The following is a 55,946-nucleotide window of genomic DNA, read 5'->3' on the forward strand; positions in this document are numbered from 1 at the left end:
CGCGTGCTTCGGGGCTCACATCACGAACCTTGGAGATGTCGAATTCCGGTCCGCCTGCCGAAAGCTGTCGGGCCGCGGCGCGCGCCCGATCTATCCAGGTGTCGGGAGCCTCACCCTCGGCAACGATGCGATCCTTGACGACCGAAAGTCGCACCGAATCCGGCGGAGCCAGCGACGCCGTCAGCCGCTTCAACACGAACTCCGGTTCAAGGCTCTGATAGAATTGCCAGTTCGCATGAACGCGGGCGGGATCGACCTGCGTTCCCGACAGCAGCGACTGCGGGTCGGCGGCAAGCGGGTCTCTCAGGCCGGCAATATAGAATTGGCCATCGCGCAACGTTTGTTCGGCAACGATGATGCCAGGCTGGGTCTCCAGTCGCGATAAATAGGCCTGCCAGCGCTGCCCGGATTGCCAGGAAAGAAAGAACCAAATGCCCGTCGGAATCAAAACCAGCAGGACTGCGGCCACCACCAGCCACGGAAATCCCTCGTTTGATTCCTCGTGCTTCAGTTCAACACAGGTTTGCAACTGCGTCTCTACGCTGGCCAGTTGCGAACTGTCGCCGTCGAACTGCTCCAAAGCCTGTGAGTATTCATCATGGATGCGGAGCAATACGTCGCGAATTATTTCGTGGAGTTCTTCCGGCGGATTGCCCCTGATCACCGAAACCAGTGTCGCAAATGGTCCAACCTCCGACCAGAGACGAAGCTCCCCAAAACGGATAGTGTCCAGGCCGCTCTGTTCTTTCTCCTTAAATGAGTCGCTTACAAAATCCTGAATTGCGCTGAGCATCGAAGAAATGAGCTGAGGATCCTCGCTCGTAGCATTTTCGGCAGTTACATGTGCAATCAAAAGCCCGGAACTGCGGCTGATGAGAAAGACGTGTTCTACACGATAGACAAGAGAATGATTAAGAACAACTTCCGAGAAGCTTGCACCCGTCCTCCAAGCTTCAAATCTCCACTTAAGCCCATGCCAGGTAAATATATGTCTTAAAGATTCATTCAGCGACTGAAAGGTCTGGTCGATCTTTTCGCCGATCGACTTGCGAATAGCGGGCAGAAACACCGGGTACAGTATATCCGTCAGCGTGCGCGGGTTCTTCTGGATGGACCTTTGCGCAGCCCTCTCGACAACCGGCACAAATGCCTCGCCGAGTTGCGCATGAGACGCACGTGCGGCTGCATCGGGGAGAACGCTCCCCACTGCTGCCGCAAGCTGCTCAGGTTCGTCAAGCAGGTGCGCAACTCGTGAAAGTTCCGAAATTTCGCGGCCGACCAGCAGCTGGCGAAGCGTTTCCATGCGACGATCGGCGGTTGGAATTCCGTCGAAAAGCGCACCGTGGTCCGGATCAACGTTCCGGGCAATTTCGACCAAAAGCCGAGCCAGAGCCTCGCGATCAATCTCGGTATCGTTCGCAGCGGCTCTTTCAGAAGGGTTGATTGGGTCGACGGTCGACCTCAAGTTCCGATCAACTCACTTTCCAGCTGCGTTCCGAGTTGCCCTTGCTGCCGATGGGATCCTGATTCAGACACTTCGCAACCTCGATAAACAGGCCAGCCAAAAGATTTCGGTCGGTCTTGACGTTGCTGAGATCGGAAAAGAATTTCTCCATTAGCATCTGAACGCTTTCATTCTTCTGCTTGATTTCCTCACGCAGCGAATGGTCGCTTCGATTTATCCGATCCGAAACTTCGCGCTCAAGCTCGCTCAATTGATCCGACAACGAGCGCACCTGCTTTTCAAGTGCCTGATTTTGTTCGCGAAGATTCCGGTCAATCTCCTTGTCGGCATCGGCTCGTGCGTCTTTTTCGTTGCGCAATTGCCCCGCAAGTGAATCGACCTGCTTCTTTGCATTTGACTCGTACATCTCAAGATTGCGCTTGGCCTCGGATTCGACATCCTTGAAGCGCTGCAAGAACCGTTCTTCAAGCTTGGAAAAGCGGCGGTCATAGTCCTGCATCTGGTTGCCGAACAGCAGATCACGTATCTTGTCGACACCTACAGCCTCGCCGGAAACCCCGCTCTCGCGAACCTGGGCCGCCATGAAATTCAGCCCGTTTTCGGCTGGATTACCTATCAGATTTGCGTCCGCTTTATTTGCCGAAGAAGCGGCATTCGAAGAGTCCTTAGCCATCCTCACGCCCAATCGCCAGAGTGCAAAACTCGGAGAATAGGAAATTATGTCAGACAAATACCCTGCCTGCAAGCCGGAATCCCCTTGGCTTAAGCCGATTCGTGCGTTCCTTTTTCGTCTCTTGGACTAGCAACGCATTGTCGGTGCAGCCCGTTGCTTCTGGCTTAAATAATTGCTCTCACCCATAACACCCCCGCTCCACCGCCAGCCTCTTCACCAACCCCAGCACCCCATCGATGGCCGGCGTCGGCTTGCCCGTCAGTCGCCCAAGCTCCTGCACGGCTCCCACCAGCGCGTCGATCTCCATCGGCCGGCCGCGTTCCAGGTCCTGCAGCATCGATGTCTTGTGCTCGCCGACGTCGCCGGCGCCCTTGATGCGGCGGTCGACGTCTATGGCGAAGCGCACGCCGAGGCTTTCCCCGATCGCCTGGGCTTCCAGCATCATGGTGCGGGCAAGCTGGCGGGTGCCTTCGTCGGCGACGATCGCGGCAAGCGTGCTGCCGGTCAACGCCGAGATCGGGTTGAAGGAGAGGTTGCCCCACAGCTTCACCCAGATCTCCGAGCGTATGTCGTCGCGCACCGGCGCCTGCAGCCCGGCCTTGACCATTTCCTGCGCCAATGCCGTCACCCGCTCGCTGCGCTCGCCGGAGGGTTCGCCGAGCGAGAAGCGCTTGCCCTCGACATGCCGGATGAGGCCGGGCGCATCGACCTCGACGGCGGGGTAGACCACCGAGCCGATGACGCGCTCAGGCCCGATCCGCTGCCAGATCGCGCCGCCCGGATCGACTGCGTTGAGCCTGGTGCCTTCGAGCGGCCCGCCGACCTTGTGAAAGTACCACCACGGCACGCCGTTCTGCATGGTGACGACCGCGGTGTCCGGACCGAGCAGCGGCGCTATCTGGTCCAGCGCCGGGGTGAGCGAGTGGGCCTTCAGCGCCAGCACCACGATGTCCTGGACGCCGAGTTCCCCGGCCTTGGCGGCGGCACGGACGCGCGCGACCGTCTCCTTTCCGTCCTCGATCAGGCGCAGGCCGTCTGCCTCGATCGCTTCGAGATGGGCGCCGCGCGCCACGATCGACAGATCGGTGCGGCCGGCGATCGCCAGCTTGGCGGCGAGATAGCCGCCGATCGCGCCGGCGCCGAAAATGGTGATCTTCATTGTCAAAGCCCGAGTTTGGCGGCAAGGCCGATGCGCTGTAGCTTGCCGGTCGCGCCCTTGGGGATCTCGTCCAGGATCAGCACCTTGCGCGGCACCTTGAAGTCGGCGAGCCGCATCGCCGCATGGCTGCGGATATCGCTTTCAGTGGCGCTCATGCCTTCGCGCAGCACCACTGCCGCCGCCACCTCCTCGCCGAGCTTGTCGTGCGGCATGGCGAAGGTGACCACTTGCGCCACCGCCGGATGGTCCATCAGCACGTCGTCGACCTCGAGCGGCGAGATCTTTTCGCCGCCGCGATTGATGATCTCCTTCAGCCGGCCGGTGACCCGGAGATAGCCGTCCGCGTCGAGCACGCCCTGGTCGCCGGTGTGGAACCAGCCATGCGCGAAAGCCGTCGCATTGGCATCCGGGTTCTTCTCGTAGCCGCCAGTGACATTGGGCCCGCGAATGACGATCTCGCCGGTCTCGCCGGCTTCGAGCAGCCGCCCGTCCGGCGCCATCACCGCCACGTCGGGTCCGGCCGATGCCCCGACACTGCCCGGCTTGCGCAGGCCCGGCGGCAGCCGGTTGGAGGCCATCTGGTGCGCGGCTTCGGTCATCCCGTAGGATTCGATCACCGGGCAACCGAAGGTCCTTTCCAGTTCGGCCATCACCTGCGCCGGCAGCGATGCCGAGGACGAGCGGATGAAGCGCAGACGCGCCGCCGCCAGCCCCTCTTCATTGCGGGCCGCGCGCGGCAGGATCGCCTGATGCATGGTCGGCACCGCCGTGTACCAGCTCGGCTTGGCGTCGCCCAGCCACTGGAAGAAGCGCAACGCGTTGAAGCCCGGCGTGCAGTAGATGCTGCCGCCCGAGGCCAGCGACGACAGCACCGCCGCGATCAGGCCATGGATATGGAACAGCGGCATGATGTTGAGGCAGCGGTCACTGGCCGTCAGGCCGAGCGTCGCGCCGATATGGGAGGCGGACGCCGCGATGTTGGCGTGGCTGAGCGGCACCAGCTTGGGCCGCGAGGTCGTGCCCGACGTGTGCAGCAGAAGCGCGACGTCGTCATCCTCAGCCATGTCGGACGCCGCCTGCGGGCCGACCGACGCGCCTTCGATGGTGAAGCTGCCGGCAGGGGCGTCCGGCGGCACGACAAGCCGCAGCACGCCGATGCCGAGGCGTTCGGCCACCGCCACGGCCGGGCCGGCCTCGGTCTCCGCGACAAGGATAGCCTTGGCACCGATATCGGTGAGGTAGAAATCGAGCTCGTCGGCCCGGTAGGCCGGATTGAGCGGCGCCGTCGCGGCGGCCGCCGCCACCGCGACGAAGGCTGTCGTCATTTCCGGCCCGTTCGGCAGCACGATCGCCACCCGGTCGTTGCGGCCGATGCCGAGCGCGTGCAGCCGGCTGGCCGTGGCCGCGATCAGCGCGCGCAGGCCGCCATGGGTGAGCGTTGCGCGGTCGGGCGCCAGGATGGCCGGGGCGTTGTCGGCGCCTGCAACGAGGCGGTGGGAGATGTCTGGATGGCTTTGGGTCATGGTTACCGGCACTATTTCAAACGATGGGTTGTGAAAGTCCAGCTGAAGGCAATTGTCAGCCTTGGCGCCGCCCCTCATTGCCCTGCCGGGCATTTCTCCCCGTATAGTGACGGGGAGAAAGACGCTGTCGCCGATGATTTTCGTCAACTGCTAGCGTTTCCGCGAAAGCGCCGAGGGAGCGGAGCCGCCCTCTCCCCGTCACTATACGGGGAGAGGATGCCGGCAGGCAGGTGAGGGGCAGCACCAGCGCCTGAAAAGGAAGGCCAAACTTGAATTGAGCACTTGCCAATTTCCGCCCTGCCACCTCCTTGCTCATCCCCTCAATAACCCAGCGCCAACCCGTCCTTGCGCGGATCGGACGCGCCGGTCAGCGTTCCCTTCTCCCAGTCGATCAGCACCACCTGGCCGCCGCCGAGCGGGTGGGGCGGCTCCGTGACCTCATGGCCGCGCCGGCGCAGGCCCGCGATCGTCTCGGCGGGCACGCTGCGCTCGGCCTCCACAACGCCATCATTGTAGAACACGCGTGGCGCATCCACCGCCTGCTGCGGGTCCATGCTAAAGTCGATCATGTTGGTCAAAAGATGGACATGCCCGAACGGCTGGTAGCCGCCGCCCATCACGCCGAACGGCATCACCACGCGGCCGTTCCGGGTCGCCATGCCGGGCATGATCGTGTGCATCGGCCGCTTGCCGGGCGCGATCGCGTTGGGGTGCGCCGGGTCGAGGCGGAAGCTCGAGCCACGGTTCTGCAGCACCACGCCGGTCCTCGGGCCGACGACGCCGCTGCCGAACGAATAATAGGTCGAGTTGATGAAGGAGACCGCGTTGCGGTCGCGGTCGACGATCGAGATATAGACCGTGTCGCTGTCCGGCAGGTCGACGCGCGGCAGATGCGTCATGGCGCGCTCGCGGTCGATCTCGGCGCGGAGCCGGTCGGCATAGGCGCTGGACAGAAGCTCTCTCACCGGCACCGGGACATGATCCTGGTCGCCCAGAAAGGCGTCGCGGTCGCGGTAGGCCAGCCGCCCGGCCTCGATCTCCAGATGCAGGCGTTCGGCGCCATTGGGATCGAGCCCGCCAAGCTTGAACCCTGACAGCACGTTCAGCATCAAAAGCGCCGTCAGCCCTTGGTTGTTCGGCGGCATCTGGTGGATGTCATAGCCGCCATAAGTGACGCTGACCGGCGCCACGTAGTCCCCTCTGGTCGTAGCGAAATCCTCATGCGAATGAAGCCCGCCCAGTTCATTGAGCCGGCGCACCATGTCGTCGGCGACGGTGCCTTCGTAGAATCCGGCGCGGCCGTGCTTGGCGATCACCCGCAAGGTGGCGGCAAGCTCCGGCTGGCGATGGACATCGCCGGCCTCCGGCGCCTTGCCGCCCGGCAGGAAGATGCGCGACGCATGTTCGTCCGCCGACAGGTCGGTCTCCGGCTCGGCCCAGTCGAAGGCGACGCGATCGTGCACGACATAGCCGTTCTCGGCATAGTGGATGGCCGGCGCCAGCACCTCGGCGAGGCCCTTGCGGCCATGGTCCTCCAGCAGCCGACACCAGGCGTCGATGGCGCCCGGCACGGTCACCGCATGCGGCCCCTGTTTCGGCAGCTCGGCAAAACCCTGCGCCAGATACCAGTCGACGGTCGCGCCCGCCGGCGCGCGGCCGGAGCCGTTGAAGGCCAGCACATTGCCTTGTCCAGCCGGACAGTAGAGCACGAAACAGTCGCCGCCGATGCCGGTCGATTGCGGCTCGACCACCCCTTGCACGGCGGCCGCGCAGACCGCCGCGTCCATGGCGTTGCCGCCGGCGCGCAGCATATCGATGGCAGCCAGCGTCGCCAGCGGGTGCGAGGTGGCGGCCATGGCCTCGGTGGCACGAACCGGCGAGCGGCCGGGAAACTGGAAATCACGCATTGTTGTCTGGGTATCCCCTGGTCACTTGAAGCGAATTGGTCCGATGAAATCAAGGACGGCGGCCGAAGATCTGCGCGATTGCCAAAAGCACGACCGACAGCACGATCAGGCAGGTGGAGATGGCGGCGATCGTCGGGTCGATCTGGTCACGCAGCGCATTGAACATGCGGCGCGTCAACGTCGTCGTCTCGCCGCCCGAAATGAACAGCGAAACCACCACCTCGTCGAAGGAGGTGATGAAGGCGAACAGCGCGCCCGAGACGATCGAGAAGCGGATCTGCGGCATGGTCACCTGCCAGAACGCCGCGATGCGCCCGGCGCCCAGGCTGCGCGCCACCCGCTCCTGGTTCATGTCGTAGGACCGCAGTCCGGACAGCACGGTCAGCACCACGAGTGGCAAGGCTTGCACCGTGTGCGCGATGACCAGGCCGGTCAGCGTGTTGTTGAGCCCGATGCGGGCATAGAGGAAGAAGGTACCGATGCCGATCAGGATCACCGGGATGATCAGCGACGCCGTGAGCAGGCCGTTGATGGTGCCGTTGAAGCGCAGGGTCCCCCGGTTGATGGCATAGGCGGCAGCGGTGCCGAGCGGCGTCGCCACCAGCACGGTGATGAGCGCCACCTTCACCGAGACGATCGTGGCGTCGCGCCATTCCAGCGACTGGAAATAAGTCTGGTACCAGCGCAGCGACCATTCCTGCGGCGGAAACTGCAGCAGCGTCGAATCCGAGAACGACATGATGACGATGATGACCGACGGCGCGATCAGGAACAAAAGCACAAGGCCGCCCAGCGCATAAATCCACAGGCGTTGCCAGTGCGAAATCGGCAGGCTCCCGTTCATCGCGAACTCCACACGCCGGTGGCGCGCGCGCCGAGCAGCCACCGGAATAGGCCGAGCAGCGCCAGCGTGACGACCAGCAGCACCACGCCAAGCGCGGCACCCGCGCCCCAGTTGGAATAGAGGCTGGTTGTCTGTTCCATGCGCATCGCCCACATGACCACCTTGCCGCCGCCCATCAGCGCCGGGGTTACGAAGAAGCCGAGACACAGCACGAAGACGATGACCACACCGGAGGCGAGGCCGGGCAGCGACAACGGAAAGAAGATCTGCCGGAAGGTCGCGACGGGACCGGCGCCGAGGTTCATGCCGGCGCGCAGGCAGTCGGTGTCGATGGTCTTCATCGAGGCGTAGAGCGGCAGGACGAGGAAGGGCAAGAGGATGTGCGTCATGCCGACGACGACGCCGGACAGGTTGTTGGCGAGCGACAGCGGCTGGCTGATGACGCCGAGGTCGATCAGCCAGCTGTTGATTAGGCCCTTGCGCTGCAGGATCACCAGCCAGGCATAGGTGCGCACCAGCACCGATGTCCAGAACGGCAGGATCACGAAGATCAGGCAGATCGACGCCGCCCGGCGCGGCAGTTGCGATAGCATGTAGGCCAGGGGATAGCCAAGCAGCACGCAGGCGCCGGTGACGATGAACGCAACCTTGAAGGTGGTGACGAAGGTCTTGATGTAGGACGCCTGCTCGAAGAAGCGCGCGTAATTGGACGCGCTCAAGGCGCCGGTCTCGTCGAACAGCGACAGCCAGAACAGCCAGCCGATCGGCACGATGATGATGGCGCAGACGAGGAAGAGGCTGGGGGACAGCAGCGCCAGCAGCCGCAGCGACTCGCGCCGCGCGTCGGCGCGCAGTGCCTGCGCATTTAGGTTCCGGCCGACGCCGCCGGCAGTCCCCTCGAAGAGGGCGGATTGCGCGCTCATTCTTCGGCCGCCACCAGGATCGTGTCCTGCGCCTCAAGGCCGAGGCGGATCGGCTGGCCGGGCGCCGGCAACCGCGCCAGCACATCACCGCGGCAGTAGTCGCGCAACGTCAGCTGGCGGCCATCGCGCAGCTCCGCGTAGCAGACGAAACTGTCGCCCTGGTAGATGATGTCGGCGACCGTGGCATCGAAGACATTGATCCCGTTCGACGGCTCCGTTGGGGTGACCAACCGCAGCTTTTCCGGCCGCACCACCATCAGGTGCCGGCCCGCGGCCGGGGCCGGCATTGCTGTGTGAATGCGTCTGTCCCCGCACCAGACCGCCCCGTCGTGGCATTCGACGGGCATGAAATTCGATTCGCCGATGAAGCCGGCGACGAATTGCGTCCTGGGTGCGGCGTAGAGCGTTTCGGGCCGGTCGAGCTGTTCGATGCGGCCGGCGTTCATCACAGCGATGCGGTCCGACATGGTGATGGCTTCGCGCTGGTCATGCGTGACATAGACGGTCGTCATGCCAAGCCGCCGGTGCAGGGCGCGCAGCTCGATCTGCATATGCTCGCGCAGGCCCTTGTCGAGCGCCGACAGGGGTTCGTCCATCAGCACGATGCGCGGCTCGAAGACGATGGCGCGCGCCAGCGCCACGCGCTGACGCTGGCCGCCGGAGAGCTGGTCGACCCGCCGTTCGCCCAGGCCCTGCAGCTTCACCAGTTCCAGCGCCTTTTCGACACGCTGCGCCGTCTCGGCCGTCGCCACGCCACGCTGCTTCAGCGGAAAGGCGATGTTGTGGAAGACATTCATATGCGGGAACAGCGCATAGTTCTGGAACACCATGCCGATGTTGCGCTTGTGCGGCGGCGTGGTGATGATCTCGTCGTCGCCCACCTTGATGGAACCGGCATTGGCCCTGACGAAACCGGCGAGGATCATCAGCAGCGTCGTCTTCCCGGATCCGGAAGGGCCAAGCAGGGTCAGGAATTCGCCCGCCGCGACATCGAGGTTCAGGTCGCGCAGGACCGATACGGAGCCAAATCGTTTCTCGATCGCGCGCATGCCGATCGGCAGCGCGGATGGCGCAATGGACAAGGTCACTTTCTCCCTAGCCGGCAAAGTTCAGAAGACGGAAGGCAGGGCAACGCTAGTGCCGCCCTGCCTTGTCAAGGCTTATTGCTGGATCAGATTGTTGAACTTCTCGGTCGCCTCGACCAGATTGTCGCGCCAGAACTCGGCATCCTGCAGCACCTGCTTCTTGACGTTCTCCGGCGACGAGTTGATGTCCTTGATCCGCTCCGGGGGAATCTTGCCGGTTTCGAAGGCCTTTTCGTTCACCGGTCCGTTGTCGACATAGAGCGGCAGATTGGCCTGCAATTGCGGGCTGACGAACATCGCCAGCGCCTTCATCGCCGCGTCCTTGTTCTTGGCGCCCTTCGGGATCACCATGCAGTCGGTGGTCAGCACGCCCTGGTCGAAGGAGAAGCTGACCGGCGCGCCTTCCTTCTTCAGGGTCCCGGCGCGGCCGTTCCAGATGCTCGCCATGTCGACTTCGCCGTCCTTGACCAACTGCATGGCCTGCGCGCCCGACGTCCACCAGGCGTCGACATGGCCGCGGACCTTGTCGACCGATTTCAGCGCGGCGTCGATGTCGACGGGATAGACCTTGTCGATCGGCAGGCCGGAGGCGAGGGCGGCGACGCTCAACGTCTCGGTCGCCTGGCTGCTGCTCAGCGCGCGCCGCCCCGGAAATTTTTCCACGTTCCAGAAATCCGCCCAGGTCTTCGGGCCTTTGTCGCCGAAGACGTCGGTCCGGTAGATCAGCACGACGGAGGTGTAGGAGATGCCGACCCAGTCGTCATGGACGAGCTTCGGGTTGATGCCGCTCTTGTCGATAATGCCGTAATCGAGCTTTTCGAACAGCCCTTCCTTCGAGCCGCGCGCGCATTCGTCGGCGCCGAGTTCGGTGAGGTCCCACTTCACCGCGTTGCCGGTTACTTGCAGTCGCACGTCGTCAAGCCCGTTGGTGGTGTCTTCCTTGATGGTGATGCCGAGCGCATCGGCGGTCGGCTTGAAGAACGCCTTTGTCTCCGCCTCCTGATAGGTGCCGCCCCATGAGGCAACGGTGATCGTGTCGGCGGCGACGGCGGGCACTGCCACGGAGGCTGCGAGGCCGGCTATCGCGAAAGCTTTAAAGCTGCTGGTCCTGTTCATTTCAGTTCTCCACCAGTGTTCCCATTTGTTTTTTGATTTGGCATGCGATTTTGTATACAATTTTGAATGTAGCCAAGGGATCGGTGTTGTCAACACCGGCCGGCGCGATCTATTCGAGCCGGGCAAGCCTGTGAGAGACGCCGCCACGCGCGTGGCAAATTGGACCGACAACGACTACAAACGGGGCAATGTCCGGCCTGAGTGCTGGAAGACTGGAAGCGGATCTTGGCCAAGGAAACGAAAAACACGCTGCGCGACTCGGTCTACGCCTCGCTCAAGGCGATGATCGTGACCGGCCAGATTCCGCCTGGCGCCCGCGTCACCGAGAGCGACATCGCGGCGAAGCTCAATGTCAGCCGCACGCCGGTGCGCGAGGCCTTCAATCGGCTGGAGCGCGACGGGCTTGTTACCGGCCGGCCGCGCCAGGGCTATGCCGTCACCGAGTTCGACATCAACATGTTCCGCGAGGCCTTCGACATCCGCGAACTGCTCGACGGCCATGCCACGGAACTCGCAGCCGTCGCCGCGACCGACAAGGACAAGGCACGGTTGCGCGTGATGCTGGCCGAATGCGAGCGGCTTGCCGCCATTCCCGATCGCACGACAAAAGAGAAATTCCAGGAGCTGGAGGTCGGCATCGACCTGCACCGCGTCATTGCGCAGATCAGCGGCAACGCCATGCTGCACGGCATGCTGTGCGGCATCCTCGACAAGTGCCAGCACTATGTCTGGACCGAACTGTTGTGGCTCGACGAATGGAAGATCGCCCGCGACGAGCATGCCGAGATCGTCGAGGCCATCTGCGCCGGCGACGCCGGCCGGGCCGGCATGCTGGCGCGCGCCCATGTGCGCGGCTCGCGCGAGAACGTGTTGCGCCTGCTGCAGGCCAAGTCCGATTACCAGAGTTTTCTCGCAAAGGCGTCCTGAGCGGGTTGGGACCGGCGCGCCGTCAGCCTTTGCGTTCCTGAAGGCTGTTGCCGCCGTCAACCACCAGCACGGCGCCATTGACATAGCTGGCGCCCTCCGATGCCAGGAACACGACCGCCGCAGCCACTTCATCGGGCCGGCCGGCCCGCGCCGGCGGCGTATGCAGGGCCGCTGCCAGCTCCATCGCGCTCGACGCGCCGGTTTCGATCCAGCCGGGCGCGACCGCGTTGACGGTTATGCCGTCCTTTGCCATTTCCAGCGCCAGTGCGCGTGTCAGGCCGACCATGCCGGCCTTGGCGGCGGAATAGGCTGATGTGCCTTCGAAAGACACGATCGGCCCGGTGACCGACGCTACATTGACGACGCGTCCGTAGCCCGCTTCGACCATCGCCGGCAGAAACGCCTTTGTGACGAGGAACGCGGTCTTCAGGCTGACGTCGATTCCTTGATCCCAGTCGGCCTCGGTCATCGAGACAAACGCCTTGTCGGCCGACGGCGATGCCAGCGAGCCCATGCCGGCATTGTTGACCAGGATATCGACCGCGCCGGCGGCCACCTGCAGCCGCGCGACATCGGCAGCCAGGGTGAGATCGGCAACCGCGGCAGTGGCATCGATGCCTTCGCCGCGAAGCTCCGCGGCGCGATCCATCACACGCGCACTGGCCCCGGTCAGGAAAACGGCGTGCCCGGCTTTGCCGAGGTGACGGGCAATGGCGAAGCCGATTCCGTCAGCCGCTCCCGCGCCGGTAATCAAGGCGCGTCTGATCTTGCTGGTGGTCGCGGCCATGCGGGCTCCTTGGGGCTGGCATCATTTTCGATTGGATTGGTTTGCCGGTTTACCGGCGCGCCCGCAATCCGACCTAATAAGAATGTTGGCGCAAGAGAGCGCAATCCGAACGAGGATATCCCGGCGCCAACGGGTCCGCGCCCTCCGTGCGAAAGACGACATTTTTGACATGCCGGGGATGCGCAACAACCGAGGCGGCGGGTTGCAATCATCTCTTCGATGATTGGGGAGGCTGCATAAGCTGAAGCTTATGGACTCCTCCGGCGATTCGAGCAAAGGTCAGGGCGCGGCGCTGCTGCCGGGGCCGGAAATGAGCGACAGTTTCGGATACATCGCGTTCGGCGATGACGAGCTATACGCGCGCGGCGCGCTCTTCAGCGCGCTGAGGCTGCTGCACTATTGCCCGGGCGCGAAGATCACTGTCCTCACCGACAGGCCGCAGATTTTCGACGGCTATCCCATCGGGACGATGGAGCTTGCGGCGAGCCGGATGGCCGAAATGTCATTTGGCGGCCGATACCGCTTCGGCATCAAGGCGGCCGGCATCATCGATCTGCTGGAGTCCTGCGAGCGCCTGTTCCTCATGGACACGGACATGTATCCGATTGGCGACATTTCAGGCTGTTTCGGCCAGATTTCCCCCTCACATTCCGTCATGAACAGGTGCGAGGGCCGGCCAAAGGCCCCCTACCGTGCCCTCGAAGGCAGGCATTTCATGCTTGGCGAGAAAATGCTGACCGGAAGCGAGCCGATGTGGAGCAGCGGGGTCCTGGGTGTCCACAATGCCGCCCTTCCCGCACTGAGCGACGCCTATCATGCAATCGAGCAACTGATCGGTGTCGTAAGGGCGCATACGCCGGAACAATTCTGCATTGGTGTCGCGTTGGCCAGGGATGGATGCAGGATAACGCCGCACCGGCTGCCGATCCGAAACTACACCACGAGGGGACAGAAGCTCTTTGCCCAGCGACGGCTCGAAGCCTTCTTTGCCGGCTATGGCCACCTCGGCGTGGGCGAGCAGATCGAGCAGGCCGCCAGATACAGGCTCTGGCGGGCGCCGATGGATATGTGGAAGCAGCGGGGCATCTGGCATTTCTGATGCGTCCGGAAGCGGCTCCGGGAGGACGGTCACAGGCAAGCACTCACGTAACGGTTCTCATCCATGCCAGGAACGACTCGATGATCGCGGATCGCGGACTGTGATGCATCCAGACGACATAAAAGCTGTAGCCCGGCAAGGACAATGGATGCGCCTTGACGAGCGAGCCGTTCTCCAGTTCACGGCCGACCACAACGTCACTGCAGATCGCAATGCCTTGCCCGGCGACGACCGCATCGATCGCGTGCAGTTCCTCGCGGAAGCTCAAATCCCAGGCTTTGTCCGGGACCAGGTCCGGATCGATCGAACGGGCCGTCGCCAGCCACCGGGGCCAGGTGGGGGCGTCCGGATCCCGGTTCATCCAGTCAAAATGGATCAGGGGATACCGCAGGAGATCGGCGACACGCTCGATCGCCCGTCCGTCGCTCGCCAACAATCGGGGACTGCAAATGGGAAAGAAGGAATCGCGGCACACTTCCTGAGCGGCAACGCCCAAAGGCGGGCGGCGCGTGTAGCGGATCGCAACATCCGCGGCGCCGGCACGAAGGTCGAGTACCGCGTCCGTTCCGATGATCTCCAGTGGCACGGCCGGGTTGGCCTCTCGCCATTTCGGTAACCGGGGCACCAGCCATCGGCTTGCGAAAGCGTTCGGGCTCGTCACCCGCAATGGCGATTGAACATCCGGCTCGGCGACTGCGGCAAGAAAGCCTGCGAGAAGATCAAAGCCGTTGCGAAGGATAGGAAACAGTCGCGCTCCCGCACTCGTCAGCACGAGCGGGCGTGGCCGGCGCTGGAACAGCTTGCGACCGCATATTTCCTCCAACGAGCGGACCTGATGGCTGATCGCCGTCGGTGTCACGCCGAGCTCCGCTGCTGCCGCCTTGAAGCTGCCGAGCCGGGCTGCGGCCTCGAAGGCGTGCAAGGCGCGGAGCGGCGGACAGTTTCTCATGCCGGCAGCGTAGATGAATTCCTCTCATCCAGCAGCTAAGAATTTCGCTTTTGCAGAAGGCTGGTCCCTGTGAGACCGTAGTCCCGTTGGAGCAAGGACGATAACGATGGAGATTCCACGACAGACCGATGTGCTATCGGGCCGATCCCATTTTTCGAGTCCCGTGATCGAACAGCTGCGGCAAGGCTTGCGCGGCGAACTGGTGTTGCCGACAGACCCCACCTACGGCCAGGCGCGTGGGGTCTGGAACGGGGCGATCGACAGACGTCCCGCTGCCATCGTCTTTTGCGCCCATCCCGATGATGTCGTTCTTGCCGTGGCCTGTGCCAGGTCACAAGGCTGTCTCGTGGCCGTTCGCAGCGGCGGCCATAACGTTGCCGGTCTGTCCGTCTGCGATGGCATGGTGATCGATCTATCCCGCATGAAGAAGATCGTCGTCGATCCCGAGCGCCGCATCGCCAGGGCCGAGGCTGGCCTCAATCTCGGCGAATTCGATGCCGCCACACAGGCCCACGGTCTTGCGACGACCATGGGCGTCAACAGCGACACCGGCATTGCCGGCCTCACGCTCGGCGGCGGCTTCGGCAAGCTTGGACGCAAGAACGGCCTGAGCTGCGATAATCTGATCGCCGCTGAAATCGTCACCGCCGACGGCCGGCTGTTGCGGACAAGCGCCGGCGAGCATCCCGAACTGTTCTGGGCCTTGCACGGCGGCGGCGGCAATTTCGGCATAGTGACGGCGTTCGAATACCGGCTGCATCCGCTCGGCCCGGCTCTTCTCGTCGGCTCGGTGCTTCACGCCTACGATCATGCGCGCGAGGCCATGCGGTTTTACGATCGGTTCTCCCGAGAAGCCCCGGACGAGTTGAGCGTCGACGCCGCGCTCGTCACGTTGCCGACGGGCGACCGGGGCTTCAGCATCTCGGCCTGCTATGTCGGGTCACCCGAAGCGGGCGAACCTGTCATCGCACCGCTGATGACATTCGGATCCCCCATCGAAAGCCGCCTTCAGGCCCTTCCTTATCTCCAAATTCAATCGGCGGGCGATAGCCTCTTTCCACGCGGACGGCGCTATTACTGGAAGGCGCAGTTCCTGCGCGAGATCAGCGACGGTGCGATCGACGCGTTGCTCGACCGTTACGCGGCGGCTCCCAATCACTCCAGCCTGCTGGTTTTCCAACAGGTCGGCGGAGCCATCGCCCGCGTGCCGGCATCGGATTCGCCCTACGCCAATCGCGACGCGGCTGTCGATTGCTTCCCGATCGCCATCTGGGACGATCCCGCCGATGACGAGGCGAATATAGGCTGGGCGCGCGACCTGTGGAATGCGGTGAGGCCATTCTCTACCGGCGGTGTCTATGCCAACAATCTCGGTGATGAGGGCGACGAGCGCGTGCGGGACGCTTATGGTGGAAACTATGCACGTCTCGCCGCCATCAAGACGCAATACGACCCGACCAATTTCTTCCGACTGAACCAGAATATCAGGCCTGGGTAATTCGCAATCCGTGAGAGAACCTTGCGCAGCCGCTGGACGATCCTGGCTGTCCTGTTCGTCGCCCGCGCGGCAATGGCGTTTCAGTTCCAGAGCGTCGGCGCCGTCGCGCCCCTTGCCGGCGATAGTCTTGGCGCGAGCCTGGCCGACGTCGGCGACAAGGCGATCGTTCTCGCCGGCCTGCTGATGATGCTGGCGGGTGAATGGCATGACGGCGTGGCCGTCCTGGAGCCCGCCCACAGGCGCATCGGCGATGTATCGGAGGCCGCACGCGCCTTGCGACGCAATTTTGCGATCAAGGGCGTCTATTTGCAGCCGTTTTCGGCGATCGTCGTCTTCCAGTCGGCCGCGATCCCGTCGAGCGTCTCCTTTGCCGATCCCCCATCCCTGAGCAGGTAGGGTGCCAGACGTGCGTTCATCTGATCGACGAGCTTGGCGTAGTAGGGTTCTGCCCAGAAGTCCTTCGCCACGAAGAGGCTCTGATAAAACGCTTCATTGTACGGCGTAGCGTTGCGGAACTTCTCCGACTCCAGAATGTGGGCGTCGGCGGTATAGCCGCCAAGGTCCGCCCATTTCTGCTGCGTGTCGTCGCGAGCGAGCCATTCAAGGAACTTCCTGGCTTCCGCCTGTTTGCGCGAATAAGAGACGATCGAAATACCTTGGCCCCCCAGCGCCGTGAATCGATCCCCGCCCGGTCCAGCCGGGCTGGCGAAGAATCCAGTAACGGAGGCGTTCGGATTTATCGCTGGATTCGCCAGCGCCGGAAAGAAGGCGAAGAAGTTCATACTCATTGCCGCCAGCCCCCCGGTGATCGCCAGGTCTTCCTCTCGATTGGTGGTGTTACCCCAGTCCGGCGGCGTGAAGGAATAGAGTTCCTTGTAAGCCTCAAGCGCCTTGATGGCTTGCTGCGAGTTAACGATGCCTTCGACCGCACAAGTGCTGTAGTTCCCGAGCTCGCCGCCATAGCTGAACAATTCGGACATGAAGCCCATGATCAGCCCGTCGCCGTTCTGCTCTGTATAGATCGCGACACCATAGCGCGGTGGGTTGGCGTGCGGTCGGTAGAAGAACTCGGCGATGTCGCGCAGCTGCATCCAGGTTTTCGGCGGGGCGAGGTCGTAGCCGTACTTCTCTTTGAAGGCCTTCATTTCGGCGGGATCCTCGAACCAATCCTTGCGGTAGGCCCAGCCGACCGCGTCGGCCTCGAGCGGAACGGCCCAGTAGCGTCCGCTGCCCCTTGGATATTCGGAATAATAAGTCATCGACGCCGGGGTCATGACCTTGGTCAGGTCGCTCTCCTTCACGAGATCGGTCAGCTCGGCGTAGTGACCCTCCGTGGCGCCGGCTCCAAGCCATTGCGAATCGCCGACGACCATGTCGTAGGAATCAGAGTGGGCATTGAACTCCATAAATGCCTTGTCTTGGAAACCGGGCCAGTTCACGGTCTCGACCGTGACCTTGACCCCGGTCTCCTTCTCATACTCGTCGGCGAGCTCCTGCAGATAGTTGGCCGGATCCCATTCTGCCCACAGGATCGTGAGTTCGGTTGTCGCATCAGCCTGGCTGCTAGGCGGCAGCAGTGCAACGCCCGCCAACAGGCCGACCCACATTCGTTTGAGCATGGCTCTCCTCCCTAGGGCACCGCGGTCGCTCCTTGCGGAAGCCGTTGCAGCAGGCGTCCGGCCTCCATCAGGTCAGGCGTGTCGAGGCCTTCGTTGAATGCCGCATAGACCGGTGCGAGCAACTCTCGCGCCTCCTTGTCGCGGCCGTGGTTGGCCCAAAGTCCCGCGAGGCGAAAAGCAGCTCTCAACTCGGCCAGTATCGCGCCCTGCTCGCGGGCGGCGGCCAAAGATTGCCGCAAAGGGTCTTCGGCGGCGTCGCCGCGCGGGTCCAGCCGTGACAGCAACTCTCCTTTCGCACTCAACAACTCGGGCAGCTGATATGTGGAGCCTGATTTGGCGAGCGTGTCGAACGCCTGCTCCAGAACGGCCAGTCCCTCGCTTGCCTCGCCGCGCTCGCCGCAGGCCCGCGCTAGCGCGCACAGATAAGCGGCCATCCCCATGTCGGCGCCGGTTTCGGCCATCGCCGCTATCCCATCACGCATCTCGCCAATCCCATCGTCCAACGCACCCAGACCAGCAAGCGCCCAGCCGAAGAAGGCGCGAGCCTGCCCCAGCAGCAGCGGGAGGGCGAACTCGGTGCACACCGCAATGGCTTTTTCAGCCCAGCGTCGCGCCTCGCCGGGCTCTCGCCGAAGGAGGTGGACAACGCCGAGGGCCATCTGTGCCTGGGCCAAGCTAAGGGGATGGGAGTCGCGCTGGGCCAGGGCGACGGCTTCCCTTGCCTGCTGAATCGCACCGTCAGGCTTGCCGCATATGCAGAGCATCTGCGCGTGGAACGACCTGCAACAGACGCCGGGATCGTGCCCGGTATAGCCCCACGCAAGGTGGCGATGCCGCTCGTAGTCGTAGGTTTCAAGGCCATATCTGACAAACGGTTCAGCGGACTCGTACCTGCCGAGATAGAAATTGACGCCCCAGAGTTGATGGTGTGCCTCCAGCAGGTACTCAGAATCGCCGGATGCCTCGGCGAGCTCCACCCCGAGCGTCTTGCACTGCATGGCAAGAGCTTCGGCGGCGCGCAGGTCGCCCGAGATGGTACGGCAGCCACTCTCGCCGCGCACCGCTGCGAACAGCTTGACTTTGTCGCCGAGCCGCGCGGCAAGGTCCCGCGCGGTCGAAAATGCCTGCAGGGGCTCCGGAGCGGCCCAACCTTTGGCGGGGACAAGAGCCGAGCCCATCGCCGTCCACAGTGAAACTTCCTGCCTGAGCCGGGTCTCGGAAGCGGGCAGTGACGCGGTAAGCTCGAGCCCCTTGGCGAAGTGAGCTGCGGCCTCGCGGTTGGCAGACCTTGCCATAGCGCGCTGCCCCGCCCGCAGCCACCATGGCACGCCCTCATCCGCCAGTCCGGCCAGCGTGTAATGCTGCGCGACGGTCTCGGGTTCGGCTTCGGCGATTTCGGCGAACTCGGCTTCGAGCGCTGCGGCGATCCTGCCATGGATTTGCTGGCGCCGGCTCTTCAGCAGGCTCTGGTAGGCGGTGTCGCGCACCAGCGCATGCTTGAACGTATAGGTCGCCTCCGGCGCGACGCCGCCGCGAAACACCAACTCGGCCTGTTCGAGCTGGTGGAGCGCATCGTCGAGCCGCGCCTGGTCCGCACCGCTCACCGCAGCGAGCAGCCGGTGGCCGAAGATGCGCCCGATGCAGGCACCGATCTGGGCCGTCTCTTTGACCGGCGACAGCCGGTCGAGGCGCGCCATCAGCGAGTCCTGCAGGGTCGAGGGAATTGCAAAGTTGGGCAGCGGCCCTATCGCGAGATAGCGCCCGTCGGCCTCTAGTAGCTGCCCGGAATCGAGGACTGTCCGCGTCAGCTCCTCGACGAACAGCGGTACACCTTCCGTGTTGGCCAGGATCCTGTCGGCAATATCGGGCGGCAGCTTTCTGTTGCCTGCAACGCGCTCTATGATCGCTATGCCGTGTTCCTGTTCGAGCCGTCCGAGCAGCACTATCTCTACAGACGATAGCGGCTTCCAGTGCGGCTCGAATTCCGGTCGTGCCGTCACCACCAACAGGGCGCGCAGGCCGGCGAGCCGCTCAACCAGCATCCCGAGCCACTCTGCCGTCGTCGGGTCTATCCAGTGGGCGTCTTCGACCAGCACAAGCGCCGGCTTGTTCGCCGACGCCTCGACCAGCCGTATCAACGCCGCCAGCGTGCGCGTCCTGAGTGTCGGCGCGGGCAGTCTGGGCGGCTGGTAGCGTCCGCCTGGGTCGATCGACAACAGGATCGCCAGCAGCGGCAGCGCCTCGTCCGTCTCCATATGGAGCCTGGCGAGCAGTGCCCTGAGTTTGTCGAACCTGCTATCGGCACTGTCGTCACTGACGAAACCCGCCGCTCGCTCGATATGCGCTATGAGAGGATGCAGCGCGCTGTTCGTATGATAGGCGGAGCAGAAGAAGCGCAGCTCGGCATGCGGTTCGGTGGCAACCCGCTCCGCGAGCGCCGCAATCAGGCGCGACTTGCCGATGCCCGCCTCGCCACTGAGCAGAATGACCCGACCCTCTGCCGCTGTCGCGCGGTGCCAGCGTTCGAGCAGGCGTGCCAGCTCAGGGTCCCGCCCGACCAGAGGTGCAAGCACGGCGTGCCGCGCTTCGAACCGGCTTTCGGCGGCTGTTTCGCCGACGACGCGCCGGCACCGCACCGGAGCGGCAAAGCCCTTCAAAGGGCGCTCACCGAGGTCGGCTGTCGCGAACAGCCCCGCAACCAGCTTTTGCGTCGTGTCGGCGATGATGACTGCGCCTGGCTCTGCGAGTGCCTGCAGCCGGGCCGCGAGGTTGGGCGTGTCTCCGACAACGGCTTCCTCTTGTGCAGCGCCTTCGCCGATCAGGTCGCCGACGACCACCAGTCCCGTGGCGATGCCGACGCGCGCCGCTAGCGGCTTGCCGCCGGGCGCGGTCAGCCGGCCGGTGGCGGAAGCGGCGGCGAGGCCGGCTCGCACGGCGCGCTCGGCGTCATCCTCGTGCGCCTGTGGCCAGCCGAAATAGGCGAGCACGCCGTCGCCCATCAGCTTGGCGACGCGCCCGTCGTAGCGAGCGATCTCCCGCGCAACCACCTGCTGATAGGCGAGAATGACCTCGCGCATGTCTTCCGGGTCGAGCGCCTGCGCAAGCTCGGTCGAGCCAACGAGGTCGACGAACATCACAGTGAGTTGCCGTCGCTCTGCGCGAGAATCCGAAGGGGCGGGCGGGGGCTGGGCCGTTGTGGGCCGGTTCGGACTCTCGGCGAGGGCCGCAATGGCGCTGAGCAATTTGCGCCGATGGCCAATCGACATGACCCCGAGCGCCGTCAGGTCGTCGGCGGTCAGGCTCGGGAGCACCTCTTCATCGATGTCTTGGCTGCCGAAGGCGTCGGCATACTCGCCGAGACCGAGGCTCACCAGCCATGCTCGAATATCCACGTGCCTACTCCCAGGCGGTGGAAGCTTTGCCCGAGCACTATATCGCAAACACTAGGTAGGGTCGCGCCTCTTATGCGAGGAGCAGTATCATCTTTGGGCCGCCCACAAGTCAGTCGAGTTGAGCCGTCCAGGCGTCTTCTTCGGGTCGGAAGCAGACGCAGATGCCCAGTTTTGTTCCAGTGCTGGGGAAAATGTCGCGCCAAATCAGTATGTCACGATTGGCGCGCCCGAAGAGATTCGAACTCCTGACCCCCAGATTCGTAGTCTGGTGCTCTATCCAGCTGAGCTACGGGCGCGCAACAGGCCGTGTTTTCAACGGCCCGCGATCCGATCCGAAAGACCGGCCGCGAATGTGTGCAGTTCCCTAACGACTGAAATCGCGAAAAGCAAGCCGATCCGGCAAAAGTTTTGTCGCGGTCCTGTCATCCGGTGATGACGGCCCCGATTCCCGGGCTTCGAAGCTGCCGGGAGCCGGTCTGGTTTGAAGCTGGGGGAAAGAAGCTTCAGCGAAAGTGTCACGTCCGACGCGCCTCGGAAAGACAGCGCGCAAGCGTCACGCCGGGCGGCGCAGGCTGCCTCGGGCCTGGTCGAGCCGCACCGGCTGGTCGGGGATGGTCACGGCGAAAGTGGTGCGCCCGCCAATGCTCTCGACCAGCTCCACCGTGCCGCCATGCGCCCGGATCAATTCGTGCGCGATCGCCAGGCCAAGGCCGGTTCCGCCGCTGCGCGCCGAGCCGCGGAATGCCGCGAACAGGTTCTCGCGCGCTTTCGGCGGCAGGCCGGGGCCGGTGTCGGTGACGGCGATGCGGCTGACGCTGCCTATCCGCTCGGCCGACACGGCCAGCCGGCGCACGACGGCGCTCTCGGTGTCGGCCGCCATCGCCTGCACCGCGTTGCGGCACAGATTGGTCAGCACCCGGAACAACTGGTCGGAATCGGCATCCACTTCGAACGCCGTCTCGACGGCGTTGATGAACTCGATGCCCTGTTCGATGTCGAGCAGGCCATGCACGTCCTCGACCAGCTGGCGCAGCCTCACCCGGCGGCGCGAAGGTGGCGGCTCCTGCGTGCGGCCATAGGCCAGCACGCCTTCCGAATAGGAGACGGCCCGGTCGAGCGTGCGCAGAAGCTTCGGCGCGAAGGCCTGCACGGTCGGATCCTTGACCTGGCGCAGGCGGTCCGAAATCAGTTGCGCCGAGGACAGGATGTTGCGCATGTCGTGGTTGATCTTCGACACGGCAAGGCCAAGGTCGGCCAGGTGCTTCTGTTCGGAAAGCATCTTTTGCAGCCGTATCTGCATCTGCGACAGCTCGCGTTCGGCGACGCCGATTTCGTCGGCGCGGTCGGCGGGATGGATGATGCGCGCAGGGTCGTCGGGGGCCTCGGAAAAGGTCAGCATCGAGCGCGTCATCGTGCGGATCGGCCCGATCATGATCAGGTCGATCGCGGCATAGACCAGCATGGCCGTGAACAGCGAGATCAGCAGCGAGACGAAGGCGACGTTGCGCGAATAGATCAGCATGGCCTTGCGCAGACTGTAGTCCGGCATGATCAGCTCGAATTCCTTGTCGCTCTCGCCGACCGGCCCGAAAACGCGCAGCATGCGGTCGCCGCCGAAGAACAGCGTGTCGAGCGCGCCGGTCATGCCCTTGATCATGCCGACGTTGGCGAGGTCGATATGGGAATCGACCTGCGGCGGCATGTCGGCCACCACCAGAAGCCGCGACACGCCGCCGTCGCGCACCGCGATCGCCTTGGCGCCGATCGCCATCAGCACGTCGTTCTGGGCCGCGCGCGACAAGGAGGTCGATTCGCCCTGCACCAGCACGATCGACACGGCGGCGGCGGTGCTCAGCCGCTCCTTGAGCCAGCTCAACCGGTAGCTGGCGATCCAGGGCAGGAAGATGAGCACTTCGGCCAGCAGCACGAAAACGATCGTCAGCAGCAGCAGCTTTGTCGACAGTCCGCGCGACAGCGGCACCGTGCGGACGGCGGCTGGCGCCGTTCCGGTCCCTTCACCCGCTTGGCTGGTTTCGCTCATGCGACTCTGTCTTCACAATCACTTGATCAGCCAAGATTAGGCGATTACGGCTTTTTTGCCAATTTTATCCTTGGTCGGAACATTAAATTTGCGCCAGATGGCCTGCCGCCTTGGCGAGACGACGCCGGATTGACTTTAAAAACCCTTCTTTCTATAAGCCCGCTCACGCTCGGGCCATTCGTCCCGGCGCGGTTTCGATCGCGCCAAAACCGGCCCGGCAAAGCTCCTGTTACAAAGTGACAGAATCAAGAAGGGCCGCACCCCGCGGTATTAAAACAAATGAAGCGTACCTACCAACCGTCCAAACTCGTCCGCAAACGTCGGCACGGCTTCCGTGCCCGCATGGCCACCAAGGGTGGCCGTGGCGTCGTCGCGGCTCGCCGCAACCGCGGCCGCAAGCGGCTCAGCGCCTAAGCGAGACGAGATCGTTGCCCGCAACCGGCAAGCCAGTGGGGCAAAATCCCAAGCGGCTTCTGAAGCGCGCGGAATTCCTGGCCGTCCGCCGTGGTGAAAAGCGCCGCGGGCGGTTCTTCCTCGTCGAGGTCCTCGACCGCGACGACGGCGGGATGCCGCGTGTCGGCTACACCGTCACCAAGAAGGTCGGCAAAGCCGTTGTGCGCAACCGCATCAGGCGGCGGCTGAAAGAAGCCGTCCGCGTCCACGCGGCCGATGACATGATGCCCGGCAATGATTATGTCATCGTCGGGCGCGACGATGCGCTGCGCGCCCCCTTCGGCCAGTTGAAGGCCGAACTCTCCCGCCGACTTCGCGGAACACGATAGGCCAAAGGCTCTCGATGGAAAACAACCGGAACTTCTTCATCACCATCGCGCTGTCGGTGCTGATCCTGACTTTGTGGCAGGTTTTCTACATGAATCCGCGCGTCGAACAGCAGCGCGAGGCCGCCAAGGTCGAGCAGCAGCGCGTGCAAGAGCAGAAGAAGGCGGCCGAGGCCGTCAATCCGGGGGCTGGAACGCCGGCGCCGGCGCCGGGCAGCATTCCCAACGCGCCCGGCGGTGATGCCGTCACGGCTGCCAGCCGCGATCAGGCCTTGGCGGCTTCCAAGCGCGTCAAGATCGACACGCCGAGCCTGATGGGTTCGATCAACCTGACCGGCGCACGCCTCGACGACCTCAGGCTCAAGCACTACACCGAAACCGTCGACAAGAATTCGCCCGAGATCGAGCTTCTCAACCCGCAGGTCCTGCCCACCGGCTATTTCGCCGAGATCGGTTTCGTGGGCAACGACAAGACGGGCACGGTACCGGGTGCGGAAACTGTGTGGAGCGTGGACGGCAACCCGACGCTGACCCCCTCGACGCCGGTGACGCTCACCTACACCAATGACAAGGGCCTGACCTTCAAGCGTACGGTATCCGTCGACAATGACTACATGTTCACGGTCTCGGACACGGTGCAGAACTCAGCCAGCAGCGCGGTTTCGCTGTTCAACTACGGCCGTGTCACGCGCTATGACAAGCCGGCGGTCGCCAGCACCTACGTGCTGCATGAAGGCCTGATAGGCGTTACCGGCACCGAGGGTCTGGCGGAATACAAATACTCCAAGATCGAGTCCGACAAGCAGATCACGCCGGGCAAGTCGACCGACGGCTGGCTCGGCATCACCGACAAATACTGGGCCGTCACCTTGGTACCGACCGAGAAGCAGCCTTTCCAGCCGCGCTACGCCTATTTCGAGGATGGCCGCCACCGCTATCAGTCCGACTTCCTGACCGACCCGATCAATGTCGAGGCCGGCCAGTCGGCGACCGTCGAGACGGAAATCTTCGCCGGCGCCAAGGAAGTCGCCAAGATCAATGCCTATGAGGCCGACCGCCACATTCGCCAGTTCAACCTTGTGATCGACTGGGGCTGGTTCTACTTCATCACCAAGCCGATGTTCTGGCTGATCGACACGCTCTACAAATTCTTCGGCAATTTCGGCCTGGCGATCCTCGCCACCACCGTCATCGTCAAGGCCATCTTCTTCCCGCTCGCCAACAAGTCCTATGCGTCGATGGCGAACATGAAGAAGGTGCAGCCCAAGATGCTCGAGATCCGCGAGAAATACGCGGACGACAAGATGAAGCAGCAGCAGGCGATGATGGAGCTCTACAAGACCGAGAAGATCAATCCGCTTGCCGGCTGCTGGCCGGTGGCGCTGCAGATCCCGGTCTTCTTCTCACTCTACAAGGTGCTGTACATCACCATCGAGATGCGGCACGCGCCATTCTTCGGCTGGATCCACGATCTTGCGGCGCCCGATCCGACGTCGATCTTCAACCTGTTCGGCCTGCTGCCCTTCGCGGCGCCTGCATTCCTGCCGCATATGGGCGCCTGGGCGGTTGTCATGGGCATCACCATGTTCCTGCAGATGCGCATGAACCCGACGCCACCGGATCCGACGCAGGCCGCGATCTTCACCTGGATGCCGGTGATCTTCACCTTCATGATGGGCAGTTTCCCGGCCGGCCTCGTCATCTACTGGGCCTGGAACAACACGCTGTCGATCCTGCAGCAGGGCGTGATCATGAAACGCCAGGGCGCCAAGATCGAACTGTGGGACAATCTGATGGCCCTGTTCCGCAAGAAACCGTCGCCGGCGGAATAGAGGCTTCTTTGGCAAAGAGCCCGCCCCGGCAAACCGAACCATAAAGTTGGGCGGTTTGGGCAAGAGCAGATTTGATGGCTGGGTCCTGTGTTCTACAGGGCTCAGCCTTTGGTTTCAGTGATGCAGCGCGCGACGCCGTGGCCCGGCACGCGATAGGACCAGGGACCGAGCCGGCATCTTTCTCACCTCCCCCTCATTACCGCAAATCGAACCTCGCTGCTGCCGGATTGTCCGTATGGAACTTATCCTGCGTTCAAGAGTTCGCGCACAAGGCTCCCTAAAAGCTCCCGCGTGGGAGGATCAGGTCGACGCGCCCGTTAAAATTCAAGGCAGTGCAGCGGATCGACCTCATCACATGCTATTTGCAGCGAGGCATTCCGATGAGCAGCAACATTCACCCAAAGACACGCAAGGTCACCGACAAGGATTTGAAGCAGAATCCCGGCATTGGCGCCTCCAGGGGCACGATCAAAGGTGGCAATCTTCTCGACGAGGACGAGGAACTGGACGGCGAAAACACTTTTGAGGGCGATGTCGAAAACGACACCACGCCGCAAGGCGGTGTCAATCCCCGTCAGACCGGGCGAACCAACGAATAGGAGCCCGCACGACCGGCGTCGAGCCTGCAGAGGAAGACCGGCAGCGATGGTCCGGGGGCCGGAAGCCGGGAGAGCGGATACCGCGGAAAAAGAGTTCGTTCGTCAATAACGTCACGTCGACCCGATTAACGCCTGATTGGAGGCTGTCATGCTGGATTTCGAGCACGCCAGGCATCGGATGGTGGAGGCGCACATCGCGCGCCGGGGTGTGCGTGACAAGCGGGTTCTGAATGCGGTGCGCCGGGTCGCGCGGGAGCAATTCGTCGACGAAGGTTTTGAGGAATTCGCCTATGAGGACAGCCCGCTGCCGATCGGCAGCGGACAGACGATCTCGCAACCCTTCATCGTGGCGAAAATGGCTGAGATGGCCGAGATCGAGGCTACCGATCGCGTGCTGGAAATCGGCACCGGCTCGGGCTACGCGGCAGCCGTACTGGCCGAACTTGCTGAACACGTTTTCACCATCGAGCGGCACCGATCGCTCGCGCAACAGGCGGAGCGGCGGCTCAATGCCGCGGGTTACCGAAACGTCGAGGTCAGGGTCGGCGACGGCACGAAAGGCTGGCAGGAAAAGGCACCCTTCGACGCTATCGTCGTCGCGGCCGCCGGCAAATCCATTCCCCTCGGCTTGCAGGAGCAGTTGGAGATCGGCGGCAGGCTGATCATTCCGGTCGGTGAAGACCCTTACTCCCAGCGGCTCGTTCGGCTGACGCGGATTGCGGCAAACAAGTTCGAGGAGGAGGACCTCGGCGGTGTCATGTTCGTGCCGCTGATCGGCGAGCATGGCGGGCAGGAAGAAAGCACGCGGTCGGCGCGCGAGGTACGCCCTCCTCCATTGCCGCAGCAAATCGCGCGGGCGGCCGAAGATCTGCCGCCGATCGACGATCCGGCCTTCGGCGCGATGTTCGACCGGTTCGGCAGCCGGCGCGTCGTCTTGCTCGGGGAAGCCAGCCACGGCACTTCGGAATTTTATCGTGCGCGCGCGGCGGTCACCCGGCGCCTCCTCCAGCGACACGGGTTCACCATCGTGGCCGTCGAGGCGGACTGGCCGGATGCCGCGCAGATCAATCGATATGTTCGCGCAGAGGAACGGCAGTCGGATGCGCAGCCGCCTTTCCAGCGCTTCCCGACCTGGATGTGGCGCAACACCGAGGTGGCCGCATTCATCGGCTGGCTGCGTGAATACAACCGGGATGTGCCCGATCATGCGCGGAAAGCAGGCTTCTACGGACTGGATCTCTACAATATGAGCGGCTCGATCGCCACGGTGCTTGCCTACTTGGAAAAGGTCGATCCCGAAGCGGCCGCGGTCGCGCGCGAGCGCTATGGCTGTCTGATGCCTTGGCAGAACGAGCCCACCACCTACGGACGCGCGGCGCTGCGGCCGGGCTACAGAACCTGCGAAGAGGCCGTCGTGCGGCAGTGCATGGATCTGTTCGAACGATCCATGGCGGAGGGCGACGGCGATCTCCTCGACGCCAAGCAGAGTGCACGTCTGGTCGCATCGGCCGAGCGGTACTACCGCGTGATGTATTATGGTGGCGCCGAGACCTGGAATCTCCGCGATCGGCACATGTTCGAAACGCTCGATCAGCTTCTCGAAGCGCAAGGACCGGATTCGAAGGCCGTGGTGTGGGCGCATAACTCGCATATCGGCGATGCGCGGCATACCGATATGGGCACTGTCCGCGACGAGCTCAACATCGGCCAGCTCTGCCGGGAACGCTTCGGTGCCCGGGCGGCGCTGATCGGCTTCGGAACAGATACCGGTACTGTCGCCTGCGCCTCGGATTGGGACGGTGAGATGGAGGTGAAGGATGTGAATCCTTCGCTACCGCACAGCTTCGAGCGGATGTGCCACGACAGCGGCAAACCTTCGTTCCTGCTGGATTTTGGGCGCCATGGCCAGCTCGGCGCCGATCTGGCGGCGCCGAGGCCGGAACGCTATATCGGCGTCATCTACCGGCCGGAGACCGAACGGCTCAGCCATTACATGGACTCGTCCGTCTCCCTCCAATTCGATGCCTTCGTCTGGTTCGATCGAACGTCCGCGGTCACGCCGCTCGCCATGTCGGCCGACAGCACCGGCAAGGTACCGGATACATTCCCCTTCGGCATCTGAGGTCCGGAACTTCATTCCAGTGCATTGGCGGGTCCTGTCGAAAAAGCCTGGTTCCGTCCGGGCTTTTTTGGGGGGCGGGCATCTGTTCACGTTCCGTGATCGGCGAAACTGAAAGCACGCGCGCGGCGTGACTGCTTGTGTGTTTCCAAAGGCTGTCAATTCGTCGCCGCGCGATACCCCGACGCAATCAGCCGGGTCCTGGCCTCACTCCATGACGGCGCTGTGGTCGACCTTGGCCGGCGTCCCGGGCTTGCGCAGCAGGAGCACCAGCGGAATGGCGGCCAGCGACAGGATCATCATCAGCTTGAAGTCGTCCATGTAGCTGATGATCGTCGCCTGCAGCGTCACCACGCCGTCCAGCGCCGCGCGGCCGGCGGCGGTGTAGGGGCTCATCGCCTGGGCGATCGCCGGATCGCCGAACGCCTGGTTGAAGGGCGTCACATAGGTGGCGATGTTGGCATGGTTGATCTGCACGTTCTGCGTCAGCAGAGCGGTGACCACCGATATGCCGACGCTGGAGCCGATATTTCGCGACAGATTGTAGAGCCCGGTGCCTTCCGCGCGCCGTTCCGGCGCCAGCGTGGCGAAGGTGATGGTGGTCAGCGGCACGAACAGGAAGCCCAGTCCGGCGCCCTGGATGAAGCCGGTGCTGACGATCGTCCATTGCGACACGTCGGGTGTCCAGCCGGTCATGTCGTACATCGCCCAGGCGGTGACCAGCAGGCCGGTCAACAGCAGCCAGCGCGTGTCGACCTTGCCGACCAGCCGGCCGACGAGGAACATGCAGGCCATGGTGCCGAGGCCGCGTGGGCCCATGACGATGCCGGCCGTTACCACCGGATATCCCATCAGGGTCTGAAGATAAGGCGTCATCAACGCCAGCGAGGCGAGATAGGTGATGCCGATGATGAAGATGAAGACCATGCCGACGGCGAAATTCCGGTCGAGGAAGAGCCTCGGGTTCACGAAGGTGTTGCGGCCGGTGAAGGTGTGGACGAGGAAGATATAGAAGGCGGACGCGCAGATCAGCGCCTCGACGATGATCTCGGATGACGAGAACCAGTTGAGCTGCTCGCCGCGATCGAGAAACATCTGCAGGGCCGCGATGGTGATGCTGAGCATGCCGAAGCCCAGCCAGTCCAGCCTGGCCTTGAAGTCCAGCTTCGTTTCCTGGACGAACATCGACACGCCCGCGAAGGCCAGCGCGCCGATCGGCACGTTGATGTAGAACACCCAGCGCCAGCTGACATTTTCGGTCAGCCAGCCGCCGATGACCGGGCCCAGCACCGGCCCGACCATCACCGAAACGCCGAACAGCGCCATCGCCGAGCCGCGCTCTTCCACGCTGTAGATATCGAGCAGGATGCTCTGCGACAGCGGCACCAGGGCCGCGCCGAACAGGCCTTGCAGCAGGCGGAAGCCGACGATCTGCGGCAGCGACTGCGCGAAACCGCACAGCACCGAGGCGACCACGAAGCCGGTGATCGAGGTCAAGAGGATACGCTTGCGGCCGAAACGGTTGGCAAGGTAGCCTGAGGGCGGCGTCATGACCGCGGCCGCGACGATATAGGAAGTCAGTACCCAGTTGATCTGGTCGGCGCTCGCCGAAACGCTGCCCTGGATGTAGGGCAGCGCCACATTGGCGATGGTCGTGTCCAGCGCCTGCATGATGACGGCCAGGATCACGCAAGCTGTGATGGCGCCGCGATTGGCGACCACCGGTGTGCCTCCCGTAGCGGCCTCGCTGGTCATGACTTTTGTCCGAAGCTCTTCAGGAGGTTGGTGACGAAGTCCGGCAGGCCGCGCGCATGGCCGGTGTCGACATCGACCACGACGCTCATGCCGCCCCGCAGCGGCGGTTTGCCCCCGATATCGTCCACGGCCACGCGCATCGGGATGCGCTGCACGACCTTGACCCAGTTGCCGGTGGTGTTCTGGGCCGGCAGCAGCGAGAAGCTCGACGACGAGGCGGGGCTGATCGAGGCAACCGTGCCGTGCCACACGGCACCCGGATAGGTATCGACGCTGATCGTTGCCGTCTGTCCCGGCCTGACATAGGTCAGCTCGGTTTCCTTGGGCTCGGCCGCGATCCACAGATCGGTCGACGAAACCAGGCTGAAGGCCGGCTGCGAAGCCGGCAGATACTTGCCGACCTGAAGCACATCGACATTGGTGACGATGCCGTCAAAGGGAGCCTTGACCACGGCATCGGCGAGGTTGCGCTGTGCATCGTCGACGCCCGACTGAGCCTGCAGGTAAAACGGGTTCTTCTCCACGGGCTGGTTGGCGTCGCCGCCGAGCTGGGCAAGCATGGCCTGAGCCTGTGACTTGGCAACGGACACTTTCTGGCGCGCCGCGACGAGGTCGTGCTGGGCGCTGTCGAAGGACGCCTTCGAGGCGGTGGAGGTCTTGAGCAGATCCTGCTGCCGCTGGAAGGCGGCCTCGTAATAAGGAATGTCGGCCTCGGCCTGCTCGATCTGCGCCAGCGACTGCTGGTAGCTCGCCTGCAAGGTCAGCACCTGGTTGCGCACGGTTCCGAGCTGGGCTTGGGCGGCGGCGAGCGCGGTTTCGAAAGAAGCCGGCCGCAAACGGAAGAGCACGTCACCCTTCTTCACAGCCTGATTCTCGTGCACGTCGATTTCCTGCACGGTGCCGGAGACGTCGGTTGACACGCCGAGCGACTGGGCCTGGATATAGGCATTGTCGGTCGTCATCACCTGGCCGCCGGTGACATAGTAATAGCCGCCGACCACCAGCGCGACGGGCAGCAAGGCAAAGAGCACCGGCCGCGTCAGGCCGCGCCTCGGCTTGACCGGCCCGGGAGCGACAGCCGCGACCGGGGCCTGCCGTGGCTGCGGCTCCCTGGACGGAGCCTCGAGCGCCGCCGGCTCCAGGGCGACCGGCGCTTCCAGCTCGTCATTGTCGATGACGACGTTGCCGCGCCTCTGTTCGCGCTCGCTGTCCAGCCGGATGACCTGGTCGCTGGCTCTTTCGCCGACACCTTCTTTGTCAGCAGGCTTCTTGGGTGATGTTGATTCAGCCATGTACTTTCTCCCGGTCGACGGCTGGCTGGGCGCAAGCCGCGAGCAGATTGGATTTGATCAAGCTTAGGGTTTGCAGCAGATGCTGCCGTGCATCCGACGAAAGGCCGGCGAAGGCCTCGTCTCGTGTTTTCTGGCCGTTGCCGCGCATGAGCTCGAGCAGCGGATGGGCCTGCGGCGTCAGATAAAGCAGCCAGGCCCTGCGGTCGGCTGGATTGGGCCGGCGCTCGATGAAGCCCCGGGCTTCCATCTTGTCCAGCAACCGGGCGAGTGTGATCGGCATGATCTCGATGAAGTCGGCGAGCTTGTTCTGGTGAACGCCTTCATGCAGCGAAAGATAGGCCAGTACCTGCCATTGAGCCCGCGTCAGCCCCGATGCGCGCGAACGCTGCTCGAACCGCTTTCGAAGCAGACGCGCGACATCGTGCAGCACGAAGCTGATATTGGACGAGAAGAACATGGGAGGAGATCAGGGTCTGCCGACAACTTTTAGTGAGCATGCTTATTATCATCATGCACATAATCCTGCTGGACGGCGCGCGCAAGACGGATTAGACCGCTCGGAAGAAAAATTGCATGGGCCAAGGCGCGCCACGGGCGCCAGGCGGCGAGAATTTTCCGGCAAGGATTTCGACGATGAATTGGATCAGGATCGCAGCCGTGACGGCTCTCGTCGGGTGCCCGGGCGCGGCGGTGGCAAGGGAGGCGGTCAGCTGCGGCGGTGCCGCCATGCTGGGTGGCGCGCAGCTGAACTGCAGCCACGTCGAACCCGAGGCGCCCCAGCAATTCTGCACGTTTAGCTGGGCTCTCCACACGACATCAGGCGACCAGAAAGTGGTCGAGGGCACCTTCATGCTGCCGCCCGGCGCCGCCAACGTCACCATCTACCAGGGCAGCGGTTTCGACAGCGCGCTGTCCAATCCGATCGTCATCTGCCGCGGCAACAAATGAGCTTGTCCGCCAACGAAGACTCGCTCCCCGGCCGTTTGGTGCTATAGGGCGGATCACGTTATTTTGACCGGCATCTCCGTTTCCGGATGCGCCTGTCCGCCAATTCCCGGACGAACCGACATGAACGGACCCAACCCCGACATCAAGCACCCGATCGCGATACACACGCGCGTCGGTTTCCTGAAGCCGCTGGTGACGACGCCGAATATCGAGATCGGCGACTACACCTATTATGACGACCCGGACGGGCCGGACAAATTCGCCGAAAAATGCGTACTGCACCACTATCCCTTCATCGGCGACAAGCTCATCATCGGCAGGTTTTGCGCCATAGCCGAAGGCGCGCGCTTCATCATGAACGGCGCCAACCATGCCATGTCTGGCTTTTCGACCTATCCGTTCAACATTTTCGGCCATGGCTGGGAACAGGGTTTTGACCCGGCGACATGGTCGAAGGAGGTACGCGGCGACACGGTGGTCGGCAGCGATGTCTGGATCGGCATGGAGGCAGTGATCCTGCCCGGCGTGGAAATCGGCCACGGCGCCATCATCGCCGCGAAATCGGTGGTGACGCACGATGTGCCGCCCTATGCCATCGTCGCCGGCAATGCGGCCAAGGTGGTGAAGATGCGTTTCGACGACAGAACGATCAGGCGGTTGCTGGCGCTGGCATGGTGGGACTGGCCGGTGGACAAGATCAGTCGCAATCTCAATGCCATCAGGGGCGCCGACATCTCTCTTCTGGAGACAGCAGCTTGAACGCTCAAAACAGCACCATGATCGGCACCGACCTGTTCACGCGCGGGTGGATCTTTATTCGCGGCGTGCCGGCAATGAAGTTCCTGCCACCGGAAGGCCCGCCCGAGATCGCCTTTGCCGGTCGCTCCAACGTCGGCAAGTCCTCGCTCATCAACGCCCTGGTCAACCAGAAGGGGCTGGCGCGCACCTCCAACACGCCGGGGCGAACGCAGGAGCTCAACTACTTCGTGCCGGATGGATTTTCGGGCGAGGGCGCCGACCTGCCGCCGATGGCGCTGGTCGATATGCCTGGCTACGGCTATGCCACCGCGCCCAAGGAGAAGGTCGACGAATGGACGAAGCTGGTCTTCGACTACCTCAAGGGCCGCGTCACGCTGAAGCGCGTCTATGTGCTGATCGATGCCCGCCACGGCATCAAGGCCAAGGACGACGAGGTGCTGTCGCTGCTCGACAAGGCGGCGGTGTCCTACCAGATCGTGCTGACCAAGACCGACAAGATCAAGGCTGCCGGCGTGCCGCGGCTGATCGAGGAGACGCTGGCCAAGATCAAGAAGCGTCCGGCGGCGTTTCCGTTCGTGCTCGCGACATCATCGGAAAAGGGCGAAGGCCTTGAGGAATTGCAGGCCGCGATCGTGCTCGCGGCCAATGGCGGCTAGAGCCGGATGATTTCAGGTCGAGTCGACCTGAAATCTGAATCCGTCTCTAAATCAAAAGTTAGAGCATGATGTCATCCGAAAACCGCTTCACACTTTTCGGCATCATGCTCTAGACGTCGTACGCGTGTCCGTTGACCGCGCCTTGGCGATCCGTCAACATCGCAGCGCCATGTGAGGCGAACCGGATGCGTATCGTTTTTCGTTGTGATCCCGCGCTTGCCGAGACGCTGCCCCGGCCGGTTCCAGCGCGCGGCGTGCTGCCTGACTGGCTCCGCAAGATGCCTCCGAAAGCCTTTTCGGAGATCCATGGGCGAGAGATTCGGACGGTAAAGCAGTGTCCGCCCTTCGTCGATGCCATGACACACGGCTTCATGATCCTGCTGCCGTGCGATGTGACAGTCGAGAACGGCGCCTTTGAATGGCGGTGGGACATCGCCGAGCCGTCAACGAGGGGCCATCCGCGTTCGCCGCTCAGCTTCCACGTCGCCGAACAGCTCGCCGGCGCACCGTTTTCGAATGGGCTGGCGGCCATAAAATTCAACAGTTTCTGGACGATCGAGCTGGAGGACGGCTGGTCCCTCTTTGCCACCCATCCGGTCAACCGCGATGATCTTCCTTTCCGCCTGGTGACTGGTGTTGTCGATGCGGATCATTTCCAGGACGCCGGCATCAATTTCCCGGCAATTTGGACCGACCAGGGTTTCTCCGGCGTGCTGGCGAAGGGCACGCCGGTTGCGCAATGCTTTCCCGTGCCGCGCGCCGCGCCCGAACTCGTCTTCGAAAGCTTCGATGCCGTGCGCAAGGCTTCCTACGAAAAAACCGTTGCCGATGTTCTTGCCGAACCCGGCGTCTACCGGAAGCAGTTTCGCGTAAAACGCGCCCGCTAGAGTCCCGATCCGAGTGCAGCCGCTCTGCATGCGACCTGCTCTATTCCTTGTCTTTACCCAATTGCGGATGGAAAACCGCGACGCACTTTCCTGGAATTGCCCTAGCCGCCAAGCAAGCCCTTCAACGCTTCGCGATCGATCCAAAGCTTGCCGTGCGGCGCTGACGTCAGTGCCATCGCGATGATGCCGAAGGTTGTGGCGCGCTGCTTGTAGGCCGTCCGATAAGCCTCGATCGCGGCGTCCATATCGGCCGTTTCCTGCAGCGCTATCCCCAGATTGACCGCCGCCTCGGCGTCGTCGGGACGTATCTCCAGCGCTTTGCGATAGGCGGCCGCTGCCCCGACATGATCATGCAGATCCTGCCTGACAAGGGCGAGGTCGAACCATGTCGATGCGGGCGCATTTCCGTTCACCGCCCGCTCCAGCAAAGGTGCCGCATCGGCAGGCATTCCGTCCTCGAACAGCATGCGGCCCAGACGCGCTGCCGCTTCCGCCGACGAGCGATCGGCAAGTGTCACCTGCCGCCAAGCCTCGAACGCCTGGGTCCGGTCGCCCGCCTCATCGAGCGTTCGCGCCTGCTCGATAAGCACGGCAGCGTCGGGCGCCAATTCCGCCGCGCGTGAGAGATGGAACAGCGCCTGGTCAAAATCCCGTGCCGCCCGCGCCAGGCGACCGGCGAGCAATTGAGTGGCTGCGTTGTCGGCCCTGATCGCCAGACTTGCATGAATATGGGTGCGGGCTCCCGATATCTCTCCCTTGGCGAAAAGAACGGCAGCCAGAAGGTGGTTGAGAGCTGGGTCGTCCGGGGTCTGGCGAAGAGCCTCCTCGCAGAGCAGCCGTGCCTGCTCGTGGCGCCCGGCGTTGAAGTCCGCCACGATGCGTCGCATCTGTTCCTGGAACTTCGGATCGCCCATCCCGATCTGCCTTCACGCTCGCGAACGAGAATCATTCCCGCGGAATGATCCGTTCGGCCCGGTCCCCCAGACGTTGACGCTCAGCGCCTTGAGGTCAAGCCGGCTTCCACGAAAAATCGGCCACTGGAGGGCCGTTCGGAGCGTCATGTCAGGGCGAATGTGAGTTTTTTTCTTCCTCGGCAAGCTTTTCGGTGCCGTAGGCCTTCAGGAACATGCTGACACCCGACCTGACGATGCGGTCGATCTCATCCTGGCTCGGAGCCTTGGTGCGGTAGGCGAAGATGCACTGCCGGAAAAGGCCGGCCAGGCAAAGCTCGGTGAACTGATAGGCGGCGAGGTCGACATCGTCGATCTGGAGCAGGCCACGTTCGACGGCGGCATTGAAGAACGTCACGACCTTGTCATGGCCGCGTTTGGGACCACGTTCGTAAAACCGCGCACCCATGTCGGGGATCCTGTCGGAAGCGCCGATCACCGTGCGCTGCGCCTGGATGACCTTGGCCGAGGTGATCTTCATGGACAGCACCTTGCCGAACTTCACCAGCGTCTGGCGCAGGTCGTCGGCACGGTCGAGCATGTCGTACATGTTCTTGAAGATGGTGCCGCGCTCTTCCTCGATCAGCGCCTCGAACAGCTCTTCCTTGTTGGCGAAATAGACATAGATGGTGCCTTTCGACACGCCGGCTTCACGTGTGATGTCGTTCATCGACGCGGCCTCGAAGCCTTTGTCGATGAAGACACGGCGGGCGCCATCGATGATCTGGCTCCGCTTGACCGGATCCTGTCCAGCCGCCGGGCGGCCACGCCGCAGGCTCTCCAACAGGTCGCCACACTTGTCGTTCTCGGCGTCAGGGTTTTCGGCGTCAGGTGTTGTCTCGGCCATGAAAGTCGCACCTCGAAAATAATTCGAACCAACCGGTTCGATTGCCCCTTGATATGGTCCTCTTTTCGCGCTATGTCAACGGCCAGATCGAACCGAACGGTTCAGTATTATTCATTTTAGAGAGATGTCATGTCCTCGAACGCGCCAACCACTGCCGAAGTCCGCCCTTTCCCCAATGCCAAGGTCGCGCCGGCAACCGAAGCCCCGGAGATTCCCGTCCAGCCGGTCGTCGCACCGCCACCGGCGGCTGACGCTCCGGCCAAGAAGAAGCGCTCGGTGCGCTCCTTCCTGCTGCCGATCATTGGCCTTGCGCTGCTCGGCGGCGGCGCCTGGTACGGCTACGACTACTGGACCACGGGCCGTTTCATGATCACGACCGACGACGCCTATGTCCAGGCCGACATGGCGTTCGTTTCGCCCAAGATTTCCGGCTATGTCGATCAGGTCAAGGTGAGCGAGAACCAGGTGGTCAAGGCCGGCGATCCGCTGCTGACGATCGACGATGGCGACTACAAGATCGCAGTCGGGCAGGCCGAGGCGCAGATCGCCACATTGTCGAAGACGCTCGACCGCATCGACGCGCAGACCAAGGCCGCGCAGGCATCCCTGCAGCAGGCTCAGGCACAGAAGGTCGCCGATCAGGCGGCCGCCGACAATGCCGCCCGTGCCCAGCAGCGTGCCGCGCAACTGGTCAAGACTCATGTCGGCACCCAGGCACAGCTGGATGACGCCCAGACCGCGCTCGACCAGGCCAATGCCGCTCTCGTCGGCGCCGATGCGCAGATCGCAGCCGCCCAGGCCAATATCGGCGTGCTCGAGGCGCAGCGCGCCGAGTCGGCGAGCACGCTCGCATCCTTGCAGCTCAGCCACGACAAGGCCGCGCGCGACCTGTCCTTCACCGTGCTCAAGGCGCCCTATGACGGTATTGTCGGCAACCGTTCGGTCGAGCAGGGCGACCTCGTCAGCCCCGGCCAGAAGCTCGCCGTCGTCGTGCCGATGGACAAGCTCTACATCGTCGCCAATTTCAAGGAGACGCAGCTTGCCCGGCTGGTTCCCGGCGAAAAGGTCAATATCTCGGTCGACGCCATCGACGGCAAGCCTATCCAGGGAACCGTCTCGTCACTGGCTCCGGCGTCAGGCGCGGTGTTCTCGCTGCTGCCGCCCGAGAACGCCACCGGCAACTTCACCAAGGTGGTGCAGCGCATCCCGGTTCGCATCGATGTCCCGGCCGATGCCCTGAAGACCGGCAAGTTGCGCGCCGGGCTCAGCGTTGTCGTCGCCGTCGACAGCCGCACGGCGCCGAACACGACCAGCAACTAAGCGCTTTCGGAGGGCGGCTCGGCGGCTGATCAAGCGCCGCCCCGCCCGGCCTGCCTCAAGGAGGCCCAAGGAAATGGCAACCGCAACCATCACCGCAGGATCGCTGCCGGCAAGGCCGGCCGTTCCCGACACGATCTCGACACGGCGCGTCATCGCCTTCCTGGCGATGGTGTTCGGCATGTTCATGGCGATCCTGGACATCCAGATCGTCTCGGCTTCGCTGGCCGAGATCCAGGCGGGCCTCAGCGCCAGCTCCGACGAGATCCCGTGGGTGCAGACCGCCTATCTCATCGCCGAGGTGGTGATGATCCCGCTGTCCGGCTTCCTCAGCCGCATGCTGTCGACGCGCGTGCTGTTCACCATCGCGGCGGCGGGCTTCACCGCGGCCAGCGCTCTTGCCGCGACAGCCACCAACATCGACCAGATGATCGTCTACCGCGCCGTCCAGGGTTTCATCGGCGGCGGCATGATCCCGAGCGTCTTTGCCGCGGCCTTCACCATCTTCCCGCCCTCGCGCCGCGCCATCGTCTCGCCGATGATCGGCCTGGTGGCCACGCTGGCGCCGACCATCGGCCCGACCGTCGGCGGCTATATCAGTCACGCCTTTTCATGGCACTGGCTGTTCCTGGTCAATGTCGTGCCCGGCATCCTGGTGGCGACCGCGGCCTGGTCGCTGATCGATTTCGACAAGCCCAACCTCAAACTGTTCAACAAGTTCGACTGGTGGGGCCTGGCCGGCATGGCGGCCTTTCTCGGCTGCATGGAATATGTGCTGGAAGAGGGTCCGAACAATGACTGGCTGCAGGACCAGGCGGTCTTCATCTGCGCCATCGTCATGACCATCGGCGCGGCGATCTTCTTCTGGCGTGTCTTCACCGCCGAGGAGCCGATCGTCGACCTCAAGGCGTTCAGCAACATCAACTTCGCCTTCGGTTCGCTGTTTTCCTTCGTCATCGGCATCGGTCTCTACGGGCTCACCTATCTCTACCCGGTGTTCCTCGGCCGCATCCGCGGCTACGATTCGATGATGATCGGCGAAGCGCTGTTCGTCAGCGGCCTGGCGATGTTCGTCACCGCGCCGATCTCCGGTTTCCTGTCGAGCAAGATGGACCTGCGGCTGATGATGATGATCGGCTTCTTCGGCTTCGCCACCGGCACATGGTGGATGACGCATCTGACCGCCGACTGGGATTTTTATGAGCTGCTCATCCCGCAGATCCTGCGCGGCTGCTCGATGATGCTATGCATGGTGCCGATCAACAACATCGCGCTCGGCACCTTGCCGCCCGACCGGTTGAAGAACGCGTCCGGCCTGTTCAACCTCACCCGCAATCTCGGCGGCGCGGTCGGCCTTGCCATCATCAACACCGTGTTGATCGACCGCAATGCCTTCCACTACGCAAGGCTCGCCGAGCACGTGCAGTGGGGCAGTGCGGCCGCGCAGACCAAGCTGCAGAACATGACGCTCAACTTCGAGCAGAGCACTGGCCTCAACGCCACCAGTGCCGCGATCTCAAAGCTGTCTGGCATGGTCCATCAGCAGGCGGCGCTGCTGTCCTTCATGGATGTGTTCTACCTGCTGACGGTGCTGTTCGCGACGCTTGGCCTGTTCACCATGCTGATCAAGAAGCCGGCCGCGCCCGGTGGCGGTGGTGGCGGCGGGCACTGAATCAGTATGTGGGCAGCGGTTTCGGGAAGCTCCTCCAGTCCACGCCCGAAAACCCTGACCGCGCAAAAACTCCGGGCCGCAAGCCCGGAGTTTTTTCTTTCTTCAGGGGGTATTGTCAGGCCGTGGTGGGCTTGAAGGTCAGCGCCACGCCATTGATGCAGTGGCGCAGACCGGTCGGCGCCGGGCCATCGTCGAAGACATGGCCGAGATGGCCGCCACAGCGGCGGCAGTGCACCTCGGTGCGGGTCATGCCCAGCGACCGGTCCTCGGTCTTGCCGATGCCATTGGCGATCTCCTGCCAGAAGCTCGGCCACCCGGTGCCGGAATCGAATTTCGTCTCGGAGGGATAGACCGGCAGGTCGCAGCCGGCGCAGGCGAAGATGCCCTTGCGGTGCTCGTTGAGCAGCGGGCTGGTGCCGGGATACTCCGTGCCCTGTTTGCGCAGCACGTCGAAGGCGGCCGGCGACAGGATGGCCTTCCACTCGTCGTCAGTCTTGGTGACCTCGAACTTTTCTGCGGCCTGTGCGGCCCGTGCGGGCTGCGGGCTGCCCATGCGCAGCATTGTCGCTGCGGCTCCTATGATGCCGATGGCGGCGGCGCCGCTCAAAAGAAAGTCGCGACGGTTCATCACCAATTCCTCCTGTTGTCCTTTTGCCAGACCGCGCCGCCACGTGGAAATCAAAAGCGGGTGACGGTTCACTCCCGAACGAACTCCGCGCCGTTCGACAGGAACGGCGCGGAGCGCGTGCCGGTTGCCGATCCCGGGAGCGGGACCATGCAATCGACGAGAGCTCTTGCTGCCACTTCGTCGGCAGCAAGTCCTTTGTTACATCTTCGGCAGCAAAACCTTGTCGATGACGTGGATGACGCCGTTGGACTGTTCGACATCGGCGATCGTCACATCGGCTGATGGTCTTGCTGGCACATGGCCGCGCCGCCAACCATCGGGTTTTGGGTATAGACAGCGGTGGCAAGCGCGGAGACAACGATCGTACCGGCGAGCAAAAGGCTGGCGAATCTACGCGAATATCCCGTGCGCCTAAAGTTCTGGCGTCCCGGCGCTGGCTTCAATTGCCAAGTAAATCGCCACTGGCTAGCTTGGCGGGAGTGGGGAAGCGCTGATGTCGATCGAACGGATCCTTTGGGAGGAAGACGCAACCAGCCTCGCCAGCCTGGTGCGTAAGGGCGACCTGTCCGCGATCGAACTGACCAATGCGGCGATCGCGCGCGCCGAGGCCACCCGGCCCGAGATCAATGCCATGGCCGAGCCGCTCTATGACGCGGCACGGGCGCGGGCAAAGACCATCGACCGCTCGCTGCCGCTGGCCGGCGTTCCCTTTGCCATCAAGGACCTCGGCATCGCCGTCAAAGGCGTGCCGTCGCATGGCGGCAGTCGCATTCCGGCCTGGGTGCCCGACTTCAATTCGACCATGACCGAGCGCTATCTCGCCGCCGGGCTGATCCCGATCGTCACCTCGACATCGCCGGAGCATGGGCTTCGGCTGATGACCGAATCAAAAGCCTTCGGCATCACGCGCAATCCCTGGAACATCGGCCACACCACCGGCGGCTCGTCGGGCGGTTCGGCGGCGCTGGTCGCCGCCGGCGTCGTTCCGGTGGCGCATGCCTCCGATGGCGGCGGCTCGATCCGCGTGCCGTCCGCCTGCACCGGGCTTGTCGGCCTCAAGACCTCGCGCGGCCGTATCCCGCTGACGCCGCTGGTGAGCGAAAGCTGGTATGGCATGGTGGTCGACCATGCCGTGACCCGCTCGGTGCGCGATTGCGCGCTGCTGCTCGACCTGACCCACGGTCCAGACTCCTTGTCGCCCTATGCGGCACTGCCGCCGAAGGGCACATTCGCCGCCGCCGCGGCGCGAGATCCCGGCAAGCTCAGGCTGGCCGTGTATCGCAAGTCGCCGCTTGGCCTGCCGATCTCGGCCGAGACGGTTGCGGCACTCGACACGGCGGTCGCGCTCGCCCGCGAAGGCGGCCACACGGTCGAGGATATCGACCTGCCCTTCATCGGCCGCGATTTCTTCGCCGACTTCTGCAGGACGGTCGCTTCCGCCGTAGCCGGCATGCTGCGGGCGGAAGCGCAGCGCGTCGGCCGCTCCGTCAGCGGCGACATCGAGCGCACCACACGGGTGCTCGGCCGGTTGGGCGAAATGGTCTCGGCCGGCGAGACCTATGCCGGCCTGCAGCGGCTGCACGCCGCCTCGCGGCAACTGATCGCGGAAACCGCGCAATACGACGCCGTGCTGATGCCCATCATAGCCCACCCGCCGCTTGTCTGCGGGGCCATGGACCCGAAGGGCGCCGATGAGCTGATCGAAAACCTTCTCGACAAACTGCATCTCACGCCCCTGCTGAAGATCGACTCCCTTTTCGGTCAGCTCATGGACAAAAGCCTGTGGTTCACTCACTGGCCGGCAATCCAGAATGTTTCCGGCCAGCCGTCGATCGCTCTGCCGGTCCATGTGACCGAAAACGGCCTGCCGCTGGGCATCCAGGCCATGGGGCGCCCAGGCGACGAAGAGACGCTTTTGTCTCTAGCCGCGCAGATGGAGAAAATTTCGGGCTGGTTGAAGCGTCGCGCGCCGCTGATGATGCCATCGTGAAATCGATTTCGTCATTGTGACAGCAATGCCATTTGCGACCGGCATCAATTCCCGCTAAGACGCCGCCGTCCTTTCCAGTGCATGTCGCCCAAAGTGCCCAGCGGTTTTGGGATAGTGACAGCACAACCAGAACCGGGAACCATGCCGATGACGGACGTCGCCGCCACCGCCGAAATGCAGGCCGCCCTGCTGTCGCGGGCGCTGCCCTACATGCAGCGCTACGAGAACAAGACGGTCGTGGTGAAATATGGCGGCCACGCCATGGGCGACAGCGAACTCGGCAAGGCCTTCGCCCGCGACATTGCTCTGTTGAAGCAGTCCGGCGTCAATCCGATCGTCGTCCATGGCGGCGGGCCGCAGATCGGCGCCATGCTGACCAAGATGGGCATCGAATCCAAATTCGAGGGCGGCCTGCGCGTCACCGACCAGAAGACGGTCGAGATCGTCGAAATGGTGCTGGCCGGCTCGATCAACAAGGAAATCGTCGCCCTGATCAACGCCGAGGGCGAATGGGCGATCGGCCTGTGCGGTAAGGACGGCAACATGGTGTTCGCCGAAAAGGCGCGCAAGACCATGATCGACCCGGACTCCAACATCGAGCGGGTGCTCGATCTCGGTTTCGTCGGCGAGCCGGTCGAAGTCGACCGCACTCTGCTCGACCTTCTGGCGCGCTCCGAAATGATCCCGGTGCTGGCGCCGGTGGCGCCCGGCCGCGACGGCCACACCTACAACATCAATGCCGACACTTTCGCCGGCGCCATCGCGGGCGCCTGCAAGGCTTCGCGCCTGCTGTTCCTGACCGACGTGCCCGGCGTGCTCGACAAGAACAAGAAGCTGATCGACGAGCTGACCGTCGCCGAGGCCAGGGCGCTGATCAAGGACGGCACGGTCTCCGGCGGCATGATCCCCAAGGTCGAGACCTGCATCGAAGCGATCGAGCGCGGTGTCGAGGGCGTCGTCATCCTCAACGGCAAGACCGCGCATTCCGTGCTGCTCGAACTCTTCACCGAGCACGGCGCCGGCACGCTGATCGTGCCCTGAGGTGGTGCGGCGACAGCGCTGGCTGACACGCGCCTAATCCGGCAGGGCCGCGACCACCACGATTTCGACGACGAGGTCGGGATGGGCGAGTGCGGCGACTCCGATCACCTCCGACGGCGGCGGATTGTTGTAGCTGCAATGCTTGGGACAGTGCTCGGCGAAAAATTCATCCATCACGTCCAACCGAAAATTTGGCGAGCTGAGGGCACCTCCGTTGGGGAATGGGCCCGTGACGTATTGGGTGATCTTGATGAGGTGTTCGAGCGAACTGCCGAGCTCTTCCAGATCTGATTTGATGTTCGTCAGAATGGAGCGCCATTGCGCCGCTGCGTCACCAACGGCGCCGCCCTTGCCACTGGCCGGATCGTAATTTTCGGCAGTGCCCGTATTGCCGGCAAGAAAGACATACCCCTTGGCTCCCGTCACGACGGTGCCTTTTCCCCAAGGCATCAGCCGGTCACCCTTCATCTTCTTGTGCGTGACAAGGTTCATCGCTTTCTCCTGCCGGTAGCCAGCGGCCCAATTGCAGAGTTAGCGCGTTGCCCGTCGACTGCCAGTATCGGTTCGGCCTCCGGCGGCAGAACGCGGAAGAGGCACCGCTCAAGCGCTGCGCGACTGCGCAACGACAGGTGCCGCCACTTTTCGCGCTGGTCGCCGAACTGCCATTGATTCTTCCTCGCCATCCTGCGGCGCGCCCCAGAACGCGGCGAGTGTCGGACCATCCTTCGTCCGGCGGTCCGTCACCAGAAACCCCCAGACCTCCCGGAACCACACGCGCCGGCCCATCTTCGTATACCAGCGCATCGAGTGCCGCTGCTCGGGATCCCTATGGAAGAGGATGCGTGCCAGCGCCTTGGGCCGCGACTGCACCGCGAGCTCGATCAGTTTGACGCTGAAGAAAAGCATCCATGGCTTCAGTCGCGTCATCCGCAGCACCTGGTGCTTGTAATCCCACAGCCGCGTATCCAGCTGGATCACCTTGCGATCCCCGGCGATCCTGAAGAACGGCGTCCAGCGGTGCGGCGTCACGTAAAGCGCCTGGATCTGGTCGGGGTCATAGGCGATGAGCTGGCGAAAGCCGCGCCAGAGGTCGCGGAAGCCCTCGTCCTCGAAGCCGGCCACCCAGGTTGCCATCGACAGGATGTCGTGTTTCCGCAGCAGCCTTATCGCCTCGCGGTCGGATGAGGTGTTGCCGCCCTTGCGGATCAGTTGCAGTGTTTTCTCGTCGGTGTTTTCCATGCCGAGCAGCCAGCGGATGACGCCGGCCTTGCGGTACAGGTGCAGGATGTCGGCGTCGCGCACGATGTCGTCGGCACGGGTCGAGCCGACGATCAGCACCGGCACGTTCTCAGCAATCATCGCATCCAGAAACGCGCGCCAGGCCTTCTTCGAAACCGTCGGATTCTCGTCGGCCAGATTGATCAGTTCGACGCCGTGCTCGCGGTGCAGCCAGGCGATCTCCCCGGCGAACTTCACGGGGTCGCGATGCCGCCAGCGGGTCCAGAAGCCGCGCTGGCCGCAATAGTTGCACAGATGCGGGCAGCCGCGCGAAAACTGCATGACCACGGCGCGCTTGCCGCCCCAATAGCTGTACTTGGGGTGTTCGATCAGCTCCCAGCCCACGCGGTAGGCGTCGAGCTCGGTGATCGTCATCGCCGGTTGTGTCGCGACGGGCCGGCGCAGATCATCGCGAAAGGCAATACCGGCCACGCTTGCCGGCGGCTGGTGCATTTCCAGCGCCTCGACCAGCGCCACAGCGGTGGCCTCGCCCTCGCCGCGCACGATGAAGTCGAAGACGTCGGTCGCCGACAGTATGTCGCGCCAATGATAGGTCGGGAAGACGCCGCCATAGATGATGATGGTGGCGGGTTCGCGCTGCTTGATCATCCCGGCGATCAGTAGGGCGGTCGGGTGCGCCGAGGTCGATCCGGAATGGCCGATCAGGACGAAGTCGGGGTGGTCATCCAGCGCGTCGCGCACCGCCATATCGAGCGGCATCGGCCCGAATTCGGCATCGACGAGCCGCACGTCATGACCGGCATCGATCAACGGACCGCCGATCGCCAGCAGGCCGAGCGGCGGCAGATGGTCGTCCGGCACGCGGCTGCCGATGGCGGTGTGCGGTGGGTTGATCAGGACGATTTTCATGACGGACCTCCTCGGTGGCTGGTCCGTTCATGCTGGCCGGCGCGCCGGGCGCCGAATGGGCCGATCCCAGCAGTTTGCGTGCAGCTTTTCCGCAAAAAGCCGGAAGCGGCGTCAGCGCTTCAGATGCCCGAGCGGCACGTGGCCGGGTTCCTTGATGTTCTGCAGCACCAGTTGCGTGTGGACGTCGCGCACGCCGTCGAGCCGCATCAGCCGGTGCATGACGAAGGCGTTAAGGTCGTCGACCGACGGCACCATGACATGCAGCAGGAAGTCATGATCGCCGGTCATCGTCCAGCACGACGACACCTCGTCCATGCGCTGGACCGCGGCAATGAAGCTCTCGGGCGATCCGTCGCTGTGGCTGACCAGGCGCACCTGGATGAACACCTCGACCATCAGGCCGACCGCGCGCCGGCTGATCACCGCAGCGAAGCCCTTGATGATGCCGGCGTCCCGCAGCGCCTCGAAACGCCGCGCGCACGGCGTCGTCGACAGGCCGATTTCCTGCGCCAGCTCGGAGACGGGCTTGCGGCCGTCGCGTTGCAGGACATCGAGCATCTTGATCTCGAAATCATCGAATTGAGGCATTTTCACTCCTTATAGGCGATCGTTGAGTGAATATTATCCAGAATACGCCGTTCGATCCATCATCAAAACCGATTTACCTCAGGAAATGCCATTAATCTCCGGGCACGTTCGCCATTCATGATTTGTGAGGAGAAAAACCCATGACGACGATGAGCGTTGCCGAATATGCCCGCGAGTGCGCGGCGCAGGGGTTGCGCGGCGACTATTCGGTCTGCCGTGCCGATTTCACCGTGGCGCAGGGTTATGACTACAGCGCCGAGGAACAGGCGGTGTGGCGCACGCTGTGCGACCGCCAGACCGAACTGACGCGCAAGCTCGCCCACCACTCCTACCTCGACGGCGTCGAGAAGCTCGGCCTGCTCGACCGCATCCCCGATTTCGAGGACGTCAGCGCCAAGCTGCGCAAGCTCACGGGCTGGGAGATCGTCGCCGTGCCGGGGCTCATTCCGGCCGCGCCCTTCTTTGATCATCTCGCCAATCGCCGCTTCCCGGTCACCAACTGGCTGCGCACCAGGCAGGAGCTCGACTACATCGTCGAGCCCGACATGTTCCATGATTTCTTTGGCCACGTGCCGGTGCTGTCGCAGCCGGTGTTCGCCGACTTCATGCAGATGTATGGCAAGAAGGCTGGCGACATCATCGCGCTCGGCGGCGACGAAATGATCACCCGGCTCTACTGGTACACGGCCGAATACGGCCTGATCCAGGAGGCTGGCCAGCCGCTGAAGGCCTTTGGCGCCGGCCTGATGTCGTCCTTTACCGAATTGCAGTTCGCTGTCGACAGCAAGGGTGCCCATCATGTGCCCTTCGATCTCGAAACGGTGATGCGCACCGGCTACGAAATCGACAAATTCCAGCGCGCCTATTTCGTGCTGCCGTCCTTCGACGTTTTGCGCGACGCCTTCCAGACCGCGGATTTCGGGGCGATCGTCGCGCGCCGCACGGGCGAGCCCGCACTCGACCCGGCGACGGTATAGTTCCTGGGCCGAATCTGACCGGCCGAGGTGGACATTCACGGCGGCACAATTTCCGGTTGGCCAATCCTTCTCTCGGCCGCCGGTATGCCGCGGACGGCTTCTTGGAGGCTTCGGCGGCGCCGGTGTTTGGCACAGTCGGCGCGACGCCCATCTTACCCCGTCTGTCTTACAATGCGTAGATGTTGCGATTGAACTTCGTTTCCATCACCACATGGGAAGCGGTTTTAACGACGCCGTTGATTTCATTCACGGCATTGACCTCCCGGTTCAGCTTCTCGAGCGTGTCGGCGGCAAGGTGGATGATCAGGTCCCATTCGCCGGTTATGGCATAGACCGCCTGGATCGATGGCATCGCCCTGATCCTTCTGGAGACGTCAGGATAGCTCTTGTTGTTCAGCGCGGCGAAGGTGAAACAGTGGACGGAATTCTGGGCCGCCGCCTTGGTCAGTCGCACGGCATAGCCTTCGATGATGCCGCCCGCCTCGAGTTTCTGTATCCGCTCCTGCAGCGCCGTCCTGGATACGCCGAGCTGACGTGCCAACGATGCGACCGGCTCACGTGCGTTCTTTTGCATCAGCGCGAGCAACTGGCGGTCCTTCTCGGTCAATTCCACAATCAAATCCTCTCGCACGGTCGGCGCTGGAACGGTCAAATCGGTCCGCACGATCCTATCGGCTGAACCGGCCCGACGACAATCCTCGCGCCGGCGGTGCCGGGCACGGCATCCGGCACTATGCCGCCTCGAGGCACGCAATGACTGCACGATCGCCACTATCCGGCATTTCGCCGGGTAGAACCCTGCTTTTTGCGACCCGACTGTCAAACGTAACAAACGCCGGTCCATCGGAGGGAATCAGTTTCGGCTGTGGTGGGCACAATCGAAACCTGATCCGCGTTGACCTTGTGGCCGAAAGCACTGAGGTCCGACGCCCGTCACGCATCATGTCAGTTTCAAACACGAGGGAGGGATAACTTTGAAAAAGCTGCTCGAATTCGCCGTTCTTGCCGCCGCGACAGTCGCGATCGCGACGACAGCCATGGCCGGAGAAACCTTGGACCGCGTCATGTCCAAGAAGGCGATGGTCGTTGCCACCAACGCGGCTTGGCCGCCGCAGAGCTTCCTCAACGACAGCAACGAGCTCGCCGGTTTCGACATCGATGTCTCGCGCGAGATCGGCAAGCGGCTCGGTGTCGAGGTCTCGTTCGAAACGCCCGACTGGGCGACGCTGACCGGCGGACGCTGGCAGGGACGTTACGACCTCGGGGTCGGATCGGTCACGCCGACCAAGGCCCGTTCCAAGGTGATTGATTTTGTCGGGATTTATTATTATAGCCCCTATGTCTATGTCGTGCACAAGGACAGCAACGCCAAGTCGGTCGCCGATCTCAACGGCGAGGTGATCGGTGTCGAGACGGCGACCACCTCGGAGGACTTCATCCGCCGCAAGCTCGAAATCGATGCTCCCGGCCTGCCTCCCGTCGAATACAAGCTCGAACCTGGCGAGATCCGCACCTTCGCCGATTCCATGCTGCCCTTCGATGATCTGCGGCTTGGCGACGGCGTGCGCCTGAATGCCGTGATCGCGCCGGAACAGACGGCGCAGAATGCCATCAAGAATGGCTATCCCGTGAAGATCCTGGAAGGCGAGTACGCTTTCCGCGAACCGCTCGTCGTCATCGCCGAGAAGAACGACCCCCAGTGGACGGCAAAGGTCGCGGGCGTCATCGCCGAGTTGAAGACGGACGGCACGCTCGCCGCGCTGACCACGAAGTGGTACGGCAAGGACTACAGCGCCAAGTGAGATAAATCCGCCGGCTGCCGTCTGGCGGCCGGCGGGCGTCACCCCGCCAAATGCACTGCCACTTACCCGCAAAGTCGCCGATGGCCTATCCCGACACTTACTATGCCCGCACCGCGGCCGACCGCAAGACGAGGCCTCCCCTCCAGGGCGAGGCGCAATGTGACGTGGCCGTCGTCGGTGCGGGACTGGCCGGTCTGACGACGGCGCTTCAGCTGGCGCGCGCCGGACTGCATGTCGCCGTGCTGGAAGCCCAGTCTGTCGGTTTCGGCGCTTCCGGCCGCAATGGCGGTTTCGTCACGCCCGGCTTCGCCACCGGCGGCCAGGCCATTGCCGCGCGTGTCGGCGAGGAGGCGGCGCGCGGACTGCACCGCCTGTCGATCGAGGGCGTCGAATTCGTGCGCGACACCATCGAGGCGCTCGCAATAACCGCCGCCATGCCGCGCGCCGGCTTGCTCAGCGTTCTGCGTTACGACGACGGCGATGCGCTGAAGGCCTATGCCGAGCAGATGGCACGCGACCACGGCTACGAGCTTCAATATCTGCGCACGGAAGCCGTCCGCTCGGTGCTGAAATCGGCTCGCTACCACCAGGGCCTGCGCGACCCGAACGCCTTTCACATCCACCCGCTCAACTATCTGCGCTCCCTGGCCGACGAGATCGAGCGCCTGGGAGGCACGATCCATGAGAGTTCACAGGTCGTGCAATGCGACCTGTCCGGCACGCGAAAGATGCTCCGCACGAGACAGGGCACGGTTCGGGCGTCCCATGTCGTGCTGGCAACCGGCGGCTACACCGGCCCGGTATTCGGCCAGCTGTACCGCGCCTTTCTGCCCATCGCGACCTATGTGATGGTCTCCGAGGCGGCTCCCCGTCTCATTGCTCAGGCCGTCGCCACGACGGATGCCGTCGGCGACAACAGGCGGGCCGGCGACTATTACCGTCTGGTCGAGAGCGGCAATCGCCTTTTGTGGGGCGGGCGCATCACCACGCGCGCCGCTTCCGCCGACGCGTTGGCGCGCGAACTGCGCCGGGAGATGGTCGGCACCTACCCGCAGCTCGCCGGCCTCAAGACCGAATTGGCCTGGTCCGGATTGATGTCCTATGCCCGGCATCTGCTGCCCCAGATCGGAGAACTGCAGCCGGGTGTCTGGTACTGCACCGCTTTCGGTGGTCATGGCCTCAACACCACGGCGATTGCCGGAAAACTCGTCGCCGAAGGCATTCTGGGCGTTTCGGACCGGTACCGGCAGTTCGCGCCGTTCGGACTGAGCTGGGCAGGCGGCCCCGCTGGCCTGGCCGCCGCGCAGGTCACCTACTGGAAATTGCAGGCGCAGGACTGGTGGCGGGAACGCCGCGCCAGCGCCAAAGACAAGGTGGCGGCATGATCGGCAGGCTGATGCTCTTCAACCCAGGAATCGCCCGCCGTGCGGCGGCCGCGCTTGTTCCGGCGCTGCTGGCAGCAGCCCTCTACACCATGGGCATCAAGTCGAGCTGGATCGGCTCGTTGATGCCGGTTGCATCCGACTGGTTGCAGGCCAACCCGGCCCTGTCGCGCGCGCTTTCCGCCGTGTTGATCGCGCTCCTGGTGTTGGTGAATTGCAAGCTGCTGCTGCTCCTGCCGCGACGCCAGCAGATCGCCGGCGTCTGGATCGAGCTGTTCGCGCTGCTGATGCTGTTCTTCTATTCCTTCGACCTCTCCTTCGCCTTTATCGCCAGGAAGGTCGGCTTCCTGATTACACAGGGTGTCGCCACGACGCTTTACATCTCGGCAATCTCGATCCTGATTGCGACGACTATCGCGCTTATCGGCGCCATCGCCAAGCTGACCGGCAACGGCCTCGTGTTCGGGTTGGCGACCTTCTACACGTCGCTGTTTCGGGGCCTGCCGCTGCTGATGCAGATCTACATCATTTATCTCGGCCTGCCGCAGGTCGGCTATGTGATCGGCGCGGTGCCGGCCGGCATCCTGGCGCTGTCGTTGTGTTATGGCGCCTATATGACCGAGATCTTCCGCGCCGGCATCGAAAGCATCCCTCGCGGACAAAGCGAAGGCGCCACAGCGCTCGGCCTGAGCCCGGGTCAGACCATGGCGCTGGTCATCCTGCCGCAGGCCATGCGCGTCATCATTCCGCCCACCGGCAATCAATTCATCGCCATGCTGAAGGATTCCTCGCTCGTATCCGTCGTCGGCGTCTGGGAGATCATGTATCTCGCCCGCACGATGGGCCAGACGGAGTTCCGCCATATCGAGATGCTGATCACCGCCTCGATGATCTACTGGATGCTCTCGATCGCGCTGGAATTCGGCCAGGCCTATCTGGAACGGCGTTTCGGCAGGTCCGAGCGGCGGGCATAGGCGCCCCGGCGCTTTTGCATCACCGCGCCGACCTGACAGCGCTCGACAAACAGTTGACCTGACCGGCAACCGCGCCCGTCGCGGGCGCGGAAGTCCCTGGCCACTCAGACGGAGACCACCTTGCGCAAATGGTCCTCCAGCCGGCAGACCGTCGCGGTGATCGTTGTCGTCGGGTTGGCTTGACCCGATGTGCAGAACACCGAGGAGCCGCCGACATAGAGGTTGTCCATGCCGTGCACCTTGCAGTCGGTGTCCACGACGCTCCTGGTTATGTCGGTGCCCATGCGCGTACCACCCATGTGATGGTGCCCCGCCGTCTCCTCGTCGGATAATCCTCGCCGTTGGCGATCCAATCCATGAGACGAACGCGGCCCAGATTCTTTTCGATGAGTGTCGTGCCGAACAGCTTCAGGTCTTCGACAAGCGCGCGGCGTTCCAGTGCTGCAAACAGGGTTGGAGAATCCTTAACGGGTCGGTGTGCCAGGCGGCCAACTCACGCGGCCTCGGAAATGTCCGTATCGAGGATCGTCAGGTTGCGGCCGCGGTGCTTGGCCTGGTAGAGGCGCCGGTCCGCGGCGCGCATCAGCTCCGATACGTTGACATCCTCGCCGCAGACGGTGCCGCCGATGCTGACGGTCAACGGAATGGTCCGTTCATCGACAGGCCGGAAGCGGATCAGCTCGACCTCGCGGCGGATGCGCTCGGCAACGCGCTTGGCCTCCTGCTCGGTGGCTCCGACAAGATAAGCGCCGAACTCCTCCCCGCCGATGCGGCCGAGCACGTCGCCGCTGCGCACGCCGCGCTCGATGGCGCCGGCGATCAGCAGCAGCGCGTCGTCGCCGGTCAGGTGGCCGAAATTGTCGTTGATCGTCTTGAAATGGTCAGCGTCGATGATCAGCAGCGCGCCGCGGTCGGACTTGCGCCTGGACCCATCCAGCGCGGCAAAGAAGCTTTCCCGGTTGAGCATGCCGGTCATGTCGTCGCGGCTCGCCTTTTCCTCCAGGCGGCGGTGCGCCGCGGCCAGTTGAGCATGAGCGCGGGCGAGTTCGCGGTGCGCGTTGTGCAGTCGGTCACTCTGCCAGAAGGTGCTGGCGCAGGCCACCCATGCAAGCACAAGCGGACAGAGCGTCGAGGTCAGCCAGATCGTCCGGTTGATCGGGAAACCCATGGCCGGAACGATGATCAGCGTCAGCAGGAGGGAGGCGGCGACGGAGGCAAAAGCGACGGCGGCGGATTTCAGAATGATGCTGTTCATCGCGAGCTCCCACAGGACTGTCTCTGTGCCAGCAAGCCCTGAAGGCCACCTTTCCCGGTTGCTTAAAATTTGAAAGGGTGGGCTATTTCCACCGCTGTCGGCGCGCGGAAGTTGTGGATAAAGTTCCTTCCAGAATTCCCGTTTCATGCCATAAGGAGCGCATGACCACGCTCCCTGATCCCGCCCGCTTCGCTCATGTCACCGATTGGGTGTTCGACCTCGATAACACGCTTTATCCGCATCATTCGAATCTGTTCTCGCAGATCGACGTCAAGATGACCGCCTATATCGGGGAATTGCTGGCGCTGCCGCGCGAGGAGGCGCGCAAGCTGCAGAAGGAACTCTATCTCGAATATGGCACGACGCTGAACGGGTTGATGACGCGCCACGGCATCGATCCCGACGATTTCCTCGAGAAGGTCCATGACATCGACTATTCATGGCTGGTGCCCGACCCCGTCCTGGGCACCGCCATCCGCCAGCTTCCGGGCCGTAAGTTCATCTTCACCAATGGCGACCGCAAGCACGCCGAACGCACCGCCCGCCAGCTCGGCATTCTCGATCATTTCGACGACATCTTCGATATCGTCGCGGCCGACCTCAATCCCAAACCCGCCCGCCAGACCTACGAAAAGTTCGCCGAACTGCACGCCGTCACCGGACACAATGCGGTGATGTTCGAGGACCTGGCTCGCAACCTGGCCGTGCCGAAGTCGCTGGGCATGACAACGGTGCTGGTGGTGCCGCGCAATTTCGAGCCGACCTTTTCCGAGATCTGGGAACGCGACCCGGCGCAGGAAGACGACGTCGATTTCGTCACCGACGACCTGGCCGGGTTCCTGACAGGTATTGTCGCGGGGGTAGGGCAGTAGGGCAGTAGGGAACCGAGCGCTCTCTGCTTTCGAGGTCAATTTCCCCTACTGCCTACTGCCTCATTCCCCTAACTTGTAGAAGCGGCTGATGATGCCCCAGGCCTCGTCGGCGGTGTCGACGAAATCGATGATGTCCTGGTCGCCGGGGCTGATCGTGCCTTGCTCGGCGAGGAAGTCGAGGTTGATCGCCCGTTTCCAGAACGACTTGCCGAACAGGATCACCGGCACGCGCTCCATGCGTCCGGTCTGGATCAGGGTCAGCGTCTCGAAGAATTCGTCCATCGTGCCGAAGCCGCCCGGAAACACCGCCACCGCCTTGGCGCGCATGACGAAGTGCATCTTGCGGACGGCGAAATAGTGGAAGTTGAAACAGAGCTCCGGCGTCACATAGGCGTTCGGCGCCTGCTCGTGCGGCAAGACGATGTTGAGCCCGATCGACGGCGCGCCGACATCGTCGGCGCCACGGTTTCCCGCTTCCATCACCCCGGGACCACCGCCGGTCACCACGACATATTCGCGGTAGTACGATGTGGCCGACTGCTGCGAGCACAGGCGGGCGAATTTGCGCGCCTCCTCGTAATATTTGCTGTTTTCCTCGAGGTTCTTCTTCTGCGTCTCGTTCTTGGCCGCCCAGGCTTCGCCACCGGGCTCCGGCAGGCGCGCGCCGCCGAACAGGATCACCGTCGAGCGGATGCCGCGCTCGGCCAGGATCATTTCGGGTTTCAGCAGTTCCAGTTGCAGCCTGACCGCGCGCAGTTCGCGCCGCGTCATGAAGTCGGGATCGTTCCAGGCCAGGCGGTAGGTTTCGGCCCGCGTCTGCGGCGTGTCCGGCACGCTTTTCGACCGCTCCAGATCCTCGTCTGAATGCGGCAGCGGCGTCCATCCCGCCTTTTCCATGGGAGTCATCGAATCCACCCGTCCATTCCTTTACTTGCGTCGTCCCGTGACGCAGCCACGATTGACCCTCATTGAGCCTTAACATAGGGTCCGCGCGACTTTTAAACAGGTTAAGGCGCAGCCCCTTAACAGCTTGGTAATGGAGCGGAATCATGTCGAAGCCTGATCTGGCGAGCCTCGAAAAGACCATCGACAAGGCCTTCGAGGAACGCGACGCCATTTCCACGGCGACACGCGGCGAGACGCGCGACGCCATCCAGTCGGCTCTCGACCTGCTCGACCGCGGCACCGCCCGCGTCGCCGAGCGGCAGGCCGACGGCAAGTGGCACGTCAACCAGTGGCTGAAGAAGGCCGTGCTGCTCTCCTTCCGGCTCAACCCGATGGAGATCATCAACGGTGGTCCGGGCCAGGCCGTCTGGTGGGACAAGGTGCCGTCCAAGTTCGACGGCTGGGGCGCCGTCGATTTCGAGAAGGCGGGCTTCCGCGCCGTGCCGTCGTCGATCGTGCGCCGTTCCGCCTACGTCGCCCCGGGCGCCGTGCTGATGCCGTCCTTCGTCAATGTCGGCGCCTATGTCGACAGCGGCACCATGGTCGACACCTGGGCCTCCGTCGGCTCCTGCGCCCAGATCGGCAAGAACGTCCACCTTTCGGGCGGCGTCGGCATCGGCGGCGTGCTGGAGCCGATGCAGGCCGGCCCGACCATCATCGAGGACAATTGCTTCATCGGCGCGCGTTCCGAGGTCGTCGAGGGCTGCATCGTGCGCGAAGGCTCGGTGCTTGGCATGGGCGTCTTCATCGGCCAGTCGACCAAGATCGTCGACCGCGCCACCGGCGAGGTCTTCTACGGCGAGGTGCCGCCGAATTCCGTGATCGTCGCTGGCTCGATGCCGGGCAAGCCGTTGCCCACTGGCGAGCCTGGCCCGAGCCTCTACTGTGCCGTCATCGTTAAGCGCGTCGATGCCAAGACCCGCTCCAAGACCTCGATCAACGAGCTGCTGCGCGATTGATCTTTCCGCGAAGCGGGCGCACCTTCCGCCGGCGCGGCAATGGGTCGCGCTGGGTCAACATGGAGGGGTGACATGGACTGGAAATATCTGCTGACAAGTTTCGAGGGTCGCATCAACCGGGGCAAATTCTGGGCCGGCATCGGCATATTCTTGGTGATCGCCATCATAGCCTTCATTCTCGATGCTATCCTGGGCACGCGCTTCACGACGGCCAGTGGTGCCCAGATCGGCATCATCGGCATCCTGGTCGCGCTGGCATCGATCTATTTCGCGATTGCTCTCTATGCAAAACGCTGGCACGACCGCAACAAGTCGGGCTGGTGGACGCTGATCGGCTTCGTACCCGTCATCGGCGGCATCTGGCTGCTGGTCGAGCTCGGCATCCTCGAAGGCACCAGGGGTGTCAATCAATATGGACCGGACCCGCTTGCCTGACAGATCAGATCTCACCTGGCTCTTCTTCAAGACGTCGGGCCGCGTCAGCCGCGCGGCCTATTTCCTCGGCGGATTGCTCGTCGCCATCATCCAGGCCTTCCCGCTGTACCGCTTCACGCTGGTGCCGGAAGGTTCGGCCGAGAGCAACATGTGGTCGTTCATCTTCTTCATCGCCTTCGTCGCCTCGCTGTGGTCGAACATCGCGTTGGCGGTAAAGCGGCTGCACGACCTCGACAAGCCAGGCATTGCCGCGCTGATCCTGTTCGTGCCGGTCGTCTCGATTGTCGCCTTCCTTGTGTTGTGCCTGTTTCCAGGGCAGCCTGGGCCTAACCGCTATGGTCTGCGCACCAACGAGCCGGCTCAACCCTGAGGCCCGATTGATGAGGGGTCGGATATCTCGCCATGCGCTACCGCACGCTTGATCCGAAACTGATCGTCGAGACCGCCGAACGCCTGGAAGGCCGCATCGCCGACCGGTTCCCTGAAGCGGGCTTGCGCTGCGTCGCTGCCGAACTGGTGTCGTTGTCGCGC

At 63.4% G+C, this 55,946-nt stretch carries 51 protein-coding genes, 1 tRNA gene and 3 pseudogenes (1 of these 55 running past the window's edge); 26 read left to right on the plus strand and 29 right to left on the minus strand.

The features are described 5' to 3' along the window. From FJ934_RS11920 to FJ934_RS11965, 9 genes and pseudogenes are all read right to left on the minus strand, one after another. Window positions 1–1,465, minus strand: a pseudogene (locus tag FJ934_RS11920) (OmpA family protein); the annotation flags it as partial. Window positions 1,466–1,472: 7 nt separating this feature from the next. After that, entirely contained in the window at window positions 1,473–2,138 is a 666-nt protein-coding gene (locus FJ934_RS11925) for a hypothetical protein (RefSeq protein WP_140609827.1), read from the minus strand. 178 nt (window positions 2,139–2,316) lie between these two features. Beyond that, window positions 2,317–3,297 carry a 2-dehydropantoate 2-reductase gene (locus tag FJ934_RS11930; RefSeq protein WP_140609828.1) on the minus strand — a complete coding sequence of 327 codons (981 nt, stop codon included), beginning with the start codon at window positions 3,295–3,297 and terminating at the stop codon, window positions 2,317–2,319. A gap of 2 nt (window positions 3,298–3,299) precedes the next feature. Continuing rightward, entirely contained in the window at window positions 3,300–4,820 is a 1,521-nt protein-coding gene (locus FJ934_RS11935; RefSeq protein ID WP_140609829.1) for an acyl--CoA ligase, read from the minus strand. Window positions 4,821–5,140: 320 nt separating this feature from the next. Next, a complete protein-coding gene (gene ggt, locus FJ934_RS11945) occupies window positions 5,141–6,727 on the minus strand; it encodes a gamma-glutamyltransferase (RefSeq protein WP_140609830.1) in 1,587 nt (528 codons plus the stop codon). Between the two features lie 49 nt (window positions 6,728–6,776). Next, window positions 6,777–7,571 carry an ABC transporter permease gene (locus FJ934_RS11950; protein ID WP_140609831.1) on the minus strand — a complete coding sequence of 265 codons (795 nt, stop codon included), beginning with the start codon at window positions 7,569–7,571 and terminating at the stop codon, window positions 6,777–6,779. After that, window positions 7,568–8,494 (minus strand): ABC transporter permease, encoded by a 927-nt coding sequence (locus FJ934_RS11955; protein ID WP_140609832.1) that lies wholly within the window; start codon window positions 8,492–8,494, stop codon window positions 7,568–7,570. The genes FJ934_RS11950 and FJ934_RS11955 overlap by 4 nt, the downstream gene beginning before the upstream one ends. Beyond that, window positions 8,491–9,576, minus strand: a complete 1,086-nt coding sequence (locus tag FJ934_RS11960) for an ABC transporter ATP-binding protein (protein WP_140609913.1) — start codon at window positions 9,574–9,576, stop codon at window positions 8,491–8,493. Before FJ934_RS11960 ends, FJ934_RS11955 begins: the two co-directional genes overlap by 4 nt. Before the next feature lie 78 nt (window positions 9,577–9,654). After that, complete coding sequence (locus FJ934_RS11965) at window positions 9,655–10,695, minus strand: ABC transporter substrate-binding protein (protein WP_140609833.1); 1,041 nt, start codon at window positions 10,693–10,695, stop codon at window positions 9,655–9,657. Window positions 10,696–10,920: 225 nt separating this feature from the next. On the opposite strand from FJ934_RS11965, the gene FJ934_RS11970 reads away from it, so the two are divergent. After that, window positions 10,921–11,622 (plus strand): GntR family transcriptional regulator, encoded by a 702-nt coding sequence (locus FJ934_RS11970; RefSeq protein ID WP_181165590.1) that lies wholly within the window; start codon window positions 10,921–10,923, stop codon window positions 11,620–11,622. 22 nt (window positions 11,623–11,644) lie between these two features. Here the strand turns inward: FJ934_RS11970 and FJ934_RS11975 are convergent, their stop codons facing one another. Beyond that, a complete protein-coding gene (locus FJ934_RS11975) occupies window positions 11,645–12,409 on the minus strand; it encodes an SDR family NAD(P)-dependent oxidoreductase (protein WP_140609835.1) in 765 nt (254 codons plus the stop codon). A 310-nt stretch (window positions 12,410–12,719) separates the two neighbouring features. Between FJ934_RS11975 and FJ934_RS11980 the strand changes: the two genes are divergently transcribed. Continuing rightward, on the plus strand, window positions 12,720–13,508 hold the full coding sequence (locus tag FJ934_RS11980; RefSeq protein ID WP_140609836.1) for a hypothetical protein: 789 nt from the start codon (window positions 12,720–12,722) through the stop codon (window positions 13,506–13,508). Window positions 13,509–13,551: 43 nt separating this feature from the next. Here the strand turns inward: FJ934_RS11980 and FJ934_RS11985 are convergent, their stop codons facing one another. Next, entirely contained in the window at window positions 13,552–14,430 is an 879-nt protein-coding gene (locus FJ934_RS11985) for a LysR substrate-binding domain-containing protein (protein ID WP_246671493.1), read from the minus strand. A gap of 190 nt (window positions 14,431–14,620) precedes the next feature. On the opposite strand from FJ934_RS11985, the gene FJ934_RS11990 reads away from it, so the two are divergent. Both FJ934_RS11990 and FJ934_RS28360 read left to right on the plus strand, forming a co-directional pair. Next, window positions 14,621–15,955 carry an FAD-binding oxidoreductase gene (locus tag FJ934_RS11990; protein ID WP_246671494.1) on the plus strand — a complete coding sequence of 445 codons (1,335 nt, stop codon included), beginning with the start codon at window positions 14,621–14,623 and terminating at the stop codon, window positions 15,953–15,955. Window positions 15,956–15,976: 21 nt separating this feature from the next. Then, window positions 15,977–16,351 (plus strand): hypothetical protein, encoded by a 375-nt coding sequence (locus FJ934_RS28360; protein WP_246671495.1) that lies wholly within the window; start codon window positions 15,977–15,979, stop codon window positions 16,349–16,351. On the opposite strand, the gene FJ934_RS12000 is transcribed toward FJ934_RS28360, so the two are convergent. From FJ934_RS12000 to FJ934_RS12015, 4 genes are all read right to left on the minus strand, one after another. Next, window positions 16,258–17,574 carry an extracellular solute-binding protein gene (locus FJ934_RS12000; protein WP_140609839.1) on the minus strand — a complete coding sequence of 439 codons (1,317 nt, stop codon included), beginning with the start codon at window positions 17,572–17,574 and terminating at the stop codon, window positions 16,258–16,260. The two genes, FJ934_RS28360 and FJ934_RS12000, sit on opposite strands and share 94 nt — an antisense overlap. An 11-nt stretch (window positions 17,575–17,585) precedes the next feature. After that, entirely contained in the window at window positions 17,586–20,966 is a 3,381-nt protein-coding gene (locus FJ934_RS12005; protein ID WP_140609840.1) for an adenylate/guanylate cyclase domain-containing protein, read from the minus strand. A gap of 219 nt (window positions 20,967–21,185) precedes the next feature. Beyond that, window positions 21,186–21,262, minus strand: a tRNA-Arg gene (locus FJ934_RS12010). A gap of 257 nt (window positions 21,263–21,519) precedes the next feature. Then, window positions 21,520–23,007, minus strand: a complete 1,488-nt coding sequence (locus FJ934_RS12015) for a HAMP domain-containing sensor histidine kinase (RefSeq protein WP_140609841.1) — start codon at window positions 23,005–23,007, stop codon at window positions 21,520–21,522. A 279-nt stretch (window positions 23,008–23,286) separates the two neighbouring features. Between FJ934_RS12015 and rpmH the strand changes: the two genes are divergently transcribed. The 5 genes from rpmH to FJ934_RS12045 all read left to right on the plus strand — a co-directional run bounded on the left by rpmH (window position 23,287) and on the right by FJ934_RS12045 (window position 28,339). Beyond that, window positions 23,287–23,421 carry a 50S ribosomal protein L34 gene (rpmH, locus tag FJ934_RS12025; RefSeq protein ID WP_008833937.1) on the plus strand — a complete coding sequence of 45 codons (135 nt, stop codon included), beginning with the start codon at window positions 23,287–23,289 and terminating at the stop codon, window positions 23,419–23,421. Window positions 23,422–23,435: 14 nt separating this feature from the next. After that, a complete protein-coding gene (gene rnpA, locus FJ934_RS12030; protein WP_140609842.1) occupies window positions 23,436–23,789 on the plus strand; it encodes a ribonuclease P protein component in 354 nt (117 codons plus the stop codon). 14 nt (window positions 23,790–23,803) lie between these two features. Further along, window positions 23,804–25,618: a membrane protein insertase YidC gene (gene yidC / locus FJ934_RS12035; RefSeq protein ID WP_140609843.1), complete on the plus strand. Its 1,815-nt coding sequence runs from the start codon at window positions 23,804–23,806 to the stop codon at window positions 25,616–25,618. A gap of 380 nt (window positions 25,619–25,998) precedes the next feature. Beyond that, window positions 25,999–26,217: a hypothetical protein gene (locus FJ934_RS12040; RefSeq protein WP_140609844.1), complete on the plus strand. Its 219-nt coding sequence runs from the start codon at window positions 25,999–26,001 to the stop codon at window positions 26,215–26,217. Window positions 26,218–26,365: 148 nt separating this feature from the next. Further along, on the plus strand, window positions 26,366–28,339 hold the full coding sequence (locus FJ934_RS12045) for a protein-L-isoaspartate(D-aspartate) O-methyltransferase (RefSeq protein ID WP_140609845.1): 1,974 nt from the start codon (window positions 26,366–26,368) through the stop codon (window positions 28,337–28,339). A gap of 204 nt (window positions 28,340–28,543) precedes the next feature. On the opposite strand, the gene FJ934_RS12050 is transcribed toward FJ934_RS12045, so the two are convergent. Genes FJ934_RS12050 through FJ934_RS12060 form a run of 3 tightly spaced genes read right to left on the minus strand, consistent with a single transcriptional unit; the run spans window position 28,544 to window position 31,840 of the window. Next, a complete protein-coding gene (locus FJ934_RS12050) occupies window positions 28,544–30,091 on the minus strand; it encodes a DHA2 family efflux MFS transporter permease subunit (RefSeq protein ID WP_140609846.1) in 1,548 nt (515 codons plus the stop codon). After that, window positions 30,088–31,383: an HlyD family secretion protein gene (locus FJ934_RS12055; RefSeq protein WP_140609847.1), complete on the minus strand. Its 1,296-nt coding sequence runs from the start codon at window positions 31,381–31,383 to the stop codon at window positions 30,088–30,090. The genes FJ934_RS12050 and FJ934_RS12055 overlap by 4 nt, the downstream gene beginning before the upstream one ends. Next, a complete protein-coding gene (locus FJ934_RS12060; protein WP_140609848.1) occupies window positions 31,376–31,840 on the minus strand; it encodes a MarR family transcriptional regulator in 465 nt (154 codons plus the stop codon). Before FJ934_RS12060 ends, FJ934_RS12055 begins: the two co-directional genes overlap by 8 nt. A gap of 176 nt (window positions 31,841–32,016) precedes the next feature. Here FJ934_RS12060 and FJ934_RS12065 point away from each other — a divergent pair, with 176 nt between their 5' ends. The 4 genes from FJ934_RS12065 (at window position 32,017) to FJ934_RS12080 (ending at window position 34,633) form a co-directional block, all read left to right on the plus strand. Beyond that, window positions 32,017–32,331 carry a hypothetical protein gene (locus FJ934_RS12065; protein ID WP_140609849.1) on the plus strand — a complete coding sequence of 105 codons (315 nt, stop codon included), beginning with the start codon at window positions 32,017–32,019 and terminating at the stop codon, window positions 32,329–32,331. A gap of 120 nt (window positions 32,332–32,451) precedes the next feature. Next, on the plus strand, window positions 32,452–33,090 hold the full coding sequence (locus FJ934_RS12070; RefSeq protein ID WP_140609850.1) for a CatB-related O-acetyltransferase: 639 nt from the start codon (window positions 32,452–32,454) through the stop codon (window positions 33,088–33,090). 17 nt (window positions 33,091–33,107) lie between these two features. After that, window positions 33,108–33,746: a ribosome biogenesis GTP-binding protein YihA/YsxC gene (gene yihA / locus FJ934_RS12075; protein ID WP_181165591.1), complete on the plus strand. Its 639-nt coding sequence runs from the start codon at window positions 33,108–33,110 to the stop codon at window positions 33,744–33,746. A gap of 185 nt (window positions 33,747–33,931) precedes the next feature. Beyond that, complete coding sequence (locus FJ934_RS12080; protein ID WP_140609852.1) at window positions 33,932–34,633, plus strand: hypothetical protein; 702 nt, start codon at window positions 33,932–33,934, stop codon at window positions 34,631–34,633. A 101-nt stretch (window positions 34,634–34,734) separates the two neighbouring features. Here FJ934_RS12080 and FJ934_RS12085 read toward each other — a convergent pair whose 3' ends face one another. Both FJ934_RS12085 and FJ934_RS12090 read right to left on the minus strand, forming a co-directional pair. Then, window positions 34,735–35,547 carry a tetratricopeptide repeat protein gene (locus FJ934_RS12085; RefSeq protein WP_246671496.1) on the minus strand — a complete coding sequence of 271 codons (813 nt, stop codon included), beginning with the start codon at window positions 35,545–35,547 and terminating at the stop codon, window positions 34,735–34,737. A 148-nt stretch (window positions 35,548–35,695) separates the two neighbouring features. Further along, window positions 35,696–36,430 carry a TetR/AcrR family transcriptional regulator gene (locus FJ934_RS12090; protein ID WP_140609853.1) on the minus strand — a complete coding sequence of 245 codons (735 nt, stop codon included), beginning with the start codon at window positions 36,428–36,430 and terminating at the stop codon, window positions 35,696–35,698. Between the two features lie 129 nt (window positions 36,431–36,559). Between FJ934_RS12090 and FJ934_RS12095 the strand changes: the two genes are divergently transcribed. Both FJ934_RS12095 and FJ934_RS12100 read left to right on the plus strand, forming a co-directional pair. Continuing rightward, on the plus strand, window positions 36,560–37,750 hold the full coding sequence (locus FJ934_RS12095) for an HlyD family secretion protein (RefSeq protein ID WP_140609854.1): 1,191 nt from the start codon (window positions 36,560–36,562) through the stop codon (window positions 37,748–37,750). 73 nt (window positions 37,751–37,823) lie between these two features. Further along, complete coding sequence (locus tag FJ934_RS12100) at window positions 37,824–39,419, plus strand: DHA2 family efflux MFS transporter permease subunit (protein WP_140609855.1); 1,596 nt, start codon at window positions 37,824–37,826, stop codon at window positions 39,417–39,419. Window positions 39,420–39,534: 115 nt separating this feature from the next. Here FJ934_RS12100 and msrB read toward each other — a convergent pair whose 3' ends face one another. After that, window positions 39,535–40,047, minus strand: coding sequence for a peptide-methionine (R)-S-oxide reductase MsrB (gene msrB / locus FJ934_RS12105; protein ID WP_140609856.1), 513 nt, complete (start codon window positions 40,045–40,047; stop codon window positions 39,535–39,537). A 198-nt stretch (window positions 40,048–40,245) separates the two neighbouring features. Continuing rightward, window positions 40,246–40,326: pseudogene (locus FJ934_RS12110) on the minus strand (fasciclin domain-containing protein); the annotation flags it as partial. A gap of 214 nt (window positions 40,327–40,540) precedes the next feature. Here FJ934_RS12110 and FJ934_RS12115 point away from each other — a divergent pair. Further along, entirely contained in the window at window positions 40,541–42,037 is a 1,497-nt protein-coding gene (locus FJ934_RS12115; protein WP_140609857.1) for an amidase, read from the plus strand. Window positions 42,038–42,184: 147 nt separating this feature from the next. Then, entirely contained in the window at window positions 42,185–43,078 is an 894-nt protein-coding gene (argB, locus tag FJ934_RS12120; protein ID WP_140609858.1) for an acetylglutamate kinase, read from the plus strand. 33 nt (window positions 43,079–43,111) lie between these two features. On the opposite strand, the gene FJ934_RS12125 is transcribed toward argB, so the two are convergent. The 3 genes from FJ934_RS12125 to FJ934_RS12135 form a co-directional block, all read right to left on the minus strand. Next, window positions 43,112–43,570, minus strand: a complete 459-nt coding sequence (locus FJ934_RS12125; protein WP_140609859.1) for a RidA family protein — start codon at window positions 43,568–43,570, stop codon at window positions 43,112–43,114. A gap of 108 nt (window positions 43,571–43,678) precedes the next feature. Beyond that, window positions 43,679–45,226 (minus strand): magnesium-protoporphyrin IX monomethyl ester anaerobic oxidative cyclase, encoded by a 1,548-nt coding sequence (bchE, locus tag FJ934_RS12130; RefSeq protein ID WP_140609860.1) that lies wholly within the window; start codon window positions 45,224–45,226, stop codon window positions 43,679–43,681. A gap of 111 nt (window positions 45,227–45,337) precedes the next feature. Next, on the minus strand, window positions 45,338–45,814 hold the full coding sequence (locus FJ934_RS12135; protein WP_140609861.1) for an Lrp/AsnC family transcriptional regulator: 477 nt from the start codon (window positions 45,812–45,814) through the stop codon (window positions 45,338–45,340). 140 nt (window positions 45,815–45,954) lie between these two features. Between FJ934_RS12135 and phhA the strand changes: the two genes are divergently transcribed. Then, the gene (gene phhA, locus FJ934_RS12140; RefSeq protein ID WP_140609862.1) at window positions 45,955–46,791 is read left to right on the plus strand and encodes a phenylalanine 4-monooxygenase; all 837 of its coding nucleotides are present in this window, start codon (window positions 45,955–45,957) and stop codon (window positions 46,789–46,791) included. Between the two features lie 166 nt (window positions 46,792–46,957). Here the strand turns inward: phhA and FJ934_RS12145 are convergent, their stop codons facing one another. Then, a complete protein-coding gene (locus FJ934_RS12145; protein ID WP_246671497.1) occupies window positions 46,958–47,635 on the minus strand; it encodes an Lrp/AsnC family transcriptional regulator in 678 nt (225 codons plus the stop codon). 193 nt (window positions 47,636–47,828) lie between these two features. Between FJ934_RS12145 and FJ934_RS12150 the strand changes: the two genes are divergently transcribed. From FJ934_RS12150 to FJ934_RS12160, 3 genes are all read left to right on the plus strand, one after another. Continuing rightward, on the plus strand, window positions 47,829–48,593 hold the full coding sequence (locus FJ934_RS12150; protein ID WP_246671499.1) for a transporter substrate-binding domain-containing protein: 765 nt from the start codon (window positions 47,829–47,831) through the stop codon (window positions 48,591–48,593). An 80-nt stretch (window positions 48,594–48,673) separates the two neighbouring features. Beyond that, window positions 48,674–49,978 (plus strand): FAD-binding oxidoreductase, encoded by a 1,305-nt coding sequence (locus FJ934_RS12155; RefSeq protein WP_140609864.1) that lies wholly within the window; start codon window positions 48,674–48,676, stop codon window positions 49,976–49,978. Then, the gene (locus tag FJ934_RS12160; RefSeq protein ID WP_140609865.1) at window positions 49,975–50,949 is read left to right on the plus strand and encodes an amino acid ABC transporter permease; all 975 of its coding nucleotides are present in this window, start codon (window positions 49,975–49,977) and stop codon (window positions 50,947–50,949) included. The genes FJ934_RS12155 and FJ934_RS12160 overlap by 4 nt, the downstream gene beginning before the upstream one ends. Before the next feature lie 104 nt (window positions 50,950–51,053). On the opposite strand, the pseudogene FJ934_RS12165 reads toward FJ934_RS12160, so the two are convergent. After that, window positions 51,054–51,394 (minus strand): annotated as a pseudogene (locus tag FJ934_RS12165) (GMC family oxidoreductase); the annotation flags it as partial. A 48-nt stretch (window positions 51,395–51,442) separates the two neighbouring features. Next, window positions 51,443–52,204, minus strand: a complete 762-nt coding sequence (locus FJ934_RS12170; protein WP_140609866.1) for a GGDEF domain-containing protein — start codon at window positions 52,202–52,204, stop codon at window positions 51,443–51,445. Window positions 52,205–52,365: 161 nt separating this feature from the next. On the opposite strand from FJ934_RS12170, the gene FJ934_RS12175 reads away from it, so the two are divergent. Then, window positions 52,366–53,076 carry a pyrimidine 5'-nucleotidase gene (locus tag FJ934_RS12175; RefSeq protein WP_140609867.1) on the plus strand — a complete coding sequence of 237 codons (711 nt, stop codon included), beginning with the start codon at window positions 52,366–52,368 and terminating at the stop codon, window positions 53,074–53,076. Between the two features lie 60 nt (window positions 53,077–53,136). Here FJ934_RS12175 and FJ934_RS12180 read toward each other — a convergent pair whose 3' ends face one another. Beyond that, window positions 53,137–53,982 (minus strand): LOG family protein, encoded by an 846-nt coding sequence (locus FJ934_RS12180; RefSeq protein ID WP_140609868.1) that lies wholly within the window; start codon window positions 53,980–53,982, stop codon window positions 53,137–53,139. A gap of 143 nt (window positions 53,983–54,125) precedes the next feature. Between FJ934_RS12180 and dapD the strand changes: the two genes are divergently transcribed. The 4 genes from dapD to FJ934_RS12200 form a co-directional block, all read left to right on the plus strand. After that, window positions 54,126–54,980, plus strand: coding sequence for a 2,3,4,5-tetrahydropyridine-2,6-dicarboxylate N-succinyltransferase (gene dapD / locus FJ934_RS12185; RefSeq protein ID WP_140609869.1), 855 nt, complete (start codon window positions 54,126–54,128; stop codon window positions 54,978–54,980). A 72-nt stretch (window positions 54,981–55,052) separates the two neighbouring features. Further along, window positions 55,053–55,415, plus strand: a complete 363-nt coding sequence (locus FJ934_RS12190; RefSeq protein WP_140609870.1) for a DUF805 domain-containing protein — start codon at window positions 55,053–55,055, stop codon at window positions 55,413–55,415. Further along, window positions 55,408–55,785 carry a DUF805 domain-containing protein gene (locus FJ934_RS12195; protein WP_226890467.1) on the plus strand — a complete coding sequence of 126 codons (378 nt, stop codon included), beginning with the start codon at window positions 55,408–55,410 and terminating at the stop codon, window positions 55,783–55,785. Before FJ934_RS12190 ends, FJ934_RS12195 begins: the two co-directional genes overlap by 8 nt. Window positions 55,786–55,817: 32 nt before the next feature. Further along, window positions 55,818–55,946 carry the start of a hypothetical protein gene (locus FJ934_RS12200; protein WP_140609872.1) on the plus strand. The gene runs 585 nt beyond the window's last position, so only the first 129 of its 714 coding nucleotides appear in the window; its start codon is at window positions 55,818–55,820; its stop codon lies beyond the right edge, outside the window.

Origin of the sequence: Mesorhizobium sp. B2-4-12 (genome assembly GCF_006441575.1) — a bacterium.
Classification (GTDB): domain Bacteria; phylum Pseudomonadota; class Alphaproteobacteria; order Rhizobiales; family Rhizobiaceae; genus Mesorhizobium.

Excerpts from the sequence above, each read along its gene's own strand:
- FJ934_RS11925 (WP_140609827.1), bottom strand. The coding sequence starts at position 2,138 with ATGGCTAAGGACTCTTCGAATGCCGCTTCTTCGGCAAATAAAGCGGAC.
- FJ934_RS11930 (WP_140609828.1), bottom strand. The coding sequence starts at position 3,297 with ATGAAGATCACCATTTTCGGCGCCGGCGCGATCGGCGGCTATCTCGCC.
- FJ934_RS11935 (WP_140609829.1), bottom strand. The coding sequence starts at position 4,820 with ATGACCCAAAGCCATCCAGACATCTCCCACCGCCTCGTTGCAGGCGCC.
- ggt (WP_140609830.1), bottom strand. The coding sequence starts at position 6,727 with ATGCGTGATTTCCAGTTTCCCGGCCGCTCGCCGGTTCGTGCCACCGAG.
- FJ934_RS11950 (WP_140609831.1), bottom strand. The coding sequence starts at position 7,571 with ATGAACGGGAGCCTGCCGATTTCGCACTGGCAACGCCTGTGGATTTAT.
- FJ934_RS11955 (WP_140609832.1), bottom strand. The coding sequence starts at position 8,494 with ATGAGCGCGCAATCCGCCCTCTTCGAGGGGACTGCCGGCGGCGTCGGC.
- FJ934_RS11965 (WP_140609833.1), bottom strand. The coding sequence starts at position 10,695 with ATGAACAGGACCAGCAGCTTTAAAGCTTTCGCGATAGCCGGCCTCGCA.
- FJ934_RS11975 (WP_140609835.1), bottom strand. The coding sequence starts at position 12,409 with ATGGCCGCGACCACCAGCAAGATCAGACGCGCCTTGATTACCGGCGCG.
- FJ934_RS11980 (WP_140609836.1), top strand. The coding sequence starts at position 12,720 with ATGAGCGACAGTTTCGGATACATCGCGTTCGGCGATGACGAGCTATAC.
- FJ934_RS12000 (WP_140609839.1), bottom strand. The coding sequence starts at position 17,574 with ATGCTCAAACGAATGTGGGTCGGCCTGTTGGCGGGCGTTGCACTGCTG.
- FJ934_RS12015 (WP_140609841.1), bottom strand. The coding sequence starts at position 23,007 with ATGAGCGAAACCAGCCAAGCGGGTGAAGGGACCGGAACGGCGCCAGCC.
- rpmH (WP_008833937.1), top strand. The coding sequence starts at position 23,287 with ATGAAGCGTACCTACCAACCGTCCAAACTCGTCCGCAAACGTCGGCAC.
- yidC (WP_140609843.1), top strand. The coding sequence starts at position 23,804 with ATGGAAAACAACCGGAACTTCTTCATCACCATCGCGCTGTCGGTGCTG.
- FJ934_RS12040 (WP_140609844.1), top strand. The coding sequence starts at position 25,999 with ATGAGCAGCAACATTCACCCAAAGACACGCAAGGTCACCGACAAGGAT.
- FJ934_RS12045 (WP_140609845.1), top strand. The coding sequence starts at position 26,366 with ATGCTGGATTTCGAGCACGCCAGGCATCGGATGGTGGAGGCGCACATC.
- FJ934_RS12050 (WP_140609846.1), bottom strand. The coding sequence starts at position 30,091 with ATGACCAGCGAGGCCGCTACGGGAGGCACACCGGTGGTCGCCAATCGC.
- FJ934_RS12055 (WP_140609847.1), bottom strand. The coding sequence starts at position 31,383 with ATGGCTGAATCAACATCACCCAAGAAGCCTGCTGACAAAGAAGGTGTC.
- FJ934_RS12060 (WP_140609848.1), bottom strand. The coding sequence starts at position 31,840 with ATGTTCTTCTCGTCCAATATCAGCTTCGTGCTGCACGATGTCGCGCGT.
- FJ934_RS12065 (WP_140609849.1), top strand. The coding sequence starts at position 32,017 with ATGAATTGGATCAGGATCGCAGCCGTGACGGCTCTCGTCGGGTGCCCG.
- FJ934_RS12070 (WP_140609850.1), top strand. The coding sequence starts at position 32,452 with ATGAACGGACCCAACCCCGACATCAAGCACCCGATCGCGATACACACG.
- yihA (WP_181165591.1), top strand. The coding sequence starts at position 33,108 with ATGATCGGCACCGACCTGTTCACGCGCGGGTGGATCTTTATTCGCGGC.
- FJ934_RS12080 (WP_140609852.1), top strand. The coding sequence starts at position 33,932 with ATGCGTATCGTTTTTCGTTGTGATCCCGCGCTTGCCGAGACGCTGCCC.
- FJ934_RS12085 (WP_246671496.1), bottom strand. The coding sequence starts at position 35,547 with ATGGGCGATCCGAAGTTCCAGGAACAGATGCGACGCATCGTGGCGGAC.
- FJ934_RS12090 (WP_140609853.1), bottom strand. The coding sequence starts at position 36,430 with ATGGCCGAGACAACACCTGACGCCGAAAACCCTGACGCCGAGAACGAC.
- FJ934_RS12095 (WP_140609854.1), top strand. The coding sequence starts at position 36,560 with ATGTCCTCGAACGCGCCAACCACTGCCGAAGTCCGCCCTTTCCCCAAT.
- FJ934_RS12100 (WP_140609855.1), top strand. The coding sequence starts at position 37,824 with ATGGCAACCGCAACCATCACCGCAGGATCGCTGCCGGCAAGGCCGGCC.
- msrB (WP_140609856.1), bottom strand. The coding sequence starts at position 40,047 with ATGAACCGTCGCGACTTTCTTTTGAGCGGCGCCGCCGCCATCGGCATC.
- FJ934_RS12115 (WP_140609857.1), top strand. The coding sequence starts at position 40,541 with ATGTCGATCGAACGGATCCTTTGGGAGGAAGACGCAACCAGCCTCGCC.
- argB (WP_140609858.1), top strand. The coding sequence starts at position 42,185 with ATGACGGACGTCGCCGCCACCGCCGAAATGCAGGCCGCCCTGCTGTCG.
- FJ934_RS12125 (WP_140609859.1), bottom strand. The coding sequence starts at position 43,570 with ATGAACCTTGTCACGCACAAGAAGATGAAGGGTGACCGGCTGATGCCT.
- bchE (WP_140609860.1), bottom strand. The coding sequence starts at position 45,226 with ATGAAAATCGTCCTGATCAACCCACCGCACACCGCCATCGGCAGCCGC.
- FJ934_RS12135 (WP_140609861.1), bottom strand. The coding sequence starts at position 45,814 with ATGCCTCAATTCGATGATTTCGAGATCAAGATGCTCGATGTCCTGCAA.
- phhA (WP_140609862.1), top strand. The coding sequence starts at position 45,955 with ATGACGACGATGAGCGTTGCCGAATATGCCCGCGAGTGCGCGGCGCAG.
- FJ934_RS12145 (WP_246671497.1), bottom strand. The coding sequence starts at position 47,635 with ATGGACCGGCGTTTGTTACGTTTGACAGTCGGGTCGCAAAAAGCAGGG.
- FJ934_RS12150 (WP_246671499.1), top strand. The coding sequence starts at position 47,829 with ATGGCCGGAGAAACCTTGGACCGCGTCATGTCCAAGAAGGCGATGGTC.
- FJ934_RS12155 (WP_140609864.1), top strand. The coding sequence starts at position 48,674 with ATGGCCTATCCCGACACTTACTATGCCCGCACCGCGGCCGACCGCAAG.
- FJ934_RS12160 (WP_140609865.1), top strand. The coding sequence starts at position 49,975 with ATGATCGGCAGGCTGATGCTCTTCAACCCAGGAATCGCCCGCCGTGCG.
- FJ934_RS12170 (WP_140609866.1), bottom strand. The coding sequence starts at position 52,204 with ATGAACAGCATCATTCTGAAATCCGCCGCCGTCGCTTTTGCCTCCGTC.
- FJ934_RS12175 (WP_140609867.1), top strand. The coding sequence starts at position 52,366 with ATGACCACGCTCCCTGATCCCGCCCGCTTCGCTCATGTCACCGATTGG.
- FJ934_RS12180 (WP_140609868.1), bottom strand. The coding sequence starts at position 53,982 with ATGACTCCCATGGAAAAGGCGGGATGGACGCCGCTGCCGCATTCAGAC.
- dapD (WP_140609869.1), top strand. The coding sequence starts at position 54,126 with ATGTCGAAGCCTGATCTGGCGAGCCTCGAAAAGACCATCGACAAGGCC.
- FJ934_RS12190 (WP_140609870.1), top strand. The coding sequence starts at position 55,053 with ATGGACTGGAAATATCTGCTGACAAGTTTCGAGGGTCGCATCAACCGG.